The sequence below is a fragment of the Micromonospora sp. NPDC005172 genome (genome assembly GCF_040608555.1).
GTDB lineage: Bacteria > Actinomycetota > Actinomycetes > Mycobacteriales > Micromonosporaceae > Micromonospora.
In genome coordinates this window covers 1-56,308 of the sequence record NZ_JBEXIL010000011.1, presented here as the reverse complement: position 1 = coordinate 56,308, position 56,308 = coordinate 1, and the positions used below count along the sequence as shown (strand labels likewise).

53 protein-coding genes and 1 pseudogene (1 of these 54 cut by a window edge) are annotated in these 56,308 nt (G+C 72.3%); 22 read left to right on the top strand and 32 right to left on the bottom strand.

Annotated elements, in window-relative coordinates; translation table 11 throughout:
• A protein-coding gene (locus ABZV06_RS10095; RefSeq protein ID WP_355620230.1) for a PspC domain-containing protein crosses the window boundary here: on the top strand, nt 1–221 show its 3' portion. 118 nt of this gene lie to the left of the window's left edge; 221 of the gene's 339 nt are visible here — the last part of the coding sequence; its start codon lies beyond the left edge, outside the window; the stop codon is at nt 219–221.
• Nucleotides 222–228: 7 nt separating this feature from the next.
• Here the strand turns inward: ABZV06_RS10095 and guaA are convergent, their stop codons facing one another.
• Nucleotides 229–1,785, bottom strand: a complete 1,557-nt coding sequence (gene guaA / locus ABZV06_RS10090; RefSeq protein ID WP_355246984.1) for a glutamine-hydrolyzing GMP synthase — start codon at nt 1,783–1,785, stop codon at nt 229–231.
• 172 nt (nt 1,786–1,957) lie between these two features.
• Between guaA and ABZV06_RS10085 the strand changes: the two genes are divergently transcribed.
• Nucleotides 1,958–2,419: a GNAT family N-acetyltransferase gene (locus ABZV06_RS10085; RefSeq protein ID WP_355246981.1), complete on the top strand. Its 462-nt coding sequence runs from the start codon at nt 1,958–1,960 to the stop codon at nt 2,417–2,419.
• On the opposite strand, the gene ABZV06_RS10080 is transcribed toward ABZV06_RS10085, so the two are convergent.
• Entirely contained in the window at nt 2,408–4,102 is a 1,695-nt protein-coding gene (locus tag ABZV06_RS10080; protein WP_355246978.1) for a GMC family oxidoreductase, read from the bottom strand. The genes ABZV06_RS10085 and ABZV06_RS10080 overlap by 12 nt on opposite strands.
• A gap of 146 nt (nt 4,103–4,248) precedes the next feature.
• On the opposite strand from ABZV06_RS10080, the gene ABZV06_RS10075 reads away from it, so the two are divergent.
• Nucleotides 4,249–5,367 carry an LCP family protein gene (locus tag ABZV06_RS10075; protein ID WP_355620227.1) on the top strand — a complete coding sequence of 373 codons (1,119 nt, stop codon included), beginning with the start codon at nt 4,249–4,251 and terminating at the stop codon, nt 5,365–5,367.
• Between the two features lie 7 nt (nt 5,368–5,374).
• On the opposite strand, the gene ABZV06_RS10070 is transcribed toward ABZV06_RS10075, so the two are convergent.
• From ABZV06_RS10070 to guaB, 4 genes are all read right to left on the bottom strand, one after another.
• Entirely contained in the window at nt 5,375–6,835 is a 1,461-nt protein-coding gene (locus ABZV06_RS10070) for a M1 family metallopeptidase (protein WP_355246973.1), read from the bottom strand.
• A gap of 107 nt (nt 6,836–6,942) precedes the next feature.
• Nucleotides 6,943–8,367: a M1 family metallopeptidase gene (locus tag ABZV06_RS10065; RefSeq protein ID WP_355246971.1), complete on the bottom strand. Its 1,425-nt coding sequence runs from the start codon at nt 8,365–8,367 to the stop codon at nt 6,943–6,945.
• 149 nt (nt 8,368–8,516) lie between these two features.
• Complete coding sequence (locus tag ABZV06_RS10060) at nt 8,517–9,635, bottom strand: GuaB3 family IMP dehydrogenase-related protein (protein WP_355246968.1); 1,119 nt, start codon at nt 9,633–9,635, stop codon at nt 8,517–8,519.
• 27 nt (nt 9,636–9,662) lie between these two features.
• Nucleotides 9,663–11,225, bottom strand: a complete 1,563-nt coding sequence (gene guaB, locus ABZV06_RS10055; RefSeq protein ID WP_355620224.1) for an IMP dehydrogenase — start codon at nt 11,223–11,225, stop codon at nt 9,663–9,665.
• A gap of 186 nt (nt 11,226–11,411) precedes the next feature.
• Here guaB and ABZV06_RS10050 point away from each other — a divergent pair, with 186 nt between their 5' ends.
• Nucleotides 11,412–11,828: a DUF5319 domain-containing protein gene (locus tag ABZV06_RS10050; RefSeq protein ID WP_355246963.1), complete on the top strand. Its 417-nt coding sequence runs from the start codon at nt 11,412–11,414 to the stop codon at nt 11,826–11,828.
• Nucleotides 11,829–11,966: 138 nt separating this feature from the next.
• On the opposite strand, the gene ABZV06_RS10045 is transcribed toward ABZV06_RS10050, so the two are convergent.
• Nucleotides 11,967–12,785 (bottom strand): response regulator transcription factor, encoded by an 819-nt coding sequence (locus tag ABZV06_RS10045; RefSeq protein ID WP_355620221.1) that lies wholly within the window; start codon nt 12,783–12,785, stop codon nt 11,967–11,969.
• 255 nt (nt 12,786–13,040) lie between these two features.
• On the opposite strand from ABZV06_RS10045, the gene ABZV06_RS10040 reads away from it, so the two are divergent.
• Nucleotides 13,041–13,424 (top strand): WhiB family transcriptional regulator, encoded by a 384-nt coding sequence (locus ABZV06_RS10040; protein ID WP_355246957.1) that lies wholly within the window; start codon nt 13,041–13,043, stop codon nt 13,422–13,424.
• 268 nt (nt 13,425–13,692) lie between these two features.
• On the opposite strand, the gene ABZV06_RS10035 is transcribed toward ABZV06_RS10040, so the two are convergent.
• The 3 genes from ABZV06_RS10035 to groES form a co-directional block, all read right to left on the bottom strand.
• Nucleotides 13,693–15,288 (bottom strand): molybdopterin-dependent oxidoreductase, encoded by a 1,596-nt coding sequence (locus tag ABZV06_RS10035; RefSeq protein ID WP_355246954.1) that lies wholly within the window; start codon nt 15,286–15,288, stop codon nt 13,693–13,695.
• Between the two features lie 124 nt (nt 15,289–15,412).
• Entirely contained in the window at nt 15,413–17,047 is a 1,635-nt protein-coding gene (gene groL / locus ABZV06_RS10030) for a chaperonin GroEL (RefSeq protein WP_355246951.1), read from the bottom strand.
• A 70-nt stretch (nt 17,048–17,117) separates the two neighbouring features.
• A complete protein-coding gene (gene groES / locus ABZV06_RS10025) occupies nt 17,118–17,432 on the bottom strand; it encodes a co-chaperone GroES (RefSeq protein WP_030330046.1) in 315 nt (104 codons plus the stop codon).
• 261 nt (nt 17,433–17,693) lie between these two features.
• Between groES and ABZV06_RS10020 the strand changes: the two genes are divergently transcribed.
• From ABZV06_RS10020 to ABZV06_RS09990, 7 genes are all read left to right on the top strand, one after another.
• A complete protein-coding gene (locus tag ABZV06_RS10020; RefSeq protein ID WP_355246948.1) occupies nt 17,694–18,875 on the top strand; it encodes a methyltransferase domain-containing protein in 1,182 nt (393 codons plus the stop codon).
• A gap of 214 nt (nt 18,876–19,089) precedes the next feature.
• Entirely contained in the window at nt 19,090–20,187 is a 1,098-nt protein-coding gene (locus tag ABZV06_RS10015; RefSeq protein WP_355246946.1) for a substrate-binding domain-containing protein, read from the top strand.
• A 113-nt stretch (nt 20,188–20,300) separates the two neighbouring features.
• A complete protein-coding gene (locus tag ABZV06_RS10010) occupies nt 20,301–21,119 on the top strand; it encodes an ATP-binding cassette domain-containing protein (RefSeq protein WP_355246944.1) in 819 nt (272 codons plus the stop codon).
• Nucleotides 21,116–22,378, top strand: a complete 1,263-nt coding sequence (locus ABZV06_RS10005) for an ABC transporter permease (protein ID WP_355246941.1) — start codon at nt 21,116–21,118, stop codon at nt 22,376–22,378. The genes ABZV06_RS10010 and ABZV06_RS10005 overlap by 4 nt, the downstream gene beginning before the upstream one ends.
• Nucleotides 22,379–22,400: 22 nt before the next feature.
• Complete coding sequence (locus ABZV06_RS10000) at nt 22,401–23,582, top strand: ROK family protein (protein WP_355246938.1); 1,182 nt, start codon at nt 22,401–22,403, stop codon at nt 23,580–23,582.
• Nucleotides 23,583–23,601: 19 nt separating this feature from the next.
• Nucleotides 23,602–23,907, top strand: coding sequence for a DUF1707 domain-containing protein (locus ABZV06_RS09995; RefSeq protein WP_355246935.1), 306 nt, complete (start codon nt 23,602–23,604; stop codon nt 23,905–23,907).
• A 165-nt stretch (nt 23,908–24,072) separates the two neighbouring features.
• Entirely contained in the window at nt 24,073–24,813 is a 741-nt protein-coding gene (locus tag ABZV06_RS09990; protein ID WP_355246932.1) for a DUF4142 domain-containing protein, read from the top strand.
• 22 nt (nt 24,814–24,835) lie between these two features.
• Here the strand turns inward: ABZV06_RS09990 and ABZV06_RS09985 are convergent, their stop codons facing one another.
• From ABZV06_RS09985 to tsaB, 4 genes are read right to left on the bottom strand one after another with little or no spacing between them, the layout of a single operon-like run.
• A complete protein-coding gene (locus tag ABZV06_RS09985) occupies nt 24,836–25,090 on the bottom strand; it encodes a hypothetical protein (RefSeq protein WP_074314499.1) in 255 nt (84 codons plus the stop codon).
• 14 nt (nt 25,091–25,104) lie between these two features.
• Nucleotides 25,105–26,151 carry a tRNA (adenosine(37)-N6)-threonylcarbamoyltransferase complex transferase subunit TsaD gene (gene tsaD, locus ABZV06_RS09980; RefSeq protein WP_355246930.1) on the bottom strand — a complete coding sequence of 349 codons (1,047 nt, stop codon included), beginning with the start codon at nt 26,149–26,151 and terminating at the stop codon, nt 25,105–25,107.
• A complete protein-coding gene (rimI, locus tag ABZV06_RS09975; protein ID WP_355246928.1) occupies nt 26,144–26,626 on the bottom strand; it encodes a ribosomal protein S18-alanine N-acetyltransferase in 483 nt (160 codons plus the stop codon). The genes tsaD and rimI overlap by 8 nt, the downstream gene beginning before the upstream one ends.
• On the bottom strand, nt 26,623–27,300 hold the full coding sequence (tsaB, locus tag ABZV06_RS09970) for a tRNA (adenosine(37)-N6)-threonylcarbamoyltransferase complex dimerization subunit type 1 TsaB (protein WP_355246925.1): 678 nt from the start codon (nt 27,298–27,300) through the stop codon (nt 26,623–26,625). The genes rimI and tsaB overlap by 4 nt, the downstream gene beginning before the upstream one ends.
• Nucleotides 27,301–27,727: 427 nt before the next feature.
• Between tsaB and ABZV06_RS09965 the strand changes: the two genes are divergently transcribed.
• Nucleotides 27,728–28,432, top strand: coding sequence for a helix-turn-helix transcriptional regulator (locus ABZV06_RS09965; protein WP_355241987.1), 705 nt, complete (start codon nt 27,728–27,730; stop codon nt 28,430–28,432).
• Nucleotides 28,433–28,475: 43 nt separating this feature from the next.
• Here the strand turns inward: ABZV06_RS09965 and ung are convergent, their stop codons facing one another.
• The 6 genes from ung to ABZV06_RS09935 form a co-directional block, all read right to left on the bottom strand.
• Complete coding sequence (gene ung / locus ABZV06_RS09960; protein ID WP_355241990.1) at nt 28,476–29,177, bottom strand: uracil-DNA glycosylase; 702 nt, start codon at nt 29,175–29,177, stop codon at nt 28,476–28,478.
• A 69-nt stretch (nt 29,178–29,246) separates the two neighbouring features.
• Nucleotides 29,247–29,729, bottom strand: coding sequence for a tRNA (adenosine(37)-N6)-threonylcarbamoyltransferase complex ATPase subunit type 1 TsaE (tsaE, locus tag ABZV06_RS09955; RefSeq protein ID WP_355241993.1), 483 nt, complete (start codon nt 29,727–29,729; stop codon nt 29,247–29,249).
• Nucleotides 29,726–30,829 (bottom strand): alpha/beta hydrolase, encoded by a 1,104-nt coding sequence (locus ABZV06_RS09950; protein WP_355620218.1) that lies wholly within the window; start codon nt 30,827–30,829, stop codon nt 29,726–29,728. Before ABZV06_RS09950 ends, tsaE begins: the two co-directional genes overlap by 4 nt.
• The gene (gene alr / locus ABZV06_RS09945; protein ID WP_355620215.1) at nt 30,829–31,947 is read right to left on the bottom strand and encodes an alanine racemase; all 1,119 of its coding nucleotides are present in this window, start codon (nt 31,945–31,947) and stop codon (nt 30,829–30,831) included. Before alr ends, ABZV06_RS09950 begins: the two co-directional genes overlap by 1 nt.
• An 80-nt stretch (nt 31,948–32,027) precedes the next feature.
• Nucleotides 32,028–33,497, bottom strand: a complete 1,470-nt coding sequence (locus ABZV06_RS09940; protein WP_355242002.1) for an NAD(P)H-hydrate dehydratase — start codon at nt 33,495–33,497, stop codon at nt 32,028–32,030.
• 55 nt (nt 33,498–33,552) lie between these two features.
• The gene (locus ABZV06_RS09935) at nt 33,553–33,921 is read right to left on the bottom strand and encodes a holo-ACP synthase (RefSeq protein ID WP_355242005.1); all 369 of its coding nucleotides are present in this window, start codon (nt 33,919–33,921) and stop codon (nt 33,553–33,555) included.
• A gap of 175 nt (nt 33,922–34,096) precedes the next feature.
• On the opposite strand from ABZV06_RS09935, the gene ABZV06_RS09930 reads away from it, so the two are divergent.
• Both ABZV06_RS09930 and ABZV06_RS09925 read left to right on the top strand, forming a co-directional pair.
• Complete coding sequence (locus ABZV06_RS09930; protein ID WP_355242007.1) at nt 34,097–34,393, top strand: hypothetical protein; 297 nt, start codon at nt 34,097–34,099, stop codon at nt 34,391–34,393.
• The gene (locus ABZV06_RS09925; RefSeq protein WP_355242010.1) at nt 34,390–36,117 is read left to right on the top strand and encodes an alpha/beta hydrolase; all 1,728 of its coding nucleotides are present in this window, start codon (nt 34,390–34,392) and stop codon (nt 36,115–36,117) included. Before ABZV06_RS09930 ends, ABZV06_RS09925 begins: the two co-directional genes overlap by 4 nt.
• An 85-nt stretch (nt 36,118–36,202) precedes the next feature.
• Here ABZV06_RS09925 and glmS read toward each other — a convergent pair whose 3' ends face one another.
• On the bottom strand, nt 36,203–38,116 hold the full coding sequence (glmS, locus tag ABZV06_RS09920; RefSeq protein WP_355242013.1) for a glutamine--fructose-6-phosphate transaminase (isomerizing): 1,914 nt from the start codon (nt 38,114–38,116) through the stop codon (nt 36,203–36,205).
• A gap of 239 nt (nt 38,117–38,355) precedes the next feature.
• Here glmS and ABZV06_RS09915 point away from each other — a divergent pair, with 239 nt between their 5' ends.
• Together ABZV06_RS09915 and ABZV06_RS09910 are read left to right on the top strand one after the other, a co-directional pair.
• A complete protein-coding gene (locus ABZV06_RS09915) occupies nt 38,356–39,339 on the top strand; it encodes an MmpS family transport accessory protein (protein ID WP_355620212.1) in 984 nt (327 codons plus the stop codon).
• A gap of 46 nt (nt 39,340–39,385) precedes the next feature.
• Nucleotides 39,386–40,570 carry a pyridoxal phosphate-dependent aminotransferase gene (locus ABZV06_RS09910; protein ID WP_355620338.1) on the top strand — a complete coding sequence of 395 codons (1,185 nt, stop codon included), beginning with the start codon at nt 39,386–39,388 and terminating at the stop codon, nt 40,568–40,570.
• Nucleotides 40,571–40,647: 77 nt separating this feature from the next.
• Here the strand turns inward: ABZV06_RS09910 and glmM are convergent, their stop codons facing one another.
• The 7 genes from glmM to ABZV06_RS09875 form a co-directional block, all read right to left on the bottom strand.
• Nucleotides 40,648–42,006: a phosphoglucosamine mutase gene (gene glmM / locus ABZV06_RS09905; protein WP_355242018.1), complete on the bottom strand. Its 1,359-nt coding sequence runs from the start codon at nt 42,004–42,006 to the stop codon at nt 40,648–40,650.
• A 116-nt stretch (nt 42,007–42,122) separates the two neighbouring features.
• The gene (gene rpsI, locus ABZV06_RS09900; RefSeq protein ID WP_355620209.1) at nt 42,123–42,641 is read right to left on the bottom strand and encodes a 30S ribosomal protein S9; all 519 of its coding nucleotides are present in this window, start codon (nt 42,639–42,641) and stop codon (nt 42,123–42,125) included.
• A gap of 20 nt (nt 42,642–42,661) precedes the next feature.
• Complete coding sequence (rplM, locus tag ABZV06_RS09895) at nt 42,662–43,105, bottom strand: 50S ribosomal protein L13 (RefSeq protein ID WP_053653864.1); 444 nt, start codon at nt 43,103–43,105, stop codon at nt 42,662–42,664.
• 209 nt (nt 43,106–43,314) lie between these two features.
• A complete protein-coding gene (locus tag ABZV06_RS09890; protein ID WP_355242024.1) occupies nt 43,315–44,700 on the bottom strand; it encodes a nitrate/nitrite transporter in 1,386 nt (461 codons plus the stop codon).
• A 131-nt stretch (nt 44,701–44,831) separates the two neighbouring features.
• Complete coding sequence (locus tag ABZV06_RS09885) at nt 44,832–45,125, bottom strand: type II toxin-antitoxin system PemK/MazF family toxin (protein ID WP_355242027.1); 294 nt, start codon at nt 45,123–45,125, stop codon at nt 44,832–44,834.
• A complete protein-coding gene (locus tag ABZV06_RS09880) occupies nt 45,109–45,372 on the bottom strand; it encodes a DUF6364 family protein (protein WP_355242029.1) in 264 nt (87 codons plus the stop codon). The genes ABZV06_RS09885 and ABZV06_RS09880 overlap by 17 nt, the downstream gene beginning before the upstream one ends.
• Nucleotides 45,373–45,455: 83 nt before the next feature.
• Complete coding sequence (locus ABZV06_RS09875; protein WP_355620206.1) at nt 45,456–46,151, bottom strand: methyltransferase domain-containing protein; 696 nt, start codon at nt 46,149–46,151, stop codon at nt 45,456–45,458.
• A gap of 268 nt (nt 46,152–46,419) precedes the next feature.
• On the opposite strand from ABZV06_RS09875, the gene ABZV06_RS09870 reads away from it, so the two are divergent.
• The 5 genes from ABZV06_RS09870 to ABZV06_RS09850 are packed head-to-tail and all read left to right on the top strand — an operon-like array spanning nt 46,420 to nt 53,930.
• Nucleotides 46,420–48,540, top strand: a complete 2,121-nt coding sequence (locus ABZV06_RS09870; RefSeq protein WP_355620203.1) for a molybdopterin oxidoreductase family protein — start codon at nt 46,420–46,422, stop codon at nt 48,538–48,540.
• Nucleotides 48,537–49,976, top strand: a complete 1,440-nt coding sequence (locus ABZV06_RS09865) for an FAD-dependent oxidoreductase (RefSeq protein WP_355620201.1) — start codon at nt 48,537–48,539, stop codon at nt 49,974–49,976. Before ABZV06_RS09870 ends, ABZV06_RS09865 begins: the two co-directional genes overlap by 4 nt.
• The gene (nirB, locus tag ABZV06_RS09860) at nt 49,973–52,495 is read left to right on the top strand and encodes a nitrite reductase large subunit NirB (RefSeq protein WP_355620198.1); all 2,523 of its coding nucleotides are present in this window, start codon (nt 49,973–49,975) and stop codon (nt 52,493–52,495) included. Before ABZV06_RS09865 ends, nirB begins: the two co-directional genes overlap by 4 nt.
• The gene (gene nirD, locus ABZV06_RS09855; RefSeq protein ID WP_355242042.1) at nt 52,492–52,842 is read left to right on the top strand and encodes a nitrite reductase small subunit NirD; all 351 of its coding nucleotides are present in this window, start codon (nt 52,492–52,494) and stop codon (nt 52,840–52,842) included. The genes nirB and nirD overlap by 4 nt, the downstream gene beginning before the upstream one ends.
• Entirely contained in the window at nt 52,842–53,930 is a 1,089-nt protein-coding gene (locus ABZV06_RS09850) for a uroporphyrinogen-III synthase (protein ID WP_355242045.1), read from the top strand. Before nirD ends, ABZV06_RS09850 begins: the two co-directional genes overlap by 1 nt.
• Before the next feature lie 68 nt (nt 53,931–53,998).
• Here the strand turns inward: ABZV06_RS09850 and ABZV06_RS09845 are convergent, their stop codons facing one another.
• From ABZV06_RS09845 to ABZV06_RS09830, 4 genes and pseudogenes are all read right to left on the bottom strand, one after another.
• A complete protein-coding gene (locus ABZV06_RS09845) occupies nt 53,999–54,622 on the bottom strand; it encodes an ATP/GTP-binding protein (RefSeq protein WP_355242048.1) in 624 nt (207 codons plus the stop codon).
• On the bottom strand, nt 54,603–54,968 hold the full coding sequence (locus tag ABZV06_RS09840; protein WP_007465174.1) for a DUF742 domain-containing protein: 366 nt from the start codon (nt 54,966–54,968) through the stop codon (nt 54,603–54,605). Before ABZV06_RS09840 ends, ABZV06_RS09845 begins: the two co-directional genes overlap by 20 nt.
• Before the next feature lie 89 nt (nt 54,969–55,057).
• Complete coding sequence (locus ABZV06_RS09835) at nt 55,058–55,465, bottom strand: roadblock/LC7 domain-containing protein (protein WP_007465177.1); 408 nt, start codon at nt 55,463–55,465, stop codon at nt 55,058–55,060.
• Nucleotides 55,462–56,127: pseudogene (locus ABZV06_RS09830) on the bottom strand (ATPase); the annotation flags it as partial. The pseudogene ABZV06_RS09830 and the gene ABZV06_RS09835, both read right to left, overlap by 4 nt.
• Nucleotides 56,128–56,308: the final 181 nt, after the last annotated feature.

The following is a 56,308-nucleotide window of genomic DNA, read 5'->3' as shown; positions in this document are numbered from 1 at the left end:
TGGTCCGCGTGACCTTCGCCGTCACCGGCCTGCTCACCGGCGGACTCGCCCTGCTCGCGTACCCGATCATGTGGTTCCTGATGCCCGAGGAGCCCACCGGCGCGCCCGCCTGGCCGCACCCGGCGGGCGTCGCGCCCACCGCCGGGTCCGCGCCCGGCGGTCCACAGCCGGGGTACGCCCCGACGCCGCCCTACCCGCCGACGACCCCGCCGGCGGCGTGAGGACGGCTCACTCCCACTCGATGGTGCCCGGCGGCTTGCTGGTCACGTCCAGCACCACCCGGTTGACCTCGGCGACCTCGTTGGTGATCCGGGTGGAGATCCGCGCAACCACCTCGTAGGGCAACCGCGACCAGTCGGCGGTCATCGCGTCCTCGCTGGAGACCGGACGCAGCACCACGGGATGCCCGTAGCTGCGCCCGTCACCCTGCACGCCGACGCTGCGCACGTCGGCGAGCAGCACCACGGGGAACTGCCAGACGCCCCGGTCCAGGCCGGCGGCCGTCAGCTCCTCGCGGGCGATCAGGTCGGCCTGACGCAGCAGGTCGAGGCGGTCCCGGTCGACGGCGCCGATGATCCGGATGGCCAGACCGGGACCGGGGAACGGGTGCCGCCAGACCATCGCCTCGGGCAGGCCGAGCTGGAGGCCGAGCGCGCGGACCTCGTCCTTGAAGAGTGTGCGCAGCGGCTCGACGAGCGCGAACTTCAGGTCCTCCGGCAGGCCGCCGACGTTGTGGTGGCTCTTGATGTTGGCGGTGCCGGTGCCGCCGCCGGACTCGACCACGTCCGGGTAGAGGGTGCCCTGGACGAGGAACTCCACGTCACCGTGCGAGGCGATCTCGCGGGCGGCGGCCTCGAAGACCCGGATGAACTCCCGACCGATGATCTTGCGCTTCTGCTCGGGATCGGTCACCCCGGCCAGCGCGCCGAGGAACCGCTCCGCCGCGTCGACCACCTTCAGCTTGATGCCCGTGGCGGCGACGTAGTCCTTCTCGACCTGCTCGGCCTCACCGGCGCGCAGCAGGCCGTGGTCGACGAAGACGCAGGTGAGCTGGTCACCGACCGCCCGGTGCACCAGCGCGGCGGCGACCGCCGAGTCCACCCCGCCGGAGAGGCCGCAGATGACCTCCTTGTCGCCGACCTGCGCCCGGATCAGGGCGACCTGCTCGTCGATGATGTTCTCGGGCGTCCAGGTCGGCTCGATGCCGGCGATGTCGTAGAGGAAGCGGGTCAGCATCTCCTGGCCGTGCGCGGTGTGCCCGACCTCCGGGTGGAACTGGACGCCGGCCCGACGGCCGGCCACGTCCTCGAAGGCCGCGACGGGAGCGCCCGCCGACTCGGCGGTCACCGTGAAGCCCTCGGGCGCCTCGGTGACGCAGTCACCGTGGCTCATCCAGACCGGCAGGTCCGCCGGCAGGTCACGCAGCAGCACGCCCGGCTCGGTGAGGCGGGGACGCAGCGGCGTGCCGCCGTACTCGCGGTTGCCCGTCCGCGCGACGGTGCCACCGAGCGCCTGGGCCATCGCCTGGAAGCCGTAGCAGATGCCGAAGACCGGCACGTCGGACGTGAACAGGCCGGCGTCGATCTGCGGGGCGTCCGGCGCGTACACGCTGGCCGGACCGCCGGAGAGGATGATCGCGGCCGGGTTCTTCGCCAGCATCTCGGCGACCGGCATCGAGTGCGGCACGATCTCGGAGTAGACCTTCGCCTCGCGGACCCGGCGCGCGATGAGCTGGGCGTACTGGGCTCCGAAGTCCACCACGAGGACAGGGCGAGGCAGGCTCATGTGCACAAAGCCTACCGACAGTCACCCCCGACCCGAGCCGCGCCCCACGCACTCGGCGCGGCGGCGGCACCGTTGGTGGTATGCCCTGATATGTCCGGCAGGGCGTCGCCGGCGTTCCGCATCTCGATACGGTGCGCGACGATCCCCAAGCAAATCGGACGGAGGCGTGCCGATGACCGAGGTGACCGTCCGGGACTTCCGCCCCACGGACGGCGAGGCGCTGTCGGCCCTGGTCGTCCGCTGCCTGCGGGAGGTGAACAGCCGCGACTACCCGGCCGAGCTGATCGACCGGATGTGCGACCACTTCACCGCCGACCGGTTCCGCGAACTCAGTGCCGAGCGGCGGATCTACGTCGCCGAACACCACGGACGCCCGGTCGGCACGGTGTCCCGCGACGGCAACAAGGTCTACACCATGTTCGTCGACCCGGACGCGCACGGCCGCGGCATCGGCCGCCGGTTGATGCGGCACGTCGAGGAACTGGCCCGGGCCGAGGGGCACACGTTCATGGAGACGGGCGCCAGCCACACCGGGCACGGGTTCTACCACCGGATCGGTTACACCGACGTGCGGGTCAGCGACACCGTCTTCGGCGTCAACCACATCCTCCGCCGGCCCCTGTCAGGGGCGTAGCGCGGCCGGGGCGTCCGCGGGTACCGCCGGCTTGTCCGGGGGTACGGGGGCTACCCGGCGGTACGGGGTGCCCAGGGATGGGCGGGGGTCCTGGGCACCCTTGTTGGGCCAGAAGGACATCGCCCGTTCGGCCTGTGCGGTGATCGTCAGGGACGGGTTCACGCCCAGGTTCGCCGACACGGCCGCGCCGTCGACCACGTGCAGCCCCGGATGGCCGTACACCCGGTGCCAGGGGTCGACCACGCCGTCGGCCGGAGTGGCGCCGATCACCGCCCCGCCCAGGATGTGCGCGGTGACCGGGATGTCGAACGGCTCGGTGAGCGAGCCGCCGGGCGTACCGCCGATCTCCTCGGCGAGCAGCCGGGTGGCGGTGTTGCCAGCCGGGATCCACGTCGGGCTCGGCATGCCGTGACCCGGCCCGGCGACCAACCGCCGACCCCACAGGCCGCGCCGCCAGCGGGTGGTCAGCGAGTTGTCCACCGACTGCATCACCAGGGCGATCACCGTCCGCTCCGACCAGCCACGCACCGACAGCATCCGGGCGGCCAGCCGCGGCTGCCGGACGATGCTGCCCAGCCACCGCCGGACCCGGTGCGGACCCCCGTCGACAAGCAACGACTGGAGCAGACCCATCGCGTTGGAGCCGCGGCCGTAGCGGACCGGCTCGATGTGGGTCTGCGGGTCGGGGTGGAACGAGCTGGTGATCGCCACGCCCTCGGTGAAGTCGGTCCGCTGCTGCCGGGCCCGCTGCCGGGGCATCGACGCGCCGAGGATCGCCTCCGAGTTGGTCCGGGTCAGCGCGCCCAGCCGATCCGACAGGCGCGGCAGCGCACCGGTGGCCTTCATCTCGTGCAGCAGCCGCTGGGTGCCCAGCGCGCCGGCCGCGAAGACCACCTGGTCGGCGTGGATCACCTGCCGCCGTCGGCGCAACCACGCGCCGGTGCGCTCGGTGTGCACCTCGTATCCACCGCCGGTGGCCGGACGGACGGCCGTCACCGTGGTCAGCGGGTGCACGGTGGCACCCAGCCGCTCGGCGAGCCAGAGGTAGTTCTTGGCCAACGTGTTCTTGGCCCCGTGTCGGCACCCGGTCATGCACGAGCCACAGTGCAGGCAACCGGTGCGCTCCGGGCCGACACCGCCGAAGTAGGGGTCGGCGACGCGCTGGCCCGGACGGCCGATGTGCACACCGACCGGGGTGGCGCGGAAGGTGTGCCCCACCCCCATCCGGTCGGCCACCGCCCGCATGGCGCGGTCCGCGCCCGTCTGGATCGGGTACGTGGTGACGCCGAGCATCCGTTTCGCCTGGTCGTAGTGGCGGGCCAACTCGTCACGCCAGTCGGTGACGTCGCGCCACTGCGGATCGGTGTAGAAGGCGTCCAGCGGCTCGTAGAGGGTGTTCGCGTAGACCAGCGACCCGCCGCCCACTCCGGCCCCGGAGAGCACCAGCACGCCGCCGGACCGGCCGGCGGTCCCGCGGAGCAGGGTGAGCCGCTGGATGCCGTAGCAGCCCAACTTCGGTGCCCAGAGGAACCGGCGCAGGCGCCACGAGGTCTGCGGGAACTCGTCGTCGGCGAAACGGCGGCCGGCCTCGACGACACCGACCGAGTAGCCCTTCTCCGCGAGCCGCAGCGCGGTGACACCACCGCCGAAGCCGGACCCGATGACGACCACGTCGTACCGCATGGACGCATCATTACCCGCCAGTAGCGCTCGCGCCAGCGCCCGTTTTCGCGCGATCATGCACCGGCCGACCGACCCGGCGCCTCCCGGCCGCAACCTGGAGCACCCGTCGGAGCGTTGTTCCGGATACGGGTGGAAGGAAGCACACGATGATTCTGGGGTCGATGGAGCCGCGCCGACGCTGGCTGCTGCTCGGGTTGGCGGCACTCGCCGTCATCGCGTTGATCGTGGGTGGAGCGACGGTGATCACGCGGCTGAGCGGCGACGACAAGCCCGCCGGCACCCCGCTGGCCGGCTCGCCGAGCCCGTCGTCGGCCGCCCCGGCCACCCCCAGCCCGAGCGGCCCGCCCCCGGGCGCGAACATCAAGGGCCCGTTGACACTGCTGCTGGTCGGCGTGGACACCCGGGTCAGCGTGCCGGGCTGGGAGCCGCACTCCGACGCCGTCCTGGTGCTGCACGTGCCGAAGGGGCTGGATCGGGCGTACCTCTTCTCCCTGCCCCGCGACCTGCTGGTGGACATCCCGGCGTTCCCCAAGGCCGGCTACAAGGGCGGCAAGACCAAGCTCACCCACTCGATGAGCTTCGGCAGCCGGGTGCCCGGCAAGCCCAAGCAGCCGAGCACCGCCCAGGGGTACGAGCTGCTGCGCAGCACGGTGAGCGGGTACACCGGGCTGCGGATCGACGCGGGCGCGGTGCTCACCTTCGGCGGGTTCGACAAGCTGGTGAACGCCCTCGGCGGGGTGGACATCTACGTCGACCAGCGGGTGGCGTCCCTGCACCGCAAGCCGGACGGCAAGTACCGGGACAGCGCGCCCGGCGGCTACACCGGGCCGCAGAAGGTCTATGAGAAGGGCGAGCAGCACCTCAACGGGTGGCAGGCGCTGGACTACGCCCGGCAGCGCTACATCACCGGCGGCGACTACGCCCGCCAGCGCCACCAGCAGCAGCTCGTCAAAGCCCTGACCCGCAAGATCCTCGACGAGGGCCTGGCCCGACAGCCCGAGCGCGTCGACCAGGTGGTCGCCGCCCTGGGCGACACCCTGGTGTACGTGGGTGGTGACCGGATCGTCGACCTGGCGTACGCCCTCAGCGGGGTGCCGGAGAACCAGTTCACCCTGGTCGGCCTGCCCGGTTCCGGCGTCGGCAAGGGCAGCGCCTACCGCGGCGAACAGCTCACCGGCGAGGGGCGGGCCTTCATCACCGAACTCCGCGCCGGCCGCGCGGAGGCGTATCTGAAGGCCCACCCCAACCTGGTGGTCAAGAAGTAACCCCGGCTCAGAGCTTCTTGGGTTGGGCGGGCTTCTTGGTGCCGTACAGCCACGCGTCGAAGAGGGCGTCGAGCTGCTTGCCGGAGATGCGCTCGGCGAGGGCCACGAACTCGGCCGTGGTGGCGGTGCCGTTGCGCTTCTCCGCCGCCCAGGTCTTGACGATCTCGAAGAACGCCTTGTCGCCGACGGCCACCCGCAGCGCGTGCAGGGTCATCCCGCCACGCTGGTAGACCGACTCGCTGAACAGGTCCTTCACGCCCGGCTTGCCGGGCGGGGTCTTCCACACCGTGGGGGGCACCTGCTGGTACCGGACGTCGAACGCCTGCTTGGCGGTGTACTCCTTGGTGTGCTCCGCCCAGAGCCACTCCGCGTACGTCGCGAAGCCCTCGTTGAGCCAGATGTCCTCCCACTTGGCCAACGCCACGCTGTCGCCGAACCACTGGTGGGCAAGCTCGTGGGCGACCACCTCGGTGTTCTCGCCCCGCCGGAAGAAGCCGGCCGAGTAGACCGGGCGGCTCTGCGTCTCCAGTGCGTACCCGATCCGGCTGTCCGAGACCACCACGCCGCCGTACGCGTCGAACGGGTACGGCCCGAACACGGTCTCCAGGTAGTCGGCCACCGTGACGGTCTTCGCGATCGACGCGTCGGACGCGCCCTTGGCCACCTTGGTGGTGACCGCGCTGTAGACCGGCTTGCCCTTGTGCTGACCGGTGGTGATCCGGAACTTGCCGATCACCACGTTGCTCAGGTAGCTGGCCATCGGCGACTTCTCCGACCACTTCCAGGTGGTCCAGCCGTCAGTGGTGCTGTTGCCGGCCGGCACGCCGTTGCTGACGGCGGTGACGCCCTGCGGGACGGTGATCTCGAACTCGTACGCGGCCTTGTCCGACGGGTGGTCGTTGACCGGGAACCAGGTGCTCGCCGACTCGGGCTGGCCCAACGCGATCGCGCCGTCGGCGGTGTGCAGGAACCCGCCATCGCCCAGCAGCTCGTTCTTCAGCGGCTTCGGCACCCCCTCGTACGCGATGTCGACCACGAAACCGTTGCCCGTGATGAGCCCGGCCGCCGGCTTGATCACCAGCTCGTTCTTGTCCCGGGTGTAGGTGGCCGGGGTGGCGTCCACGGTGACCGTCTTGACGGTCAGGCCGGCCAGGTCGAGGTTGAACGTCGACAGGTCCGCCGTCGCGGTGGCCTGGACGGTGGTCGTACCCGTCAACCGGTCCTTCGCCGGGTCGTAGCGCACCTTCACGGTGTACTGCCCGACGTCGTACCCGCCGTTGCCGTAGCTCGGGAAGTACGTGTCGCCGACCCCGGCGGCTCCGGCGGTGAAGGCCCGCGACGGCGTCGGGGACGCGCTCGGCGACGGCGCCGCCGCCTCCGGTGTGGACGAGTCGCATCCGGACAGCACGAGCGCCCCGGTCACCAACAGACCGGCGCCCACGCGCAGCCGGTGTCGCCTACCCCGCATCACGAACCTCCCCGTAAGCCCGGCGTGGATGGCCTCGCCACCCCCGCGCGACCGGCGCTCCTGCCCGATCGCAGGCGGCAGCCTATCGATTGATGATCACGGGGTCGTCACGGCAGTGTGGGTGCGGCGCCGCCGACCAGCCACGCGTCGAGCAGAGGTCGGAGCGGCCGGTCGGCCACCCGTTCGGCCAGTGCCACGAAGTCCGAGGTGGTGGCGTTTCCGGCGCTCCGCTCGGACGTCCACGTGCGCAGGATGCGGAAGAAGGTGTCGTCGCCGACGGTCCGGCGCAGCGCGTGCACGGCCAGCGCGCCACGCTTGTAGACGGCGGTGCCGAACATCCGCTCCCGTCCCGGCTCGATCGACGGCTGCGACCAGTCGGTCGACGCGTACTGCGACTCGAAGTTGCGCTGCGCGGTGCGACCGCCGTCGTGCTCCTCCCACAGCCACTCGGCGTAACTGGCGAAGCCCTCGTTGAGCCAGATGTCGCCCCACCGGTACAGGGACACGCTGTCGCCGAACCACTGGTGAGCCAGCTCGTGTGCCACCACGGACGGGTTGGGGTGGTCGCCCGAGAAGAAGGCCGGCCCGTAGACCGGCCGGGACTGCGTCTCCAACGCGTAGCCGATCCGCTCGTCGGCGACGACGATCCCACCGTACGAGTCGAACGGGTACGGGCCGAAGCGGCTGGCCAGGAAGTCGACGATCTCGCCGGTACGGGCCACCGAGCTGGCCGCGCCACCGGTCGCCGGCAGACTCGCCGCGACCGCGGTGACCATCGGACGTCCGCCGTGGACGCCGGTGACCACCCGGTAGTTCCCGATCACGAGGGTGCTCAGGTAGCTGGCCATCGGGGTGCGCTCCGACCAGCGCCAGGTCGTCCACCCGTCGGCGCTGCTCTGCGGACCGGGCACCCCGTTGCTCAACGCGGACACTCCGTCCGGGACGGTCACCGCGATGTCGTAGCTCGCCTTGTCGGACGGGTGGTCGTTGACCGGGAACCAGGTGGCAGCCGAGTCGGGTTGACCGAGAGCGATGGCCCCGTCGGCGGTGTGCAGGAAACCGCCGCTGCCCAACTCGCCGTCGGCGACGGAGGTGGGCACGCCCGCGTAGTCGACCCGCACGGTGAACGACCGTCCCCGTGCAAGCCCGTCGCGCGGGGTCACCACCAACTCGCCGTCCTTGCGGCGGTGCTCGGCGCGCTTGTCGGCGACGGTGACCGCGCCGACGTTCAGGCCGACCAGGTCCAGGTTGAAGCGGGACAGATCCTGGGTGGCCGTCGCCGTGATGGTGGCCCGACCGGTGAGCCGGTCGGTCGTCGGGTCGTAGCGGACGTCCAGCCCGTAGTGCGTGACGTCGTAGCCGCCGTTGCCACGGCCCGGCACGTACGGGTCGCCGGCGTCCGCGGCACCTGGTCGGAAACCGTCGTCGTCGTGGCCCGTGCAGGCGGTCCCGGTCAGCGCGACGGCGCAGCCCAGCGCCGTAAGGGCGGCGGTCAGCCGACGGCGGTGCGGCCTGGGTCCGCTCCGGACCATGCACGACTCCTTCTACGCCATCCCCTGGTCAGGAACGAGCGTAGCCAGCCAGCCGTCGTCCGATGGCCGTATCGGGGCGACCGCCTCGCGGCAGGCGACGAGAGGCCGGCCCCGCAGGATCGCGGGGCCGGCCTTCCAGCGTCACCTCGTCAGCGGTCGAGGACCAGGCCGACCTTCTGGAACTCCTTGAGGTCGCGGTAACCGCACTTGGCCATCGCCCGACGCAACCCACCGAACAGGTTGAGCTGACCGTCGGCCTCGTCCGCCGGGCCGAAGAGCAGCTGCTCCATCGAGCCGAGCGGCTCACCGGACACCTCGAAGGCGCCCCGGGGCAGCGACGGGTGGCTGGCCGCCGAGTGCCACCAGGCGCCACCGGCGGGCGCCTCGTCGCACAGCGACAACGGCTCCCCGAGCATCACCGCGTCCGCGCCGCAGCCGAGGGCCTTGGCGATGTCACCGGAGGTCTGGATGTCGCCGTCGGCGATCAGGTGCACGTACCGGCCACCGGTCTCGTCGAGGTAGTCCCGGCGGGCCGCAGCGGCGTCCGCGATGGCGGTGGCCATCGGCACGCGGATGCCCAGCACCGACTCGGTCGTCGACCAGTCGTCGCCGCCGATGCCCACGATCACGCCGGCCGCGCCGGTACGCATCAGGTGCAGCGCCGTCTTGTAGTCCGTGCAGCCGCCGACGATCACCGGCAGGTCGAGGTCGGCGATGAACTCCTTGAGGTTCAGCGGCTCGTCGGTCGTCGACACGTGCTCGGCCGAGACGATGGTGCCCTGGATGACCAGGATGTCGACCCCGGCGTCCAGGATCACCGGCGCCAGCGCGAGGGTGTGCTGCGGGGAAACCCGCACCGCCACCGTGCCGCCACCGGCGCGCAGCTCGCGGACCCGCTCGGCGATCAGATCGGGGCGGATCGGCTCCGCGTACACCTCCTGGAGCCGCTTGGTGGCGCGGGCTTCCTCGTCGAGGCCGGCCAACTCGTCGAGCACCTTCGTCGGGTTCTCGTAACGGGTCCACAGCCCTTCGACGTTCAGCACCCCGAGACCGCCGAGCTGGCCGAGTCGGACCGCCGAGGACGGGCTCATCGTGGCGTCCGAGGGGTGCCCGACACAGGGGATGCCGAACGGGTACGCGTCGAGCTGCCACGCGGTCGAGACGTCGTCGACGTCCCGGGTCCGGCGGCTCGGCACGATGGCGATGTCGTCCAGGTGGTAGCCGCGCTGCGCGGTCTTGCCCAGCCCGATCTCGACCACGTCACGCATGGGGGACTCCAGATTGTTGGGGGATGGTCAGCGGGAGTGGTAGTTGGGCGCCTCGACGGTCATCTGGATGTCGTGCGGGTGGCTCTCCTTGAGCCCGGCCGCGGTGATCCGGATCAGCTGACCACGCCGGTGCAGCTCGGGGATGCTCTCCGCGCCGACGTACCCCATGGCGGCCCGCAGCCCGCCGATGAGCTGGTGGGCGACCGCGGACAGCGGGCCCCGGTAGGGCACCTGACCCTCGACGCCCTCGGGGACCAGCTTGTCCTCGGCGAGCACGTCCTGCTGGAAGTACCGGTCCTTCGAGTACGACTTGGCCTGCCCCCGCGACTGCATCGCGCCGAGCGAGCCCATCCCGCGGTACGCCTTGTACTGCTTGCCGTTGATGAAGATCAGCTCGCCGGGGCTCTCCTCGCAGCCGGCCAGCAGGCTGCCGAGCATCACGGTGTCCGCGCCGGCGACAAGCGCCTTCGCGATGTCGCCCGAGTACTGGATGCCACCGTCGCCGATCACCGGTACGCCGGCCGGGCCGGCGGCACGGGCCGCCTCCATGATCGCGGTGATCTGCGGGACACCGACGCCGGCGACGATCCGGGTCGTGCAGATCGCGCCCGGGCCCACACCCACCTTGATGCCGTCGGCACCGGCCTCGACCAGCGCGTTCGCGCCGGCGTACGTGGCCACGTTGCCGCCCACGATGTCGATCGTGACGTCCTTCTTGAGCCGGCGGACCATGTCCAGCACGGCCCGCTGGTGCCCGTGCGCCGTGTCCACGATCAGCACGTCGACGCCCGCGTCGACGAGCGTGCGCGCCCGCTTGTACGAGTCCTCGCCGACACCCACGGCGGCGGCCACCCGCAGCCGGCCCGCGTCGTCCTTGGTGGCGTTCGGGTACTGCTCGCTCTTGGTGAAGTCCTTCACGGTGATCAGCCCGCGCAGACGGTTGGCGGCGTCCACGATCGGCAGCTTCTCGACCTTGTGCCGGCGCAGCAGCTCCAGCGCCTCGTCCTTGCTCACCCCGACCTGGGCGGTGACCAGCGGCGTCCGGGTCATGATGTCGCGGACCGGGGTATCCGGCTCGGAGACGAAGCGCATGTCGCGGTTGGTCACGATGCCGACCAACTGGCCGTTGCCGTCCACCACCGGGACGCCCGAGATCCGGTACCGCCCGCACAGCTCGTCGACGTCGCGCAGCGTGTCGTCCGGGCTGGCGGTCACCGGGTTGGTGATCATGCCGGACTCGGAGCGCTTGACCAGGTCGACCTGGAGGGCCTGGTCCTCCACGGAGAGGTTGCGGTGCAGCACGCCGATGCCACCCTGGCGGGCCATGGCGATCGCCATCCGCGCCTCGGTGACCGTGTCCATGGCGCTGGACAGCAGCGGAACGGTCAGCTCGACGTTGCGGGTGAGCTTCGTCCGGGTGTTGACCCGACTGGGCACGACGTCCGACTCGCCCGGCTGGAGCAGCACGTCGTCGAAGGTGAGCCCGAGCGGAACGACCCGGGCCGAGCCGGCGGGCAGCTCGGGCAGGTGGCCGCCCAGGTCGGCGCGCTCGACGCCGGCCGGAAGATCAGTGCTGGGCGAATTTTCCACGATTGCTCCCCTGAGCTGCTCGGATGGGCTTCAGCGAGGTGGCACGGGCGGGCACCGGAACACGCCACGGCGCCGGCACGTCGTCCCATCGTACCCAGTGACCTGCGCGACCTGGATCGGCGGCGGCCGCCTCGGCGCGGTGCCGGGGGGCGGACGTCCGCGCCGCGTTGGGTCTACGGTGAGGGGGTGCACGACGAGCCCATCGACCCGTTCAACGGCGACCCGGCCGACCCGACCGCGGGCCTGGACGATCCGGGTGACGACGCGACGCCGGATCCACTGACCGACGTCGAGCGGCAGGACGTGCTGGAGGACCTCGCCGATCTGGAGATCTACCAGGCCCTGCTGGCGCCCATCGGCGTACGCGGGCTGGTCATCGAATGCGAGGACTGCCGGGAACCGCACTACTTCGACTGGGACCTGCTGCGGGGCAACCTGCGGCACCTGCTCAACTCGGGGCGGCCCCGGGTGCACGAGCCGGCGTACGACCCGGACCCGGACCACTACGTGACCTGGGACTACGCCCGTGGATACGCCGACGGGGTGCACGACACCCTGACCGAGGGCACCGAGGACGAACCGGGCGCCACCACCGCCGAGTGAGGTCCGCCTTCCACCGTCCGGGCGCGTGCGGACCGCTCACGATCGTGCTGAGACAAGGAAGTAGTGGCCTGCCGGTACGGCGAGACCACTACTTCCAGGTTCGAGCACGATCACGTTGTGGCGAATTGCGGTGCGGCGTCAGGAGACCAGGCCAGCTCGGAAACCGGCGGCGACGGCGTGGGCGCGATCCCGGGCCCCGAGCTTGCGGAACAGCCGTCGCGCGTGGGTCTTGACGGTGTCCTCCGACACGAACAGTTCCCGACCGATCTCCGCGTTGCTCTTGCCCTCGGCCATGCCGAGCAGCACCTGGAGTTCCCGTTCGGTGAGCCCGACCGCCGCCCGGTTCGCACGGGCGCCAGGGCCGGGCCGGATCGCGTCGGACTGACCGGTGGCGGACCCGTCGGCCGCCGGCTCGACCTCGTCGTCGCCGCGCTGCACGGGCACCGACGCCACGTTGGGCGGCCCGTCGCCGGTCGCGGCCGTCCAGCCGGGCTCGGCGGAACCGCGTACCGACGGCGCGGAGCGGCCCGAACCACCGACCGCCGCCGCGTCCCGGGCCGGGTCGGTGACCCGCTGCCGGGAGGCCCGGCCGGGCGCGGTCAGCAGGAGCAGGGCCTTGGCCACGGCGCTGGTCAGATCGTGGTCGGCGTTCTGGATCAATCCCCGGGCGCCGGCGCTGATGGTGGCGGCCGCCGCCTCGGACTCCTCGGCGCCGAGCAGCAGGACCGCGGCCTGCGGCGCGCGGGCCAGCACCCGCCGGACGAAGCCCGCGCTGTCCGGCCGGGTGAGGGCCGTGTCAGCGAGGACCACGTCGGCCGGCCGCTCGGCGAGTCGCAACATCACCTCGGGATCGGAGACGGCGGTACGAACGATCGCGGACAAGCCCAGCCGTGCGGCAGCAGAAGTGAGGTGCTGGGCCGCAAGCGGTGTCCGAACGCACACAAGAACGGTACGCACTGTGGTGGTCTCCTCTCCGCACACGAGCAGACCATGACGGGGTCGGCTGGGGAGGAGGTTCCGGGCAATCATCTGAACTTTTCCGACAGATGGGGCAAAAGCCGCAAGTTGCCACGCGTTTTCGATCACAGATGTGTGAGCCGGCAACGACCCGGGTACCGGGGGGCCAGGCCGGGAACGGTGCGCCTGCGCGGCCCGCCGCCCGGAAGCCGGCCACAAGCATTCTCGCGGTGCCGCGCGGGAGGAGGGGTGCTGATGTCGAACGTACGTAGACTGCCCGGACCCATCGTCGACCTCTGGGACTGGCAGCGGCTCGGCGCCTGCCGAGGCCGGGACAGCGCTCAGTTCTTTCACCCGGACGGAGAGCGTGGGTCCTCACGGCTGCGGCGGGAGTCCTCCGCCAAGGCGGTCTGCCGCGCCTGCCCGGTCCGCGCCGAGTGCGCGGCCCACGCCCTGGCCGTCCGCGAGCCGTACGGCGTGTGGGGCGGCTTCAGCGAGTCGGAGCGGCTGCGGCTGCTCGCCGTCGGCTGGGAGGACCTGGCGGACCGCCGGCAGATCCGCGTCGACGTGGCACGCCTGGAGGCCCGCCTGGGCCGCCCGCACAAGTCGACGGTCCCGGCCCAGCGCAACGTGGCCTGACCCGACACACCCGACTCGGCCGTCTCTTCTCGCCCCACGCCCCCTTTTTCCCACGCCCGTTTCGCCCCATGCCCGTTTCGCCCCATGCCCTCCGTCGATGTCGACGGAGGGCATGGATGTTCCGGTGGTCCTTTGCTCTGCTTCAGCGGAGGCAACACGGAGGCAGCACCCGGTGTTCGCAATCCGGACGCGTGTGTTCGGACGCCGGGTGTTGCCTGGATTGAAGCAGAGCAAAGGGCGATGAAACCCTCCCCTGGCCGCCGCAGGATCAGCGGACGTTCACCGGGACCGTGTGCCAGCCTGTTGCGCCGTCGGGGGCGACGCTCTGGGTGCGCTCGGTCTGGGTTTCGCCTGTCGCGTCCGTTGCCCGGACCTGGAGCCGGTGCTCGCCCGGGGTGGCATCCCAGCGCCAGGACCACTGGACCCAGGTGTCCACGGACACCGTCGGGGCCAGCGCCGCCTCCTGCCAGGGGCCGTCGTCGACGCGTACCTCGACCCGGCTGATCCCCCGGTGTTGCGCCCAGGCCACGCCGGCCACCGTCACCGGACCGGCGGTCAGCCGGTTGCGCCGCCGTGGCGCGTCGATCCTCGACTGGGTCTTGATCGGCCCCTGGGCGGACCATCCGCGCGGCACCCAGTACGCGTCGAAGTCCGCGAAGCGTGTCAGCTCCAACTCGGTCACCCACTTGCAGGCCGACACGTAGCCGTAGAGACCGGGCACCACCATCCGCACCGGGAAGCCGTGCTCGACCGGCAGCGGCTCGCCGTTCATGCCGATCGCCAGCAGCGCGTCCCGGCCGTCGCGGAGTGCGGCGGTGGGTGTGCCACAGGTCCAACCGTCGACCGACCGGCCGACGACCTGGTCGGCGTCCTCGTCCGGCTGGGCCTCGTCCAGCAGCTCCCGCAGTGGTACGCCGAGCCAGCGCGCATTGCCGATGAGGTCCCCACCGACCTCGTTGGAGACGCAGGCCAGCGTGACGTACCTCTCGACCAATGGCCGGGCCAGCAGGTCCGCGTAGCTGTAGGTGCGCTCGGTGCCCACCCGGCCGTGGATGCGCAGCCGCCAGGTGTCCGGGTTCACCTGCGGCACCACCAGTGCGGTGTCGATCCGGTAGAACCCGGAGTTCGGGCTGACGTACGGCGCGAGTTGGGCCAGGGACAGGTCCGCGCCCGCTGGTACGGCCGGCGCGGGGACGGCCGGGGCGGGCAGCCGGATCGCGTCCCGGGCAGCCGAGACGCCCCGCCGCCCGGCCAACCAGCGCCCGCCGAAACCAGCCACGGCTGCCGTCCCCAGCAGCACTCCCGTGCCGGTCAGGAACCGTCGACGCGACTCCGGATCGACACCCTCGACCGGCGCGGCCGGCGACACCGGGGACTCGTCGGGCCTGGCCGGCGACAACGGCGCAGGTGAGGTCCAGGGCCACGGTTCCAGCTCGAAGGGGCCGGCGATGAACAGCCAGAGCACCAGGGCGCCGAGGCCGCCGCCGACAAGTGACGGCAGCGCGTCGAAGACGTCCGCGCCGGAACGGGACAGCGCGGCGGCCACACCGACGACGCCGAACGCCGCGATACCGGCGAGGCCCAGGGCGAGCCGGCGGACCGCCAGCATCCCGAGCAGCGCGGCGAACGCGCCCAGCAGCAGGGCCGTTCCGGTCAGCAGGGCAATTTTGTCGGCGGTGCCGAAGACGTCGATGGCGAACTGCTTGAGCGGTTCGGGAACGGCGTCGACGACCACCCCGCCGACCGCGACCAGTGGGGCCGACCGAGGACCGGTCAGCACCGCCACCGGTTCCGCGACCCCGATCGCGACGGCGGCGGCGGTGACTCCGGCCAGCGCGGCGTACCGCCGCGACGTGGTGCTCATCGGCCCAGTGTGCGCGATCATTCCGGCGGGCCGCCAACGACGTCAGCGGTTGGTAATGATCGCGCAGACGAACCGGGGCACACCGCCGTACGGCGGTGTGCCCCGGAACAGGTGTCGCTACGGGTCAGAAGCCCGGGCCGTGCTGGTGGCCGTGGCCGTGCCCGCCGGCGGCGGCCGGCTCGGCCTGCTCCGGCTTCTCCACCACGAGGCTCTCCGTGGTGAGCAGCAGACCGGCGATCGAGGCGGCGTTGGTGACCGCGTTGCGGGTCACCTTCACCGGGTCGATGATGCCGGCCTTGACCAGGTCGACGTACTCGCCCTTGGCGGCGTCGAGGCCGTTGCCCCACTTGAGGTCGGCGACCTTCTGGGTCACGACGTAGCCGTCGTGACCGGCGTTCTGGGCGATCCAGCGCAGTGGCTCGACGAGCGCCTTGCGCACTACCGAGACGCCGATCTTCTCGTCACCGGTGAAGCCCAGGTCGTCGTCGAGGACCGAGAGGATCTGCACCAGGGCGGCGCCGCCGCCGGGCACAGTGCCCTCCTCGACCGCTGCCTTGGTCGCCGCGATGGCGTCCTCGATGCGGTGCTTGCGCTCCTTCATCTCGACCTCGGTGGCCGCGCCGGCCTTGATGACGGCGATGCCACCGGAGAGCTTCGCCAGCCGCTCGGCCAGCTTCTCCCGGTCCCAGTCGGAGTCGGAGGCCTCGATCTCCTTGCGGATCTGGGAGACCCGGTCGGCGACGTCGGCCTTCTGGCCACCGCCGTCGACGATCGTGGTGTTCTCCTTGTCGACCACGACGCGCCGGGCGGTGCCGAGCACCTCCAGGCCGACCTGGTCGAGCTTGTAGCCCAGCTCCGGGGCGACCAGCTCGGCGCCCGTGGAGATCGCGATGTCCTGGAGCATCGCCTTGCGCCGGTCACCGAAGCCCGGGGCCTTGACCGCGCAGACCTTGAGGGTCTTGCGCAGCGAGTTGACCACCAGGGTGGAGAGCGCCTGGCCGTCCACGTCCTCGGCGATGATCAGCAGGGGCTTGCTGTTCTGCAGGATCTTCTCCAGCAGCGGCAGCAGCTCTTCGATCGCCGAGATCTTCTGGGTGGTGACCAGGATGTACGCGTCCTCAAGGACGGACTCCTGACCCTCCAGGTCGGTGACGAAGTTCGGCGAGATGAAGCCCTTGTCGAACTGGAGACCCTCGGTCACGTCCAGTTCGGTGGTGAGCATCGAGCCCTCCTCGACGGTGATGACACCGTCGCGGCCGACCCGCTCCATCGCCTCGGCGATCAGATCGCCGATCGTGGCGTCCTGCGCGGAGATCGTCGCCACGTTCGCGATCGACTCCTTGCTGGTGACCTCGGCGGCACGGCCGAGCAGCGCCTCGGAGACCTTGGCGGCCGCCGCGTCGATGCCCCGCTTGAGGCCGGCCGGGTTGGTCCCGGCGGTCACGTTGCGCAGACCCTCGCGAACCATCGCCTGGGCCAGCACGGTCGCGGTGGTGGTCCCGTCGCCGGCGACGTCGTTGGTCTTGGTCGCCACCTCCTTGACCAGCTGCGCGCCGAGGTTCTCGTACGGGTTGGTGAGCTCGATCTCCTTGGCGATGGTCACACCATCGTTGGTGATCGTCGGCGCACCGAATTTCTTGTCCAGGACGACGTTGCGCCCGCGCGGGCCGAGGGTGACCTTGACCACATCCGCGAGGGCGTTGACACCGTGCTCCAGCAGGTGCCGGGCGTCGTCCGAGAAGCTGAGGATCTTCGCCATGTATGTCCCTTCGAAGTGCCACTGCCCCGGCCCGGCGAGCCGGACCGGGGCAGTGGCACTGATCGGTTGCTTACTTCTCGATGACCGCGAGGACGTCGCGGGCGGAGAGCACCAGGTACTCCTCGCCGGCGTACTTGACCTCGGTGCCGCCGTACTTCGAGTAAAGGACGGTGTCGCCGACCTGCACGTCAACCGGAACCCGGTTGCCGTTGTCGTCGACGCGCCCCGGGCCCACAGCGAGGACAGTGCCCTCCTGCGGCTTCTCCTTGGCGGTGTCGGGGATCACGATGCCCGACGCCGTGGTGGTCTCAGCCTCGTTCGCCTGGACCACAATGCGGTCCTCGAGCGGCTTGATAGCAACCTTGGTCGCGGTAGTCACGGGCATACCCTCCTGGGGTACTACTGGTTCCGTTGCTGGTCGGCGGGGCCGACCAGCGTCAATCTGCCTCATGCCACCGGGCGGGACCGTCGTCGCGGGTGCCGGTCCGCCTGGCGTGCGCGCCCGGGTCGCGAGACCCGGAAGCTGGCACCCTCAGGGTGAGAGTGCTAATCGCAGGTTATTCCGTGGCTAGCACTCCGTCAAGGAGAGTGCCAGCGCGTCGCGCCCCGCCAGCGGTATTTTTACCCCGGCCGGGAGAATGGGTAGGTGGATCTCGATCAGCTGGCGGCACTACGTACCCCCGAGGGGTCGGCCGCCCTCGCGGCGGCGGCCGAACTGGCCGGCGGCGATCCACTGACCGCGGCGTCGGCGCTGCGCGCGACCGGGGTGCCGCCCACGCTGGCGGCGGCTGCACTCACCCAGGCCGAGCTTCGGCACCGTGCGGTGGGCAAGTTCGGCCCGGCCGCCGCCGGGATGTTCCTCACCCGCCCCGGCCTGGAACAGGCCACCCGCCGGGTGGTCGCCGACCGCCGCGCCGCCCGGCTGCGCGCGGCCGGCGTGCGGACCCTGGCCGATCTCGGGTGCGGCCTCGGCGCCGACGCCCTGGCCGCCGCCCGCGCCGGCATCCGGGTGTACGGGGTGGAGGCCGACCCGGTGACCGCCGAAATGGCCGCCGCCAACGCCGCAGCCGCGGGGGTGGCCGACCTGTTCACGGTCGAGTGCGGCGACGCGACCGCGTTCGACGTGTCGCGGGTGGATGGCGTCTTCTGCGACCCGGCCCGACGCGCCACCGGCACCGGCCGACGGATCTTCGATCCGCGCGCCTACTCGCCGCCGTGGGACTTCGTGACGGGGCTGGCCGAGCGGGTGCCGCGCACTGTGGTGAAGGTCGCGCCGGGCCTGGACCACGCGCTCATCCCGGCCGGCGCGGAGGCGGAGTGGGTCGGCGTCGACGGCGACCTGGTCGAGGCCGCCCTCTGGTGCGGCGAACTGGCCGAGGTGCCCCGCCGCGCCAGCGTGTACCGGCAGGAGATCCACCAGCTCACCGGCTCGGGCGACACGGAGGCCCCGGTCGGGCCGCCGCGCCGCTACCTGTACGACCCGGACCCGGCGGTGGTCCGTGCGCACCTCGTCGCCGAACTGGCCGACGAACTGGACGCCACCCTGGCCGACCCGAGCATCGCCTACCTGTACGCCGACCACCCCACCCGCACCCCGTACGCGCGCTGCCTGGAGATCACCGACGTGCTGCCCTTCTCGCTCAAGCGACTGCGGGCGTTGCTGCGGGAGCGCCGGGTGGGCCGGGTGGAGATCCTCAAACGAGGCTCGGCACTCACCCCGGAGCAACTGCGGCGGGATCTGCGGCTGGCCGGCGACCAGGCGGCGAGCCTGGTGCTCACCCGCATCGCCGGAGCGCCGACAGTGCTGATCGGCCGCCCTGTCGTCTAGGTTCGCCGCGCTCGCGGCACCGTTGCAGGCCCGCTGACCTGTCGTTACATCGCTCTTTTCGTGGGATGTTCGGCGAGTAACAGTCGCGTTGCTGAATTGTTATCGCTTCCAACCAACTTGGGACCTGCGCGGTCTTGTGGTGCCAGTGTGACGCGGAATACGTTGCCGGACACAACAAAACAACACCTCCCCCACCTCCGAAAGGACCCTGCACATGCGTAAGGGGATCCTCACCATCGCCGCCGTGGGCCTGCTCGCGACCGGCGGTTTGACCGCGTGCGGCGACGACGACTCCGGCTCCGACGCCGGCGGCTCCGCCAAGACCCCGAAGATCGGCGTGATCCTCCCGGACAGCAAGTCCTCGGCCCGCTGGGAGACCGCGGACCGTCGGTTCCTGGAGGAGGCGTTCAAGGCCGCTGGTGTCAAGTACGACATCCAGAACGCCCAGAACGACAAGACCGCCTTCCAGACCATTGCCGACCAGATGATCACCAGCGGCGTCACCGCTCTGATGATCGTCAACCTGGACTCCGGCACCGGCAAGGCCGTCCTCGACAAGGCCAAGTCGCAGGGCGTCGCCACCATCGACTACGACCGGCTCACCCTGGGCGGCTCGGCCCAGTACTACGTCAGCTTCGACAACGAGGTCGTCGGCAAGCTCCAGGGCGAGGGCCTGTCGAAGTGCCTGACTGAGAAGAACGCCAAGAACCCCGTCGTGGCGTACCTGAACGGCTCCCCCACCGACAACAACGCCACCCTGTTCAAGAACGGGTACGACTCGGTGCTCAAGCCGAAGTTCGATTCCAAGGAATACGTCAAGGGCCCCGAGGACGCCGTGCCGGCGTGGGACAACGCCCAGGCCGCGACGATCTTCGAGCAGCAGCTCACCAAGGCCAACGGCAAGATCGACGGTGTGCTGGCCGCCAACGATGGCCTCGGCAACGCCGCCATCTCGATCCTGAAGAAGAACAAGCTCAACGGCAAGGTGCCGGTGACCGGTCAGGACGCCAGCACCGAGGGCCTGCAGAACATCCTCGCCGGTGACCAGTGCATGACCGTCTACAAGGCCGTCCGCGAAGAGGCGAAGGCCGCGTCCGACCTGGCCATCGCGCTCGCCAAGGGCGAGAAGAAGGACACCGGCCAGACGGTGAAGGACCCGGAGGGCAACCGCGACGTCCCATCGGTGCTGCTCACCCCGAAGGCCATCTACAAGGACACCATCAAGGACGTCATCGCCGACGGCTACGTGACCAAGGAAGAGGTCTGCACCGCGGCGTACGCCAAGGCCTGCGCCGGCGCCGGCATCAGCTGACCGACGCCGCAGTACCCGCCGGGACGACCATCGCCGCCCGGCACGGGAGCACCCTCCCGTGCCGGGCGGCGCCCGCCGGACGGGCCCCGCCCCTCCCTTAAGAAGGAGACCCCGTGTCCGCGACTCCCCTGCTGGAACTCCGCGGGATCGACAAGAGCTTCGGTCCCGTCCAGGTGCTCCGCGACGTCGCCCTGAGCGTCCACCCGGGCGAAGTGACCGCACTTGTCGGCGACAACGGCGCCGGCAAGTCGACCCTGGTGAAGTGCATCAGCGGCATCTATTCCACCGACGCCGGTGAGGTCCTGTTCAACGGCGAACAGGTGCACATCGGCAGTCCCCGCGACGCCGCCACGCTCGGCATCGAGGTCGTCTACCAGGACCTCGCGCTCTGCGACAACCTGGACATCGTGCAGAACATGTTCCTCGGCCGGGAGAAGCACAGCGGCATCGTCCTGGACGAGCCGACAATGGAACAGCTCGCCGCCGAGACCCTGGCGGGGCTCTCCATCCGCACCGTCACCTCGCTTCGCCAGCACGTCGCCAGCCTCTCCGGCGGTCAGCGCCAGACCGTGGCCATCGCCAAGGCGGTGCTCTGGAACAGCAAGCTCGTCATCCTGGACGAGCCGACCGCCGCCCTGGGCGTGGCACAGACCGCCCAGGTCCTCGAACTCGTCCGCCGCCTCGCCGACAACGGCCTGGCAGTGGTGCTCATCTCGCACAACATGAACGACGTCTTCGCCGTCTCCGACCGGATCGCCGCGCTGTACCTCGGCCAGATGGTCGCCCAGGTGAAGACCACCGACATCACCCACGCCCAGGTGGTCGAGCTGATCACCGCAGGGCGCTCGGGCGGGCTCGGTCTCGCCACCGACCCGGGCAGCAACGGCGACGGCCCGCAGCCGGCCGACTCGATTTCAGGAGGCGTCCGATGACCACCACCGCCGTGCGGAAGGACGGCCCCGCGGCCGTCACACCGCCGCCGACCGTCGGGAGCCACGTCCGCAACTACGTGAGCCGGGTACGCGGTGGCGACGTCGGCGCGCTACCGGCCGTGCTCGGCCTGATCGTGCTCTGCACCGTCTTCGCCATCATGCGGCCGACGTCGTTCCTGTCGGCGGGCAACTTCGCGAACCTCTTCACCCAGGGCGCGGCGGTCACGCTGATCGCGATGGGCCTGGTCTTCGTGCTGCTGCTCGGCGAGATCGACCTCTCCGCCGGCTTCGCCAGCGGTGTCTGCGCGGCGGTACTGGCCAACGTGGTCACCGTGCTCGGCTACCCCTGGTGGGTCGCCGTCCTCGCCGCGATCGCCACCGGTCTGGTCATCGGCACCACCATCGGCCTGCTCGTCGCGAAGATCGGCATTCCGTCCTTCGTGGTCACCCTCGCCGGATTCCTGGCCTTCCAAGGCATCGTGCTGATGCTGGTCAAGGATGGCACCAACGTCTCCGTCCGCGACGAGGTGCTCATCGCCATCGCCAACCGCAACCTCACCCCCGCGCTGGGCTGGGCGCTGACCGCCCTCGCGGTCGTCGGCTACGCGGCGGTGCAACTGCTCCGACACCGCAACCGGGTGGCCCGCGGCCTCATCACCGACCCGCTCGCGGTGGTGGCGCTGCGGATCGTCGGACTCGCCATCATCCTCGGAGCAGCGGTGTACGTGCTCAACCTGGAGCGCAGCCGCAACGTCCTGATCAGCTCGCTCAAAGGTGTGCCGATCGTGGTGCCTATCATCGCGGTGCTGCTTGTCGTCTGGACCTTCGTACTACAGCGCACCAGTTACGGCCGGCACATCTACGCCGTGGGCGGCAACCGGGAAGCGGCCCGCCGCGCCGGCATCGGCGTCGACCGGATCCGGATCTCGGTCTTCATGATCTGCTCGTCGATGGCAGCCGTCGGAGGCATCGTGGCGGCCAGCCGGGCCAACTCGGTCGACCCGAACACCGGGGGCAGTAACGTACTGCTCTACGCGGTCGGCGCGGCAGTCATCGGCGGCACGAGCCTCTTCGGCGGCAAGGGCCGTGTCCTCGACGCCATCCTCGGCGGCGCGGTGGTCGCGGTCATCGAGAATGGAATGGGCCTGATGGAGTACAGCGCGGGCGTCAAGTACGCGGTTACCGGCGTCGTGCTGCTGCTCGCCGCCAGCGTCGACGCGCTCTCCCGTCGTCGCGCGGCAGCAACCGGCACCCGCTGACCGCGCGGGAGGTAGCACCAGTATGCGCCCGGCACCGAGCCAGGAGGAGGTCCGGAGGCAAAACCTCGGGGCCCTGCTGCGGTACGTGCACGTCCACGGCCCGACCACCCGGGCTGAGCTCACCACCGCGCTGGGGTTGAACCGGAGCACCATCGGCGCGCTCACCGCCGACCTGGCCGGCGTCGGGCTGGTCAGCGAGGGAACGCCGAAGGAGACCGGCCGGGCCGGACGACCGTCCATTGTCGTCCGGCCCGAGTCGGCCCGGGTGTACGTGTACGCGTACTCCGTCGAGGTGGACCGGCTCCGCGCCGTCCGGGTCGGCCTGGGCGGCGCGGTGCTCGACCGCCGCGAGCTGGACCGCCCTCGCGGTCTGCTCGCCGCGGAGGCCGCGCCGCTGCTGGCCGGCGCGGTCAAGGAGATGCAGCAGACGGTGCCCGGCGACGCGATCTGCGTCGGCACCGGCGTCGCCGTCTGCGGCATGGTCCGTCGGGAGGACGGCCTGGTCCGGCTCGGCCCCACCACCGGCTGGGTGGACGAGCCGATCGGCGCGGCGCTCGTCGCCGAGATGGGCCTCGACGTACCGGTCACGGTCGGCAACGTGGCGGACGTGGCGGCGTTCGCCGAGCACATCAGGGGCGTCGCGGCGGACTGTGACAACGTCATCTATCTGTACGGCGACGTCGGTGTCGGCGCGGGGATCATCGCCGGAGGGCGCCGGCTCACCGGACACGGCGGGTACGGCGGCGAGGTCGGCCACATGAAGGTGGTCCGCGACGGCAGGCCCTGCGAATGTGGCGCCCGCGGCTGCTGGGAGACCGAGATCGGCGAGCACGGTCTGCTGCGCGCGGCCGGACGGTCCGACGCACGGGGACGCGACGCCCTGCTCGCGGTCTTCGACGCCGCCGACCGAGGGGACGCCCGCGCTCAGACCGCGGTACGCCAGGCCGGCGACTGGCTCGGCTTCGGGGTGGCCAACCTGGTCAACGTCTTCAATCCCGAGATGGTCATCTTCGGTGGCACCATGCGCGACCTCTACCTCGCGGCGGCGGCCCAGATCCGCAGCCGGCTCAACTCCAACGCCCTCGGCGCCTGCCTGGAACACGTCCGGCTGCGTACCCCGCAACTCGGTGCCGACGCGCCACTGATCGGTGCCGCCGAACTAGCCTTCGAACGGCTCCTCGCCGACCCCCTCGACGTGGGTTGAGCCGCGTACCCTGTCCGGCGTGGACGTCGAGCTACGCGCCTCCGACGACGACCGCCACCGTGTGGTCGCCGATCTGCACCGGCACACGACGGCGGGCCGCCTCACCCTGGACGAGTTCTCCGAGCGGGTCGGCGCGGTGTGGACCTCCCGCACTCTCGGCGACCTCGCCGTCCTGACGCGGGACCTGCCGGCACTGCCCGACCCCGCGGCCGCGGCGACGGACGACGGTGGGCTCGGGCACGGACGCCGGGAGCTGCTGGTCCTCTTCGCCGTCGCCGCGCTCACCCTGCTGCTGCTCGGCGGCTTCCTCGCTGTCACCCGCTGATCCGCGTCGCCGCTGCCCCCGCGCGCCGTGAGGTCCGCAGATCGCGGCCCGCGCCGATGAACTGATCGGACGATCAGTCCGTACCAGTGGGCGGACGGGCAGCCGGCAGGATGCGGCTGCCCGGTCCAGACGCGTTTCGGTCCGGACCGAGGAGGCACCGCAGACATGGCACCGCTCAGATTGGCCCGCCGCCGGCCGGGCAACCGGACGCACCGAGCGGCGATGTTGCTCATCGCGATCGTCGCGGGGATCGGTGTCCTGCCCGGCGTGGCCATCGCCGCCCCCGCCGGGGGGCAACAGCTCAACGCCGCCGACATGACGCTGCTCAACGGTGTGCGGTTGGCCGGGCTGTGGGAGATGCCGGCCGGCCAGATGGCCGCCGAAAAGGGACAGTCGGCGAAGGTACGGGAGATCGGGGCCGGCATCGCCGGCGAGCACCAGAAGCTCGACCAGCTCGTCGTGGACGCCGCCAACAAGCTCGGCGCGTCCATTCCCACCGAGCCGACCGCCGAGCAGAAGGGCTGGCTGGCCGAGATGCAGAAGGCCTCCGGCGCCCGGTTCGACCAGATCTTCGTCACCCGACTCCGGGTGGCCCACGGCAAGATCTTCCCGGTGATCGGCGCGGTGCGGGCCAGCACCCGCGACGCGACAGTCCGCAAGCTCTGCGAGGAGGCCAACGCCTTCGTGCAGCACCACATGCAGATGCTGGAGTCCACCGGACTGGTCCGCTGGCCCGAACTGCCGCCGGCCGCGCTGCCCGCCCCCGGCAAGGACGGTCTGCTGGCCGCTGCCTCGGCGAACACCGGCCCGCAGGTCGGGGTCAGCAGCACCGTCGTCTGGCTGGTCTTCCTCGCCGCGCTCGGCACCGGCGGGATCGCCACCTATCGGATGCTGCGCCGCAGCTGACCAACGGTCGAGGTGGCCCCCGTCAGCGGTCGACCTGGGTGAAGTCCCAGGAGTGCGGGGCGCGGGCCACCAGCAGGGCGGGCGGTTCCGGCAGCGGACGCGGGTTGCTGCGCCACTTGGAGATGACCACCACCCGGTGGTCGGTGGACGAGAAGACCTCGCTGGACACGTGTAGCGGGTCGTGCTCCAGCTCGGGCAGGGCTGTGTCGCACACCCAGGTGATCAGGTCGGCGACGCCGTACGCCTCGGCGCGCGCCTCCCACATCCGCACGATCATCTTCGGTGTCCCCGTCACACGCTGACCGTGGTCAACGGCAGCGCCGAGTCGGCCGGCAGGTCCAGCCGGCTCGGCGCGACACCGGCGGCGACCAGGTGCGATCCGAGCGCGGCCACCATCGCCCCGTTGTCGGTGCAGAGCTTAGGCCGCGGCACCCGTACCCGGATGCCGTACTTCTCGGCCCGTTCCTCGGCCAGCGCCCGCAGCCGGGAGTTCGCCGCCACTCCCCCGCCGATCACCAACGTGTCGATGCCCTGCGCCCGGCAGGCGGCGATCGCCTTGTTGGTCAGCACGTCGCAGACCGCCTCCTGGAAGGACGCGGCCACGTCGGCCACCGGCACCGGCTCACCGTCGCGCTGCCGCGCCTCCACCCAACGGGCCACCGCCGTCTTCAACCCGGAGAACGAGAAGTCGTACCGGTGGGCGGCCAGGTCCTTCGCGGCGGTCAGGCCCCGCGGGAAGGCGATCGAGGCAGCGTCACCGGCCCGGGCCTCCCGGTCGATCGGCGGGCCGCCGGGGAACGGCAACCCGAGCAGGCGGGCGACCTTGTCGAACGCCTCGCCGGCCGCGTCGTCGATGGTGGCGCCGAGCGGGGTGACGCCCCGGGCCAGGTCGTCGACCAGCAGCAGGGACGAGTGCCCGCCGGACACCAGCAGCGCGATGGCGGGCTCCGGGAGCGGACCGTGTTCCAGGGTGTCCACCGCCACGTGCGCGGCGAGGTGGTTGACGCCGTACACCGGCTTCTCGGCGGCGAGCGCGTACCCCTTGGCGGCGGCGACTCCGACGAGCAGCGCGCCGGCCAGACCGGGCCCGGAGGTGACCGCGATGGCGTCGATGTCGGCCAGCGTGACGCCGGCGTCGGTCAGCGCCCGCTGCATGGTCGGCACGATGGCCTCGAGGTGGGCCCGGCTGGCCACCTCGGGCACCACGCCCCCGAATCGGGCGTGCTCCTCGACGCTTGACGCGAGCGCGTCGGCCAGCAGGGTGTGTCCGCGTACGATGCCGACGCCGGTCTCGTCGCACGAGGTCTCGATGCCCAGAATCAGCGGTTCGTCAGCCATGGTCGTGTGGTCCGTCCCCGGTCGGCTCGGCGTCGCGCCGCATGACCAGCGCGTCGGTGTTGCTCGGTTGGTAGTAGCCGCGACGCACCCCGATCGGCTCGAACCCGTACGTCGCGTAGAGCCGCTGGGCGGCGGCGTTGTCCACGGCCACCTCCAGCAGGGTGCTGCGGGCGCCCCGACGGTCCGCCTCGGCGAGCAGCTCCTCCAACAACACGCGGCCGATGCCACGCCGCTGGACGTCCCGCCGGACGGCGATGACCTGCACCCACACCTCGTCCGGAGGGGCGCCGGCCAGCCCTGCGTACCCGAGCACCGTCCCGTCGGTGTCGACCGCGATCCGGTAGTGGTGCCTGTTGGCCAGTTCGTTCCAGAACATGGCGGGCGACCACTGCCCGGCGCCGAACAGGTCCGCCTCGATCGGCATCGCCTGCTCGACGTGCCACCAGCGGAACCGTTCCAGCCGTACCGGCGTCACGGCAGGACCGGTTTGCGGGCGGTGGCCGCCACGGCGTCGGGACGGCGCAGGTAAAGCGGGGTGAGTCCTTCACCGGGCGCGCCGGCACGGATTCGTTCGGCGGCGAGCAGCGCCAGCACGGTGGCATCCGGGTAACGCGGCTCGACCCGCACCGGCAGGTCCAGAGCTTCGGCGTACCGGTGTGCTCCGTCGCCGACCGCGACCGTCGCTCCCAGCTCCCGGGCCCGCGCGGCGGCCACCGCAGGCGCGGACACCTCGGGTCCGACGATCCGCTGACCGGCGCCGTCGTAGACAGCCCAGTACAACTCCTTGCGGCGGGCGTCGCTGGCGGCCAGCACCGGCTCGCCGGCGGCCGCCGGGTACCCGATCGCATCGAGCGAACAGACGCCGTACGTCGGCACGCCGAGCACCTGCCCCATCGCGGCGGCGGTGACCAGGCCGACCCGCAGCCCGGTGAACGGTCCTGGGCCGAGCCCGGCGACGATCGCGCCCAGGTCACGCGGGCGCGCGCCGGCGTCGGCGAGGACCGCGTCGATCTGAGGCGCGAGCAGTTCACCGTGCGCGCGGGCATCGACCGTGCACCGGTGGGCCCGGGACGTCACGCCGTCCGCCGAGATCTCCACCAGCGCTGCGGTCACCGCGGGGGTCGAGCTGTCCACCACGAGTACGAGCACGGTTAGCCAGCCTAGCGGCCCCGCCACCGCCCAGGTTCACGCCCCGCCCCCGTGACCGCGGGGTCGGCCGCGGACCGCCGCCGCGGACCCTCGACCATTGGCTGCACCCATACTCGCGGTCGGTGGGCGCGTACCCCGCCGGAGCCGGCACCGCCAGCGGGGCCCAGCGGGTGACCGCCGCTGCGGATCCTCGTGCCGCACCGTCCCCGACGCGCCCGGGCCACCAGCGGCGGGGCGGGGCCGACAACTGCGATGAGCGTGATGCCTCTCAGTCATCTAGATGACTGAGAGGCATCACGCTCACCGCAGCGACCGCCGCCGACCAGCCGGAGGCACGAACCCACGCTGATCTCGGCGCGGATCGCGGCGAGTCGCCAATCCGCCGCAGGGCTGTCGGAAACGCCGTGATCTGAGCCAGCATGCCGGGATGCCATCGACTCACCTCGGCAATCTGCTCGGCGCCGCGCTACGGCACCAACGTCAACGACGCGAGCTGAGCCAGCGTCAGCTCGCCGGGCTCGCCGAGGTCAGCCAGACGGCGGTGGCCCGGATCGAACGCGGCGAGCGCTCGCCGAGCATCCCGGTGCTGGAGCGGTTGTTCGCCGCGATGGACGTGCAGTTGGTGGTCGGGGTCGAGCCGCTGGACGCGCACCTCGACGCCCGCATCGACGAACTGGCGGCCCGGCCGATCGCCGAGCGCATCGACGATCTGGGACTGGATCGGATGATGGACGCGCTCAAGGACTTCCCCCAGGCACTGACCGGCGGCACGGCGGCCGTGTTGCAGGGCGCGCCCGTGCCGGTCGACGCCGTGGAGATCGCCCTGCGCTGGGAGGACTCGAAGCGGTTCACCGCGTGGCTGGCGGCGCACTACGGTCAGCGCTGGAACGCCCGCTGGGAAGAGTTCGGTGGCGTGTGGTTGGAGCCGGAGGAGCCGGGCGAGCACCGCTGGTCGACCCTGTACGGCGAGATCAGGGCGACCATGTGCGACGAGTTGCCCGAGACGGTCGAGGTGCGCCACGGCGGGCGGGACTACCGGGTGGTGCCGCTGGTCGAACTGGAGCTGACCGAGCCGCGGGCCGCCGACCTGCTGCGCCGCTACCGGGACCGGCGCCGCGCCACCGGGGACTGACCCGGCGATGCGGGCCGGGGCCAAGCGGCGGTGCGGGCCAGAGTCAGCCGGCGGTGCGCTCCCAGTCGACGGTGGGTCGGCCGGCGTCGGCGAGGGCCTTGTTGGCCGCGCTGAACGGGCGACTGCCGAGGAAGCCGCGCGGGTTCATCGGGCTCGGGTGGCCGGCCTCCAGGACGACATGCCGTGGGTTGGTGACCAGGCCCGCCTTCTTGCGGGCGTAACTGCCCCAGAGGAGGAAGACCACCCGGTCCGGCAGAGCGTCCAGCGCCCGGATGGTGGCGTCGGTGAACTCCTCCCAGCCCGAGTTGGCATGCGATCCGGGGGTGGCCTGACGCACGGTCAGCACCGCGTTGAGCAGCAGCACACCCTGCGCTGCCCAGCCGTCGAGGTTGCCGCTGCGCGGCTTGGGCACGCCCACGTCCTCGCCCAACTCCTTGAAGACGTTGCGCAGCGACGGAGGCACCGACACACCCTCGCGGACGCTGAAGCTCAACCCGTGCGCCTGCCCGGCCCGGTGGTAGGGGTCCTGACCGAGGATGAGCACCCGCGTGGCCTCCGGCGGGCAGAGCCGGTACGCCGAGAAGAGATCCTCCACCGGCGGGAAGACGGTCTGCGTCGCGTACTCCCGGGCGACGAACTCGGCCAGCGCGGCAGTACGGGCCGGATCGAGGTGCGGGGTGAGCACGGCACGCCACTGCTCCGGCAGCAGCGCCAGCAGATCCAGGGCGGGGGCATCGTCGGACATCAGGAACCTCTTCCAGCGCGGGTCGGTCCCCCGCACTCTAGGCACCAGGTCCGACAGCGCCGCGCCGACCTAACCCAGATCGGCCAGCCGCCGTGCCCAGTCGCCACCGACCGGATCCAGCTCGACGACCCGGGTGTCGTCGTCGCGGCGGTCGATGCGGACCCGCAGGTGCGCGTCGACCAACTGCTCGACCAGGCCCTCGCCCCACTCGACCACGGTCACCGACTCGTCCACCGAGGCGTCCAGGTCCAGGTCGTCGATCTCGGCGCGCGGGTCGCTGGCGGCGCCCAGCCGGTACGCGTCGGCGTGCACGAGTGCCACCCGGCCGCCTCGGGCCGGGTCGGGCCGGTGCACGCGGGCGATCACGAACGTCGGCGAGGTCACGTCACCGAGGACGTTGAGCCCGGTGCCGATGCCCTGGGTGAGCGCGGTCTTGCCGGCGCCCAGCGGGCCCGTCAACAGCACCAGGTCACCGGCCCGCAGCAGCCCGGCCAGCCGGCGGCCGAACTCCCGAGTGTCCTCGACGGTCGACAGTTTGACGACGAAACTCACCGGTCCTCCATGCTCTGCAGTGACTCGAGGAACCGCTCCAGCGCGGCGTTGACCTCGTCGGCGTGCTCCAGCATCACCACGTGACCACTGTCTTTGATCTTGATGAACTCGGCGTGCGGCAGCCGCCGGACGATCTCCTCGGAGTGGGTCACCGGCGTGATCATGTCCTTGTCGCCGACGACCACCAGCACCGGCGCGTTCGCCAACGCCGCCAGCGCCGGGAAGCGCGAGTGCGTGGCGAGCGTCCGCAGGTAGCGGGTCACCGTGTCGGCCGAGGTCCGGGAATTCATGGTCTCCACGTAGGACACCAGCCGAGAGCTGGGCTTGCGGGTGCCGAAGCCGTACTTGCGGGTCAGCAGCCAGGCCACGTTCGACGTCGACTTGCGGGCCTTGTCGATCACCGGGCCGCCGTACCGGGTGGCGTTGCTGACCATGTACAGCACCGGGCCACCGACCCGGCCCAGCAGCGCCGGAGCCACGAGCTTGGTCTCCGCGACGAGCCCGCCCGACGTGGCCATGAGCACGGTGCCCACCACCCGGTCACCGAACAGCTCCGGGAACAGCTCGGCGAACGCCATGATGGTCATGCCGCCCATCGAGTGACCGACCAGCACCAGTGGCCCCTCCGGGGCGACCCGATCGATCACCTGGCGCAGGGTCCGGCCGAGCACGGCCAGATCGTACTCACCGGTCTCCAAGCGGCCGGACTGGCCGTGACCGGGCTGGTCGTACGCCACGATCCGGTAGTCACCGCGCGCGGCGAGCATCTTGCGCTGGAAGTGGAAGGTGCCCATGTCCAGGCAGAAGCCGTGCACCAGCACCACCGTCGGGTGTCCCCGCACCGGGCGGGTCGGCTCGACCACCTCGACGTGGATGTCGGTGCCGTCCGGCAGCTCCAGTCGGAACGCCTCGTCGTACCGCTCCTCGCCGAACGTCTCCTGCGCGTACCGATCGGTCGGGTCGGTCTTCAGCCGGCGGACCAGGGTGCGTTCGGTCGCGACGCCGGCGGCCAGACCGGCCGCCGCCACCCCGACCGCAGCACCGACCAGGCCGGCGACGCGGCCGGCCGCGGTCCGCGGGCGCGGGATGCGGTACGCCATCAGGGGTGCTCACCGTCGTAGACGCGCGGCACCCGCGTGCCACCGAACCGGGTGACGATCTCGTAGTTGATCGTGCCGACCGCCTCGGCCCAGTCGTCGGCCGTCGGCTCGCCGTCGGCGCCACTGCCGAACAGGGTCGCCACGTCGCCGTCGGCCACCGGGTCGTCGCCGCAGTCGAGCACGAACTGGTCCATGCAGACACGTCCGGCGATCGTGCGCCGTGCGCCGGCGAGCTGCACCGGGCCGCTGTTGGACGCGTGTCGGGGCACACCGTCGGCGTACCCGAGCGGCACCACGGCGAGATTGGCGTCGGACTGTGTGGTGTAGGTGTGGCCGTAGGAGACGCCGGTGCCGGCGGGTACCCGTTTGGTGAGCATCACCCGGGCGCGGGCGGTCATCGCCGGTCGCAGCCCGTACGTCTCGCCGGCCACCGGCGACAGGCCGTAGATGGCCAGCCCGGGACGGACCAGGTCGAAGTGCGTGTCGGGGCGGGTCAGGGTGGCCGCCGAGTTGGCCAGGTGTCGCCAGCGGGGGCGCAGCCCGGCCCGCTCGACCATGGCCAGTCCCTCGTGGAAGACAGCGAGCTGCCGGTCGGTGGTCGGGTGACCGGGCATGTCGGCGTACACGAAGTGGCTCCAGACGCCGACCACCTCGATCAGGCCGTCCGCCTGGGCCTTGGCGGCGGCGTCGAGCAGGGCCGGCCAGTCGGCGACGGTGGCGCCGCCCCGGGACAGCCCGGTGTCGATCTTCAGGTGCAGCCGGGCGGGGCGGCCGGCACGTTGACTCGCCGCGACCATCTCGTCGAGCTGCGAGAGGCTGGCGGCGGCGAGATCCACTCCCGCGCCGACCCCCTCGTGCAGCGGCAGGCCGGGCGCGAGCAGCCACGCCAGCACCGGCGCGGTGATCCCGGCCCGACGCAGCGTGAGCGCCTCGTCGAGGGTGCAGACGCCGAGCCAGTCGGCCCCCGCGTCCAGCGCGGCCCGGGCGGCCGGGAGCATGCCGTGGCCGTACCCGTCGGCCTTCACCACCGCCATCAGCTCGGCGGTCGTGCCGGCGCGCAGTCGGCTCACGTTCTCGCGGATGGCGTCTAGATCGACGCGTACCTCGGCCTGCCACATGCGCCCAGCCTACTTTCCAGCCTGATCACCATGGGCGGCGACGCACGGCCCGGCACACCGACCGGATGGGGACGGGACGATCAGCCCACCCTGGCGATGACCGGGCGCAGCGCGGTCACCACGTCGGGCGCGGTCACCGGGCCGCCGCGGGCCGCCTCCCGACCGGCCAGCCCGTGCAGGTACGCGGCCCCGGCGGCCGCCCGGTCCGCCGGCACCCCGGCCGCCAGCAGCGAGCCGAGCAGCCCGGCCAGCACGTCGCCGGTGCCGCCGGTGGCCAGCGCCGGGGTGCCGGTCGGGTTGACGTACGCCCGGCCGTCCGGCGTGCCGATCACCGTGCGGTCCCCCTTGAGCAGCACGACCGCGTTCATCCAGGCGGCCAGTCGCAGCGCCGACCCGACCCGGTCGGCGCCGGGCTCCTCCCCGCACAGCCGGGTGAACTCCCGGTCGTGGGGCGTGACGACGATCGGGGCGTCCCGGCCGCGCAGCCGGTCGGCGAGTGAGCCGTCCACCAGCAGGGTCAGCGCGTCCGCGTCGAGGACCACCGGCACCGAGGTCGCCAGGACGGCCCGCAACTCGGCCGCCGCGTCGTCGCCGGTGCCCAACCCCGAGCCGCACACCCACGCCTGCACACGGCCGGCGTCGGCCACCCGCGGCGTGGCGATCACCGAGGGGTGCTGGTGCAGCACCTCGGCACGAGCCCCACCGGCGTACCGGACCAGGCCGGTCGGCCCGGCCAGCGCCCCGCCGACGGAGAGCACCGCCGCGCCCGGGTACGTCGCCGAGCCGGTCGCCACCCCCACCACACCCCGGGTGTACTTCTCCGACGCGGCACCCAGCTCGGGCCACCACCGCTGAAGGTCGGACCACTCGGTGACGTTCAGCGCGGGGGTGCCCCGCAGCCAGGGCCGCAGCCCGATGTCGACCAGCTCCACCTGCCCGGCCAGCGCGGTGGCCGGGCCGACCACGAGGGCGGGCTTGAGCGCACCGAAGGCGACGGTCACGTCGGCGCGGACGGCGACAGGTCGGCCGGACGCGCCCAGTGGCACGTGCCCGGTGTCCACCGCCACTCCGCTCGGCACGTCCACGGCCAGGACGGTGGCCCGCTGGCCGTCGCGCCCGCGCAGGTCGCTCAGCCGCTGGGCGATCTCGTCCGCGTTCGCGCGCAACCCACCTGCGCCGCCGATACCGACGATGCCGTCGAGGACCAGGTCGACGGGACCGGCGGGGCGGTCGACCAACCGGCCGCCAGCGGCCCGCAACGCGGCCAGTCCCGCGACGTGCGCCCGTCCCGGAGTGAGCAGCAGGGCGGACACCTCGACTCCCCGGCGGGCCAGCCGCTCGCCGGCGTAGAGCGCGTCGCCGCCGTTGTCGCCGGAGCCGACGAGCAGCAGCACCCGGCCGCCGTACACGCCGCCGCGCTCGGCCAGCAGCAGCGCGGCCCGTCGGGCCAGCCCGGCCGCGGCCCGCTGCATCAGCGTGCCCTCCGGCAGCGTGCCCATCAGTCCCGCCTCGGCCGCCCGTACGTCGGCCACCCGCCACACCGGTCTCATGTCACCGTGTCCCATCCGTTCCGCGGGTCGGCCGACGCGGCCCACCCGGCCGAGGTCACCGTTCCGCGACCACCATCGCCGACGCGATCCCGCCGTCGTGTGACAGCGAGAGGTGCCAGTGGTTGATCCCACGCTCGGCGGCCACCGCCGCGACGGTCCCCGAGACGCTCAGCCAGGGCCGCCCGTCCTCGTCGGGCACGATCTCGCAGTCGTGCCACCGCAGGCCGGCCGGAGCGCCGAGCGCCTTGGCGACAGCCTCCTTCGCCGCGAAGCGGGCGGCGAGCGACTCCGGCGAGCGCGGACCGCCGGAGCGGGTGATCCGCTCCGGCGCGGTGAAGAGCCGGTCGGCGAGCAGCGGCGTCCGCCCCAGTGACCGGGTGAACCGGTCCACCAGGACGACGTCGAGGCCGACAGCGACGATCACCTGATCACCCTACCGGCGGTCGGGGCGGCAGATTAGCCGTCGGGCCCGCCGTGGGCAACGCCTGTGGACACACCGGGGTACGGCCGCGGCCGGTGCGTCCACAGGGCATTCCGGGACGGTTCGGAGCCCCCTAGCGTTCAGCGCGTCGGTTGCCGATCGAGCACGGGGGTGGGTCATGGCCGAGGAGCCGTTCGACGTCCGGCCGCAGGAGCTGCGCGCTGTGGCCCGCGCGCTCGACGACGAGGCGTACCGGTTGGCGGCGGGTCTGGCGCGGGTCCCGGGGCTGCTGGTGCCGGCACCGGGCTGGCGGTCGGCCGTGGCGCTGGCCGGGCTGGAGGCGGCCGGGCACGCCTGGTTCTGCCGACTGGGCGCGGACGTGGCGGCGACCGCCGGTGGGGTCCGTGCGGCGGCCGAGGCGTACGAGACGGTGGACGACCGGGCGGCGGGCCGCTTCGCCGCCGTGCCCCGGTGAGCGGGGTCGGCTATCGGCAGCTCTGGGCCGCCGATCCGGCAGGTTGGCGGGCGGCCGGCACCGCCTGGGCCGGGTTGACCGGGCCGGTCGACCGGTACGCCGGTGAGCTGGCCGGGGCCGCCGGGCGGCTGCGGGGTGGCTGGTCCGGGGTGGCCGCCACGGCGGCCGACGGCCGGCTCGGCGGTCTCCGCGACGAGCTGACCTCGGTGGCACCGGCGCTGATCGAGGCGGACCAGGCGCTGGCCGAGCTGGCCCGGCAGCTCACCGTGGCGAAGGCCCAGCTGGCGGAGGCGGTCACCCGGGCCGAGGCGGCCGGCTTGGCGGTGGACCGCAACGGCGATGTGCGGATGGATTCGGCGCAACCCGCGTCCGCCGGCGTGCCGGCACCCGGCTCGTCAGCGCCGGGATCGGGGGCGGGCGTCGGGGCACCGGCCGGGGCGGGAAACGGCGGGGCGGCCGGAGGCGCGCTGGCCGGCGCGGCGACGGCGTCGGCGGCCGGCGTGGGTGCGGGCGCGGCGGCCGGTATCGCGGCGGCGGGAGTGGCGGCGGCTCTGCGCACGGCGATCGGGCGGGCGGACGCGGCGGACCGGGCCGCCGCCGACCGGCTGGCCGAGCTGACCCGTTCCGCCGGCACCGGGTGGGCGTCCCCGCCACCGCCCGGCCGACCAGCCGCCGGTGCGTCGCCACCGGTGGTGCGCGCCTGGTGGTCCGGGCTGACTCCGGCCCAGCGGCGGTGGCTGGTCGGCCACGAGCCGGCGCTGGTCGGTGGTCTGGACGGGGTACCGGTGGCAGCCCGCGACCAGGCCAACCGCCTGCTGCTCGGCGCGCGGCGCGAGGAGTTGCTCATCGAGCGGCGGCGGTTGCTGGCCCGCGTGCCGCCGGGGCCGCTCGAATCGGTACGACTGCGCGCGGTCGCGGGTCGGCTGGCCGGCCTGGACGCGCTCACCGAGCGACTGGCCGGCGGGGCGCCGCGGGCGTACCTGCTGGGGTTGGACCCGACCGGTGAGGGGCGGGTGGTGGTGGCGCTCGACGACCCCGACCACGCCGATCAGGTGCTGACGTATGTGCCGGGGATGACCGCTGGGCTGGACGACGCCCCTGGCGAGCTGGGTCGGGCCGCCCGGGTGCTGGAGCGCTGCGCGGCGCTCGTGCCGGGTGAGCGCAGCGCGGCCGTGCTGTGGCTGGACTACGACGCACCGGACTTCCTGACCGAGGCGGCGTCGGCCAGCCAGGCCCGGGACGCCGGCCCGGCGCTGCACCGTTTCCAGGAGGGGCTGCGCGCCACCCACGAGGGGCCGCCGGCCCGGCAGACGGTGCTCGGGCACAGCTACGGGTCGCTGGTGGTGGGCATGGCCGCCCGCGAGCACGGGTTGGCGGCCGACGCGCTGATGTTCGTCGGCTCCCCCGGGGTGGGCGTGGCGCACGCCGACGAGCTGGGCATTCCGGCCGGACAGGTGTGGGCCAGCAGTGCCCCCGACGACGTGATCCGCCTGGCCCGGCCGGTGGACGAGCTGGTCCGCCCGGCCGTGCTCGGCGCCGCTCCGCTCGCCGCGGTACTGGGCTGGCCGGATCGGACCGGCCACGAGCTGTGGTTCGGCCACGATCCGGCGGATGCCGGGTTCGGCGGCCGGGTGTTCTCCAGCGGGCGGGGCGGGCATGCCGGCTACTGGGAGCCGGACAATCCGGCGCTGGACGGGATGGCCCGCGTCGTGCTGGGCCGGTGACGGCTCCGGTCCCGGGACGGGTACGGACGACGGAGCCCCGGCCACCGCGGGTGCGGCGCGCCGGGGCTCCGGACGTGGGAGGCGGCTACTCGACGGTGACCGACTTGGCCAGGTTGCGGGGCTGGTCCACGTCGTGCCCCCGGGCGGCGGCGATCTCGGCGGCGAAGACCTGGAGCGGCACCGTGGTGACGAGCGGGGCCAGCAGGGTGGGCGTACGCGGCACGTAGATCAGGTGGTCGGCGTACCGGACGACGGCCTCGTCGCCCTCCTCGGCGATCACGATGGTCCGCGCGCCGCGCGCCCGGACCTCCTGGATGTTGGAGACGACCTTGTCGTGCAGCATGCCCCGGCCCACCGGGGAGGGCACCACGCAGATCACCGGGGTGCCCTTGTCGATCAGGGCGATCGGGCCGTGCTTCAGCTCACCGGCGGCGAAGCCCTCGGCGTGCATGTACGCCAGCTCCTTGAGCTTGAGCGCGCCCTCCAGGGCCACCGGGTAGCCGACGTGCCGGCCGATGAACAGCACCGTCGGCTCGGACTTCAGCTCCCGGGCCAGCTCACGGACGGGATCGATCCGGTCGAGCAGCTCGCGCAGCTTGCCGGGGATCTCCTGCAACTGCGCGACCACCGCGCCCACCTCGTCGGCGAACTTGATGCCGCGTACCTGGGCCAGGTGCAGGCCGATCAGGTAGCAGGCGACGACCTGGGTGAGGAACGCCTTGGTGGAGGCGACGGCGATCTCCGGCCCGCCGTGGGTGTAGAGCACGGCGTCCGACTCACGGGGGATGGTCGAGCCGTTGGTGTTGCAGATCGCCAGCACCCGGGCCTTCTGCTCCTTGGCGTGGCGCAGTGCCATCAGGGTGTCCATCGTCTCGCCGGACTGCGAGATCACCACGATCAACGTGGACCGGTCGAGGACCGGGTCGCGGTAGCGGAACTCGCTGGCCAGCTCCACCTCGCAGGGGATCCGGGTCCAGTGCTCGATGGCGTACTTGGCGACCATGCCGGCGTGGTACGCCGTGCCGCAGGCCACGATGAAGATCTTGTCGACGTCGCGCAGATCCTGGTCGCTGAGGCGGACCTCGTCCAGGGCGATCTCGCCGCTCTCGGTGAGCCGGCCGAGCAGGGTGTCGGCGATGGCCTGGGGCTGCTCCTCGATCTCCTTGAGCATGAACCAGTCGTAACCGCCCTTCTCGGCGGCCGACGAGTCCCAGTCGATGTGGAAGTCCTTGCCGCTGGCGGGCTGACCGTCGAAGTCGGTGATCTCGATGCTGTCGCCGGTGATCAGGACGATCTGGTCCTGACCCAGCTCCACCGCCTCGCGGGTGTGCTCGATGAACGCGGCCACGTCGCTGGCCAGGTAGTTCTCGCCGTCACCCCGGCCGACGACCAGCGGCGAGTTGCGCCGGGCGCCGACGACCGCACCGGGCACGCTGGCGTCGACCGCGAGCAGGGTGAACGCGCCCTCCAGCCGCTGGCACACGACGCGCATGCCGGCGGCGAGCAGCTGCGGGCTGTCCGGTTGGCCGGCGGCGCGCAGGTCGGCCAGCGCGGCGGAGAGCAGGTGCGCGGCGCACTCGGTGTCGGTGTCGCTGGTGAACTGGACGCCGTCGGCCTCCAGCTCGGCACGGAGCCTGGCGAAGTTCTCGATGATGCCGTTGTGGATCACCGCGACGCGGCCGTCGGGGGCGAGGTGCGGGTGGGCGTTGCGGTCGGTCGGTCCACCGTGGGTGGCCCACCGGGTGTGGCCGATGCCGGTGGTGCCGTCACCGATGCCGATCGGACTGGCCGCGCAGGAGGTCGGGTCGTCGGCGGCACGCTCGGAGAGCACCTTCTCCAGGTTGGCGAGCTTGCCGGCCTTCTTCTCGGTCAACAGCTGGCCGTCACAGACGATGGCGACGCCCGCCGAGTCGTAACCCCGGTATTCCAGCCGACGCAGCCCGTCGAGCACGATGCTCAGTGCCGGGCGCGCACCGGCGTATCCCACGATTCCACACATGGCCCGCAGCCTAACCCAGTTTCGCTCATCATGGGTGCTCGAAAGACGGCTAAACAAGCACCGGATTTGAGCGATCGGTGGTTGTCGGGCCGCAATGGGACGAGTGTCACGAGCCTGCTCACCGCGCCACCGACCGGACGGGGTTGCGGGACCGCCGGCGCGTACGACAGTCTGCCGGCGGGCTCGGCGCGCGCTGCCCTGGCTCGTTGACCCCTTACCCACTCCCGCCCGGAGCAGCCATGTCCGACGCGCCGCCGCCCGATCCGTCTTCGACGCCATCACCCGACCCCACCCCGACGCCGTCGGATCCGACGGCCGGGCAAGCGCCGTCGGATCCGACGCGCGGGCAGACGCCGCCGGAGCCGACGCCCGGCTGGGCCGCGCCGGACGCCTTCCCAACGCCGGGTCCGCTGGCGCCGGGCCAGCCCTGGGCACCCCCGGCGCCCTGGGCGTCCCCGCCCTCGTCCGCGTGGACACCCGACGCCACCGGCACCCAGTGGACGCCCGATCCCGCCGCAGCCGGCCCCTGGCCACCACCCCCGCCGCCGGAGCACCCTGCGGCCGGCTATCCGCCGTCGGGCTACCCGGCACCGGGCTACCCACCGCCGGGCTACCCGCCGCCCGGCTACCCGCCCCCCTATCTCTATCCCGGCTATCCGCCGGCCAAGAGTCCCGGTGGCGGAAGCGGTCGGGTGGTCGGGATCGTCGTCGCGGTCGTCGCGGCTCTCGCCCTCCTCGGCTGCGGCTGCGTGTGTGTGGCCGGACCCCTGCTCGGCCAACTGGTCCCGGATTCGGTCGCCGAGGACCCGTACGACAACGACCCGTTCGGCGACGACACCTGGGCGCCGAGCATGGCGCCGGAACCCAGCCCACCCAGCTCTCCCGTTCCGGACACCACCACCGCGGGGCCCACCAAGAAGCCGATCACCCGCCCGACCTCGGGGCCCGCGCCGGTGACGGTGGTCTACGAGGTCACCGGAGTCGGCAGAGCCGACATCGCGTACTTCGACGCCGAGAGCGATCTCATCCACGTCGACGGCGCGAAACTGCCCTGGCGCATGACCATCCGCACCAACGGCAAGAGCAGGGTCATGGTCGAGGCCGACTGGCCCGGCATCGACGATCCCGGGCCTCTCGGTTGCACCGTCACGATCACCGGCGCCGGCCAACCAGTGGCCTACGAGAGCGAGAGCTGGTACGGGGCCAGATGCGAGCCCGAGTGAGACTGGAGTCGGACCAGCGGGTGACCGTAGGCTGGCGCAGGTGACGATGAGCACCGATGTCGACCCACTGGTGGCCCGGATGCGGCCGTTCGGCACGACGATCTTCGCCGAGATGTCCGCGCTCGCCGTGCGGACCGGCGCGGTCAACCTCGGCCAGGGCTTCCCGGACACCGATGGCCCGCCGGAGATGCTGGCCGCCGCCGCCGAGGCGCTGCGCGGCGGGCAGAACCAGTACCCGCCCGGTCCGGGCATTCCCGCTCTGCGCGCGGCCGTCGCGGCGCACCAGCGCCGGTTCTACGACCTGGCGTACGACCCGGACGGCGAGATCGTGATCACGGCGGGTGCGACCGAGGCGGTGGCGGCCAGCATCCTCGCGCTGTGCGAAGCGGGCGACGAGGTGGTGTGCTTCGAGCCGTACTACGACTCGTACGCCGCCTCGATCGCGCTGGCCGGCGCGGTCCGGCGGCCGGTCACGTTGCGTCCCGGCGCGGACGGCCGGTACGCCTTCGATCCGGCGGCGCTGCGGGCGGCGTTCGGGCCGCGTACGCGACTGGTGCTGCTCAACTCGCCGCACAACCCGACCGGCAAGGTGTTCACGCCGGCCGAGCTGGCGTTGGTGGCCGAGCTGTGCCAGGAGTACGACGCGTACGCGGTCACCGACGAGGTGTACGAGCACCTGGTGTTCACCGACGCGTCCAGCCCTCACGTGCCGCTGGCGACGCTGCCCGGAATGCGGGAGCGGACGCTGCGCATCTCGTCGGCCGGCAAGACGTTCTCCTGCACCGGCTGGAAGATCGGCTGGGTGAGCGGCCCGGCGGCGTTGGTCTCGGCGGTGCTGAGCGTGAAGCAGTTCCTCACCTATGTCAACGCCGCGCCGCTGCAACCGGCGGTCGCCGTGGCGCTGGCCCTGCCCGACGAGTACTACACGGGTTTCCGCGACGGACTCCAGCAGCGCCGCGACCAGCTCATGGGTGGCCTCGTCGACGCGGGATTCGATGTGCTGACACCGGAGGGCACGTACTTCGTCACCGCCGACGTCACCGCCCTCGGCGGCACCGACGGGATGGAGTTCTGCCGGTCGCTGCCGGAGCGCTGCGGCGTCGTGGCGGTGCCCACCCAGGTGTTCTACGACGACGTCGAGGCTGGCCGGCGACTGGTCCGGTTCGCGTTCTGCAAGCGTCCTGAGGTGCTGGCCGAGGCGGTCACCCGGCTGCGCGCCCTGACCCGCTGACGCGCCGTGCCGGCCGGAAACCCGGCCAGCACGGCGTGCAGACGGTCAACGACCCGGCGGGTCTGCTGAGCGGTCGACTACGACGTGGCGGGGCTGGCCGTACGCACCAGGGCGGCGATCCGCTCGGCGACCTCGCGGGCGGTCGCCTCGGTGGCGGCCTCGACCATCACCCGGACCAGGAGCTCGGTGCCCGACGGGCGCAGCAGCACCCGCCCGGTCTCTCCCAGCTCCGCCTCGGCACGCTCGACCTCGGCGCGGACGGCCGGCGCGTTGGCCCCGACGGTCCGGTCGCCGACCGGAACGTTGATCAACACCTGCGGCAGCTTGGTGACCACCGAGGCCAACTCGGCGAGCGACTGGCCGGTGGCGGCCATCCGGGCCATCAGGTGCAGACCGGTGAGCACCCCGTCGCCGGTGGTGGCGTGGGCGGGCATGACGATGTGGCCGCTCTGCTCGCCGCCGAGCGCCAGACCGGAGGCGCGCAGCTCCTCCAGCACGTACCGGTCACCAACCTTGGTCTCGACCAGCCGGATGCCCTGCGCGGACATCGCCAGGCGCAGACCGAGGTTGCTCATCACGGTCGCCACCAGGGTGTCCTGGGTGAGGGTGCCGGCCTCCCGCATGGCCAGCGCGAGGATCGCCATGACCTGGTCGCCGTCGACCTCGCCGCCGTCGGCGCTGACCGCCACGATCCGGTCGGCGTCGCCGTCGTGGGCGATGCCCAGGTGGGCGCCGTGCTGCACCACGGCCTCACGCAGGGCCTCGATGTGGTTGGAGCCGCAGTCGTCGTTGATGTTCAGGCCATCGGGCTCGGCGTGGATCGCGACGACCTCGGCGCCAGCCTCCCGGTAGGCGACCGGGGCCACCTCACTCGCCGCGCCGTTGGCGCAGTCGACGACGACCTTGATCCCTTCCAGCCGGTGCGGCAGTGCGCCGACCAGGTGCTGCACGTAGTGGTCAGCGCCGTCGAGCAGGTCGTGCACCCGGCCGACGCCGGCACCGATCGGGCGGTCCCAGGCGGTGATGGCGTTCGCCTCCACCGCGGCCTCGATCTTCATCTCGATCTCGTCGGGGAGCTTGTGACCACCGGCGGCGAAGAGCTTGATGCCGTTGTCCGGCATCGGGTTGTGCGACGCGGAGAGCACGACGCCCAGATCGGCCTTCGCCTCCGCGGTGAGGAACGCCACCGCCGGGGTGGGCAGAACCCCGACGCGCACCACGTTCGCGCCGGCGCTGGTCAGCCCGGCCACGACGGCGGCTTCCAGCATCTCGCCGCTGGCCCGGGTGTCCCGGCCGACGACGGCGAGTGGCGGGTGACTGCGGTCCGTCTCGGCGAGCGTGTGCGCGGCGGCCACGGCGAGCGCGAGCGCCAACTCAGGGGTGAGATCCGCGTTCGCCCGCCCGCGTACGCCGTCCGTGCCGAACAACCGACCCATACCCGCCAACCTCCGATGAGCAACTGCGATGAGGAGAAAGCGGAACGGCCGGCCCACCTCCCCGGTCGGGGGAGGCGGACCGGCCGTCCGTCAGAAGTACAACGCGCTGGGAAAGATCAGCGCTTCGAGTACTGGGGAGCCTTGCGGGCCTTCTTGAGGCCGTACTTCTTGCTCTCCTTGACCCGGGCGTCACGGGTGAGGAAGCCGGCCTTCTTGAGGGCCGGGCGGTCGTCCGGCTCGTTGATGATCAGCGCGCGGGCGATGCCCAGCCGCAGCGCACCGGCCTGGCCGGTGGTGCCGCCGCCACGCAGGTTGGCGATGACGTCGAACTGCTCGAGCTTCTCGGCGGTGACCAGCGGTTCCTTGATGAGCTGCTGGTGCACCTTGCTCGGGAAGTAGGCCTCGAGGTCCTGGCCGTTGCAGGTGATCTTGCCGGTGCCGGGGACGATGCGGACCCGGACGATGGCCTCCTTGCGGCGGCCCACGGTCTGGATCGGCCGGTCACCACGAGGCGCGCGGGCAACGGGCGCCGGTGCCTCGGTGGCCTCAGGGGCCTCGGTGGCCTCAGGGGCCTCGGGGGCCTCAGGGGCCTCAGGCGCTTCCGGGGCGACCTCGGTCTCGATGATGTCGGTCATGCTGCTTCCTTCGCCCGCGCTCACTGCGCGATCTGCTTGATCTCGAACGGCACCGGCTGCTGCGCGAGGTGCGGGTGCTCGGCACCGGCGTAGACCTTCAGCTTCTTGATCAGCTGACGGCCGAGCTTGTTGTGCGGGAGCATCCCCTTCACAGCCAGCTCGATGGCCCGCTCGGGACGCTTGGTCAGCAGCTCGTCGTAGCCGATCTGCTTGAGACCACCCGGGTAACCCGAGTGGCGGTAAGCGACCTTGGTCTGGCGCTTGTTGCCGGTCAGCGCGACCTTGCCCGCGTTCACGATGACGACGAAGTCGCCCGTGTCGACGTGCGGCGCGAAAGTCGGCTTGTGCTTACCACGCAGCAACGTGGCGGCGTGGGTGGCCAGGCGGCCCAGCACGACATCAGAGGCGTCGATGACGTGCCACTGACGCTCGATCTCACCCGGCTTCGGGCTGTACGTACGCACAGGTCTACCTTGTCTCGTCGTCGGTCTGGGGTCGCGCGCCGAGGTGACCAGATCTAGCAGGCCGGACCAGCGCGCACGAACGACCAAGCGTACCTGATAGGGCACGCCTCTGGATGTCGTACAACAGCAGGCAACGATACCCGGCGCCCCATCGGCAGGTCAAAACGGGGGTCTGCCGCCGCACTCCGGCGCGCCGGGCATGACCCAGCTCACACGCCGGCAAGCCGGTTGAACGACCCCGGGCGACGGTAGGCGACCCAGGTCACCGCGAAGCACATCGCGTACCAGCCGATGAACGCCAGGTAGGCGGCGTCCGCGTTGCCGGAGCTGAGGAACGACTGGCGGAAGGCGATGTTGACCAGTACCCCACCGGAGGCGCCGATCGCGCCGGCGATCCCGATCAACGCGCCGGTCATCCGTCGCGCCCACCGCGCGGCGTCCTCCGGGTCGCGCGTGCCGTTGGCCACCGCGTCCGCCGCCCGGGCCCGGAAGATCGCCGGGATCATCTTGTACGTGGAGCCGTTGCCGACCCCGGAGAAGACGAAGAGGGCCAGGAACCCGGCCAGGTAGAGCCCGAACGAGCGCTCGCGGGCCGCGTACAGCACCGCGCCCGCGCCGAGGGCCATCGCGACGAAGTTCCAGAAGGTCACCCGGGCTCCGCCGAGCCGGTCGGCGAAGTGCCCGCCCAGCGGCCGGATCAGCGAACCGATCAGCGGCCCGAGGAAGGTCAGCCAGGCGGCGTCGACGGGGGTGGGGAACCGGTCGGCGAACTGGAGCTGGAGGACCTGACCGAAGGCGAACCCGAACCCGATGAACGACCCGAAGGTGCCGATGTAGAGCAGCGACATGATCCACGTGTGCGGGTCCCGGGCGGCCTCGCGCAGCGCTCCCGGCTCGTTGCGGGCCCCGGGCACGGTGTCCAACCAGCGGGCCGCCGCCAGCGCGGCCAGCACGATCAGCGGCAGGTAGACCGCGGGCACCAGTCGGGGGTACGCGGCGCCGGCGGTGGCCAGCACCGCCAGGCCGACGAGCTGCACCGCCGGTACGCCCAGGTTGCCGCCCCCGGCGTTGAGCCCGAGGGCGCGGCCCTTGAGGTGCTGGGGGTAGAAGAGGTTGATGTTCGCCATCGAGGAGGCGAAGTTGCCGCCACCGACGCCGGTGAGGCAGGCCAGCACCATGAGGGTGGAGTAGGACACCCCGGGTTCCAGCAGCACCGTCATCGGCACCGTCGGGATCAGCAGCAGGAGAGCGCTGATGGTCGTCCAGCGTCGCCCGCCGAAGCGGGCCACCGCCAGCGTGTACGGCAGCCGCAGCACCGCGCCCAGCGCGGCCGGCACGGCGGTGAGCAGGAACTTCCCGGCCGGGTCGATGCCGTACGCGGGGCCGAGGAAGAGCACGGTGACCGACCAGAGGCTCCACACGGAGAAGCCGACGTGTTCGGCGAAGATCGACACCCAGAGGTTGCGGCGGGCGATCGGCGCGCCCGTCGTACGCCAGAAGTCGGGGTCCTCGGGCCGCCAGTCGGAAAGCGGCTGCCGGCGGCCGGTGACGGCAGGTGGCTCGGCGGTGACTGCGGTGCTGGTGAGCGTGCTCACGGCGGCTCCTCCTCGTCGGTGTGACGATCGGAGACGCTAGGGAGACGGAGTTACCTGGCAGTGCCCGTCCCGGGTCGGCCCGGAAACGGCTACCGCACCACGGCCGGACGGCGATGGTGAGGTGCCCGCAGTCAGAGCTGCTGGAGGATGCGCAGCGCGCGGCCGACCCGGAGCATGGTCTCGGTGTCGGCGACGTCCACGCACTCGGTGAACCACTTCTTCATCGGCGAGGAGATCCGGTCGGGCATCACCACGTACGGGCCCATCGGCACGGCCAGGGGCGAGTCGCGCAGCAGCGACTCCTCGACCACCTCGACGACGATCACGATAGGAACGTCGGTGGAGTTGTAGACGTCCGAGCTGACCACCAGGCCGAGGCGTTCACGGGCACCCTCGATGCGCCAGACCTCACCCCTGCGCAGCACGCGGCGGTCCGCCGAGGAAGAGGTCGTTGACCATGCCCACCTCGCGGGCGTCGGCGAGGGCGGCGGACTCCAGGTCGAGGCCGGCGCGGCCCACGGCGGCGGCGTGCGCGGTGAAGACCTCGCGCAGCGCCTTCTCCCGGGCCGCCTGGTCCATCCACGCCGAAAGGGACAGCCCTTCGCGCTTGGCGAAGCGCCGGGCCTCCTCGATCGTCTCGTCCGTGAACGAGAGCGTCACCTTGGCAGTCATGCCGCTGAGACTACCCACCGGTATGACCGTCAGTCATCCACGCGCCGACCGGCTCGCCCCCCGGCGTCGAAACGTCCATATCGTCAGCGGGCCCGACCACCGAACACCGCGAAGCGCCACTCCTTGAAGTAGCAGTCGACGTCGTCCAGGCCGGCCTCGGCGAGCCACCGGCACTGGTCGCCGACGGTCGCCGGGAGGTCGTAGCGCATCCGCTCCCGGGACCCGGCGATCTCCTGCGGCGACGCCCCCAGCTCGGCGATCCGCGCCATCCACACCTCGTCGTAGCGCTGGTCGAGGGCCGGGGTCGGCCCCGCGACCTGCTCGGCGTTGACGAACACCCCACCGGGCGTCAGGGCGGCGGCGGCCCGCCGGTAGAGCGCCCGCTTGCCGGAGTCGTCCAGGTGGTGGATCGCCAGCGCGCTGACCACGGCGTCGTACCGGCCGGGGGGCAGCTCGTCGGACAGGTCGGCCTGGACCGTCCGGTGCGGCACCGAGCGCGCCGACAGCTCGGCGGTGGCGCGGGCCAGCATCGCCGGCGCGGCGTCCACGAGGGTCAGCCGGACCCCGGGCACCGCCGCGGCGAGCAGCAGCGAGAGCAGCCCGGTACCCGCGCCCAGGTCCAAAACCTCGGGGGTACGACCAGCCGCCAGCGCGGCGCGCAGCGGTGGCGTGGCCACCTCGACGGCCGCGCCGTAGAAGGCGTCGAAGCACGGCACCAGCCGCCGTCGCGCCTCGTCGTAGGTGCCGGCCACGGCGTCGAAAACGTCCACCACGCCCATGACGCCCTCCCATCATCCGAGACAACTTTCCCACATTATAAGCGCCACACGGGCTCGGGTGAGCACGCGAAACCGACCATCCCGTCGATCTTGCAGTTTCGGTTGTCGAGATGAGCGGGATGCCCCTTAAGTCGCCACCGAAAGTGCAAGATCGCGGGGGTGGGGCTGCGGTCCGCTGCCTCGCTTCTGTGCGGTGTGAGGCCCACTTGACAGGACCGAAACAGAAGGGACCCGGACTGGAAACTGCCCAGCGGCACGCTTTGCCGACATGACAGACGGTGCATGGCCGGCAACTGGATCGGGGCGCACGCCCCGCGAGGTGGCGACGCACTGCCCGTACTGCGCCCTCCAGTGCGGCATGACACTGCGCGAGGACGACACCGGGGTGACCGTGCTCCCCCGCCAGTTCCCCACCAACCGGGGCGGGCTGTGCCAGAAGGGCTGGACCGCCGCCGAACTGCTCGACCACCCGGAACGACTGACCACTCCGCTGGTACGCGACCCGGCCAGCGGCGAGCTGCGTCCGGCGACCTGGGACACCGCGCTGGACCGGGTCGCCGCCGGCGTACGCGCGATCCAGGACAGCTCCGGCCGGGATGCGGTCGCGGTCTTCGGCGGCGGCGGGCTGACCAACGAGAAGGCGTACGCGCTGGGGAAGTTCGCCCGGATCGCGCTGCGTACCCGCAACATCGACTACAACGGACGGTTCTGCATGTCCTCGGCGGCGGCCGCCGGGATGCGCGCCTTCGGCGTCGACCGAGGGCTGCCGTTCCCCCTGGCCGACCTGGGCCGGGCCGACACGCTGCTGCTGGTCGGCGCCAATCCGGCGGAGACCATGCCACCGCTGGTCCGCTGGCTCACCGAGCAGCGCCGGGGCGGCGGAAAGCTCATCGTCGTCGACCCCCGCGTCACCGCCACCGCCCGCCAGGCCGACCTGCACCTGCAACCGCTGCCCGGCACCGACCTCGCGGTGGCCAACGCGCTGCTGCACATCGCGCTCACCGAGGGTTGGGTCGACCAGGCGTACGTGGCCGAGCGCACCACCGGCTTCGACGCGGTCCGCCGCAGCGTCGCCGCCTGGTGGCCGGCCCGCGCGGAACAGCTCTCCGGCGTGCCGGTGGCCGATCTCGAGGCGACCGCCCGCGCCCTGGGCACCGGCGGTCGGGTGATCATCCTGACCGCGCGCGGGGCGGAGCAGCACGCCAAGGGTGTCGACACCGTCAGCGCGTACGTCAACCTCGCCCTCGCCCTGGGTTTGCCCGGCCGCCCCGGCTCGGGGTACGGCTGCCTCACCGGCCAGGGCAACGGTCAGGGTGGGCGGGAGCACGGGCAGAAGGCCGACCAGCTCCCCGGCTACCGCAAGATCGACGATCCGGTGGCCCGGGAGCACGTCGCCGGCGTCTGGGGCGTACCGGCCGACGAGCTACCCGGTCCCGGTGTGCCGGCGTACCAGCTCCTCGACTCGCTCGGCACCGCCGACGGTCCCCGGGCGCTGCTGGTGTTCGGCTCGAACCCGGTGGTCTCCGCTCCCCGGGCCGCCCGGATCGAGGGTCGACTGCGCGACCTCGACCTGCTGGTCGTGGCCGACCTTCTGCTCTCCGAGACGGCGGCGCTGGCCGACGTGGTGCTGCCCACAGCGCAGTGGGCCGAGGAGGACGGCACGATGACCAATCTGGAGGGCCGGGTGTTGCGTCGACGCGCGCTGCGTCCACCGCCACCGGGCGTCCGCACCGACCTGTCCATCCTCGCCGACCTCGCGGCCAGGTTGGGCGACGCCGAGACCGCTGCCGCGCGCTTCCCTACCGACCCGGCCACCGTCTTCGCCGAACTGCGCCGCGCCTCCGCCGGTGGCGCCGCCGACTACGCCGGCATCACCTGGGACCGCATCGACGCCGCCGACGGCGTCCACTGGCCCTGCCCGAGCGAGGACGGTCCGGACACGCCACGGCTCTTCGCCGACCGGTTCGCCACCCCGGACGGCCGGGCCCGGTTCCACCCCGTCGACCACCGGCCGGCCGCCGAGGAGGTGTGCGCCACGTACCCGCTGCACTTCACCACCGGCAGGGTGCTGGCCCAGTACCAGTCCGGCACGCAGACCCGGCGCGTGCCGGCGCTGCGTCGGGCCGCGGCCGAGGCGTTCGTCGAGCTGCACCCCGACCTGGCCGCCCGGTTGGGCATCGACGACGGCGACCCGGTGCGGGTCACGTCCCGACGGGGCGAGCTGCGTGCCCCGGCCCGACTCAGCACGGGTATCCGCCCGGACACGGTCTTCGCGCCGTTCCACTGGCCCGGCGTCGGGCGGGCCAACTCGGTGACCAACGACGCGGTGGACCCGATCTCCGGGATGCCCGAGTTCAAGATCTGCGCGGTCCGGGTGGAGAAGGCATGACCGCCCGGGTGGTGATCGTCGGCAACGGGATGGCCGGTGCCCGGCTCGCGGCCGAGCTGCACGCCCGCGAGGGCGACCGCAAGGTCACCGTCCTCGGGGCGGAACCGCACCGCGCGTACAACCGGATCATGCTGTCGACGCTGCTGGCGGGCCGCATCGACGAACCGGACGTGGAGTTGACCGAGGCCGCGGGGCACGGCATCGATCTGCGGTCCGGCGTCGCGGTGACCGCGGTGGACCGGGCGGCCCGCGAGGTCCGCACGGCCGACGGCGAACGCATCGCCTACGACCACCTGGTGCTGGCGACCGGCGCGCGGGCGGTGGTGCCGCCCCTGCCCGGCCTCGACCCGGCCGACCTGCCGGGGCGGGTCGTGCCCTTCCGGACCCTGGACGACTGCCGCCGCATCCTGACCGTGGCCCGGGGCGCACGCGCCGCGATCGTGCTCGGTGGCGGGCTGCTCGGGCTGGAGGCCGCCCGGGGCCTGGCCACGCGCGGTCTGGCCACCACCGTGGTGCACCCGACCAACCACCTGATGGAGCGGCAGCTCGATCCCGCGGCCGGCGCGGTGCTGGCCGGCACGCTCGCGGGGCTCGGCGTCACCATCCAGCTCGGGGTACCGGCGACCGGGGTGGTGGCGGACGACACCGGCGTCCGTCTCGACCTGGCCGACGGCCGGTCGCTGCGCGCCGACCTGCTGGTGCTGTCCTGCGGCGTACGCCCCGACACCGCCCTCGCGCAGGCCGCCGGGCTCACCGTGCGACGCGGCGTGGTGGTGGACGACCGACTGCGTACCAGCGACCGGTCCGTCTCGGCGCTCGGCGACTGCGCCGAGCACGACGGGACGATCACCGGGCTGGTCGCGCCCGCCTGGGCCCAGGCCCGGGTGCTCGCCGACGTGCTGACCGGCACGGACCCGCTCGCCCGGTACCGGCCCCGTCCGGTGGTGACCCGACTCAAGGCGGCCGGGATCGACCTGGCGGCGATGGGCGACGCGGCGAACGGCGGCCCGGGCGAGGAGTTGACGTTCACCGACCCGGCCCGGGGCACGTACGCCCGGCTGCGCATCCGTGACGAGCGGTTGACCGGCGCGATCCTGCTCGGCGACAACCCGGCGATCGGCACGGTGATCCAACTCTTCGACCGGGGTCACCCGGTCCCGGCCGACCGGCGGGCCCTGCTGCTGGGTCGGACGCTCGGCGGGGCCGTCGCGGCGCCGAGCGCGTCACCGGCGCTGATGCCGGACGCGGCCGTCGTCTGCCAGTGCAACACCGTGACCAAGGGCGCCCTGGTGCGCTGCTGGCGCTCGGGCGCGCGGACGGTCGACGCGGTGGTGGCGGGCACCCGGGCCGGCACCGGATGCGGCGGATGCCGGGACGCGGTCGGCGGCATCGTCGACTGGCTGTCCGAAGCGGAATCGGTGGAGGTGACGCGATGAGCGGCGCAGACCTGGTCGTCGTCGGCAACGGGATGGTGGGACAGCGCTTCGTCGACGCGCTGCGCGCCCGTGACCCGCAGGGCCACTGGCGGGTGACGGTGCTTGCCGAGGAGGGGCGTCCGGCATACGACCGGGTACGACTCTCGGCGTACTTCGACGGGGTCGGCGAGGACGAGCTGAACGTGCACACCCCGCACGACGGGGTGCTGCTGCGCCTCGGTGAGCCGGTCACCGCCATCGACCGCGCCCGGCGGGTGGTGACCACCGCCGAGGGCGAGTACGGCTACGACGCGCTGGTGCTGGCCACCGGGTCGTACCCGTTCGTCCCGCCGGTCCCCGGGGCCGACCTGCCCGGGGTCTTCGTCTACCGGACGTTGGACGACCTGGCGGCGATCCGGGAGTACGCCCAGGGTCGGCGGGTCGGCGCGGTGATCGGCGGCGGGCTGCTCGGGTTGGAGGCGGCGAACGCCCTGCGTCTGCTCGGCCTGAGCACCGACGTGGTCGAGTTCGCGCCCCGGCTGATGCCGGTGCAGGTGGACCAGGCCGGCGGCGCGATGCTGCGCCGCTACGTCGAGGAGCTGGGTGTGCGTACCCACCTCGGGGTCGCCACCACGGCGATCCGCGCCGGGGCCGACGGCGCGGTCGCCGCCCTGGAGCTGTCCGACGGCCGGGTCGTCGACGCCGAGCTGGTCGTGGTGGCCGCCGGCATCCGGCCCCGCGACGAGCTGGCACGCGCCGCCGGCCTGCCGTTGGGTCCGCGCGGTGGGGTGCTGGTCGACGAGACCTGCCGCACCGCCGACGAGCACGTCTGGGCCGTCGGCGAGTGCGCGGCGGTCGACGGCACCTGTCACGGCCTGGTGGCCCCGGGGTACGCGACGGCCGAGGTGGTGGCCGACCGGCTGGTCGGCGGCGCGGCGACCTTCCCGGGCGCGGACACCGCCACCAAGCTCAAGCTGCTCGGGGTGGACGTGGCGTCGTTCGGCGACGCGCACGGCACCACCGAGGGCTGCCTGGACGTCACGTTCACCGACCCGGCAACCCGGGTGTACGCGAAGCTGGTCCTCTCCGACGACGCGCACACCCTGCTCGGTGGGGTGCTGGTGGGTGACGCCAGCGCGTACCCGACGTTGCGGGCCAGCGTGGGTGGCCCGCTGCCGGCCCCGCCGCTGGCCCTGCTCGCCCCCGACGGCGGCGGCGCGGACGCCGGCACGCTGCCCGCCACCGCGCAGGTCTGTTCCTGCAACGCGGTGACCCGGGGCGACGTGGACGCCGCCATCGCGGGTGGCTGTGCGGACGTGCCGTCGTTGAAGACGTGCACCAGGGCGGGCACGAGCTGCGGGTCCTGCGTGCCGATGCTCAAGCAGCTCCTGGACGCGGCCGGCGTGGCACAGTCCGCCGCGCTCTGCGAGCACTTCGACGTGAGCCGCCGGGAGCTGTTCGAGATCGTGCGCGTCCGCGGCATCCGCACGTTCTCCCGGCTCGTCGCCGAGCATGGTCGGGGACGCGGCTGCGACATCTGCAAGCCCGTGGTGGCCTCGATCCTGGCCTCGCTGGGCAGCGGGCACGTGCTCGACGGAGAGCAGGCGTCCCTGCAGGACACCAACGACCACTTCCTGGCCAACCTGCAACGCGACGGCAGCTACTCGGTGGTGCCCCGCATCCCGGGCGGCGAGATCACCCCGGAGAAGCTGATCGTGATCGGCGAGGTCGCCCGGGACTTCCAGCTCTACACGAAGATCACCGGTGGCCAGCGGATCGACCTGTTCGGTGCCCGGGTGGAGCAGCTACCGCAGATCTGGCGGCGGCTGGTGGACGCCGGTTTCGAGTCCGGCCACGCGTACGGCAAGGCGTTGCGCACGGTGAAGTCCTGCGTCGGCGAGACCTGGTGCCGATATGGCGTACAGGATTCGGTGGGTCTCGCCGTGTCGCTGGAACTGCGCTATCGCGGGCTGCGCGCGCCGCACAAGCTCAAGTCGGCGGTCTCCGGCTGCGCCCGGGAGTGCGCCGAGGCGCGCAGCAAGGACTTCGGCATCATCGCCACCGAGACGGGCTGGAACCTCTACGTCGGCGGCAACGGCGGTTTCCGGCCCCGGCACGCCAACCTGTTCGCCACTGATCTGTCGACAGAAGCACTGATTCGATTGATCGATAGATTTTTGATGTATTACATCCGCACCGCCGACCGGCTGCAACGCACGGCCGGCTGGATCGAGGCCATGGACGGCGGCCTGGACCACCTGCGCGCCGTGATCGTGGACGACTCGCTGGGCATCTGCGCCGACCTGGACGAGGCCATGGCCCGACACGTGTCGTCGTACTCCGACGAGTGGCGCGACGTGCTGGACGACCCCGAGCGGTTGCGCCGCTACACCTCCTTCGTCAACGCCCCCGACGTGCCCGACCCGTCGATCACCTTCGCGGTGGAGCGCGGCCAGCCGGTACCGGCACGCGGCGGCACCCCACCCGACGGTTCCGGCCGTCGTCCCGTCACGCTCGGCCTTCCGGAGGTACGGCGATGAGCCCCACGATGACCACACTCGGCTGGACCGCGGTCTGCCCCCTCGGCCGGCTGGAACCGGAGCGGGGTGTCGCCGCCCTGGTCGACGGCGTGCAGGTCGCCCTCTTCCACACCGTGGACGGGCTGTTCGCGATCGACAACCGCGACCCGGTCTCCGGTGCGTACGTGCTGTCCCGGGGCATCGTGGGCAGCCGTGGCGGCGTACCGACGGTCGCCTCGCCGCTGCACAAGCAGGTGTACGACCTGCGCACCGGCGAGTGCCTCGACCTGCCCGGGGTGGCCGTGGCCCGGCACGACACGCGCTGCCACGACGGGATCGTCGAGGTGCGGTTGCGACGGGAGGACTGATGCGGGAAGAACTGGCCGGCTTCACCATCGGGGTGACCGCCGACCGGCGGCGCGACGAGTTGGCCGCGCTGCTCGAACGCCGGGGCGCACGCGTGGTGCTCGCCCCGGCGCTGCGGATCGTGCCGCTGTCCGACGACACCGAACTGCGCGAGGCGACCCGCGCCTGCCTCGACCAGCCACCCGACATCCTGATGGCCAACACCGGCATCGGGATGCGCGGGTGGCTGGAAGCTGCCGAGGGTTGGGGTCTGGCCGAGCCGCTGCGGTCGGTCCTCGCCAGCTCGTACGTCGTCGCCCGCGGTCCCAAGGCACGTGGCGCGATCCGTGCGGCCGGACTGCACGACCAGTGGTCACCGGCGTCGGAGAGCTGCGACGAGGTGGTCGAGCACCTGCGCCGGCGCGGCGTTGCCGGGCAGGTGATCGCCATGCAGCTGCACGGTGAGCGCCAGCCCGAGTGCACCCTCGCCCTGGAGGCGGCCGGCGCCACGGTGATCGAGGTGCCGGTCTACCGCTGGGCGCCCCCGACGGACCCGGCGCCGCTGCACCGGCTGATCGACCTGATCGCCGGCCGGCTGGTGGACGCGGTGACGTTCACCTCCGCGCCGGCGGTCGAGGCGCTGCTGCGGGCCGCCGGCGACCGTACCGACGCGGTGGTGGCCGCGTTCCGCAACGACGTGCTGGCGAGCTGCGTCGGCGCGGTGACCGCCGAGCCGTTGCTACGGCACGGGGTGCCGGTCAGCGCGCCCGGCCGGGCGCGGCTGGGTGCCCTGGTACGCACCATCGTCGATGAGTTGCCCCGGCGGACCATCACGTTCAAGGCCGGCGGCCATCTGCTCACGTTGCGCGGGCACGCAGCGGTCATCGACGGAGAGCTGCGGCCCCTGGCGCCCGCCCCGATGGCGGTGCTGCGGGCGCTGGCCCAGTCCCCGGGCCGGGTGCTGTCCCGTACGGCGCTGCTCCGGACGCTGCCTCGGGGCGCGGACGAGCACGCCGTGGAGATGGCCGTCGCCCGGTTACGGGCCGGCCTGCGCGCGCCCCGGGTGGTGCAGACCGTGGTGAAGCGCGGCTACCGGCTCCGCGTCGACTGAACCGCGCCACGGCCGGCGGTGACCCACCGGCCGTGGCCCTGCGACTGAGTCGACCGTGACCCGACGGTTCAGCCGACCGGCGTGGGGAAGCCCCGACCCTGCTCGGCCTGGAGCCGGAGCATGGCGTGCTCGACCACCGTCACCAGCACCTGCTTGACCGAATCCCGATGCCGGGCGTCGGTCATCACCAGCGGCACCTGCGGCGAGATGGCCAGCGCCTCGCGGACCTCCTCCAGCTCGTACTGGGGAGCGCCGTCGAACCGGTTCAGCGCCACCACGTACGGCAGGTTGCGGTTCTCGAAGTAGTCCAGCGGGGCGAACGCGTCGGTGATCCGGCGCGTGTCCACCAGGACGGCGGCACCCACCGCGCCCCGGATGATCTCGTCCCACATGAACCAGAAGCGGGTCTGACCCGGTGTACCGAACAGGTACAGGATCAGGTCCTGGGCCATGGTGATACGGCCGAAGTCCATGGCGACCGTGGTGGTCTCCTTGCCGGGCACCTTTGACGGATCGTCGATGCCGACGCCGGCCGCGGTCATCACCGCCTCGGTCCTCAGCGGCGTGATCTCGGAGATCGCGCCGACCAGGGTCGTCTTGCCGACGCCGAAACCGCCCGCGACGACGATCTTCGCGGAGACGATTCCCCGGCCCGGCCGCCCCCCAGCGGGGTCATAGCCTGCGAAGTCCACTTAGCACCCTTCCAAGCAGTTCCATCCGCTCCTCGAACCCCTCGGCGGGAGCAGCAGTGTGTAACGTCAGCAGGCTCTCGGCCACCATGTCGGCGACCAGTACCCGGGCGACGCCCAGCGGCATCCGGGTGTACGCGGCGATCTCCGCCAGCGACTGTGCACGGCCCTCGCAGACCGTGGCGATGCGGTGCTTGTCGTGCCCCGCGAAGCGGGACTCGGCAACCTGGGTGGGAGAGGCCGTGAGGACCGCCTCGAGAGCGATGTCCTGCCGGGGTTCGGTACGACCACGGGTGACCGCGTACGGGCGTACCAGAGCGCCGCGCGGGTCAGCGCGTCGTTGGTCCATCCCCGATCACCTCCTCGTCCCCCGCGGAGCCGGCACACACCGCCTCCCCTCCCTGTTCCGGCGCGCGGGCCGCACGCCGGTTCGCGGCACTACGAACGCACCGCGTCCCGTGGCAGCGGCACCAGCGCGGCACCCACCCGCTCCACCAGCAGGGCCATCTCGTAACCCACCTGACCCACGTCGCAGCTCCGCGCGGCCAGCACGGCCATCGACGAGCCGTCGCTGATCGACATGAGGAAGAGGTAACCGCTGTCCATCTCGATGACGGTCTGCAACACCCCGCCCGCGCTGAACATCCGTGCCGCGCCCTCGGTCAGGCTCACCACGCCGGAGGTGATCGCGGCGAGCTGGTCCGCCCGGTCACCCGGCAGGTCCCGGGAGGACGCGAGCAGCAGCCCGTCGGCGGACACCGCCACCACGTGGGCGATGCCCGCCACGCTGTCGGCGAAGTTGGTGAGCAGCCAACCCATGTCCTGCATGGCAGCTGGCCTGTTCATCGGCTCTCCTTGGTCGAGGTGCTGTTCAGGTCCGTACCGGCCGTTCGACCGCGCTGCACGCCACGGTGGTAGGCCGACAACAGGCCGCGTACTTCGTCGGGGGTCCGCCGGCTGCGGTCCCGACCGCTCTTGGGCTCGATGCCGCCCGGCACGAGCTGCGCCTGCGGCACCCGCTTGGGCAGACCCGAACGGGTGGTGCCGGCGGCGGCCGGCTCGGCGGCCCGGCTGGCCAGCGTCCACCCCTCGTCGGCGGCCGTCCGCCAGGCGTCCGGGTCCGGGCCCGGCGGGGCCGCGGCCGGCGCGGGGGCGGCGACCGGTGCCGTCGGTGCGGCCGGCGGCGCGCTGTACGACGGTGGCGGTGTCGGTGTCGAGGCGCCCCGACCAGCGGTCTTCGCGGTCCCGAATCCGTCCATGCTCCCCACGCTCTGTGCTCCGGTGCCCTCGGAACTGCCCGGGGTCCGGGTGGGCAGCGGCGGTCGGGCCGGCGTGGTGGCCGGCGCGGACGCGGTGGTCGACGGAACACCGTTTGTCGCACGCGAGCCGCCGTCGACGGGTGCGGGCGGGGTGTCGAACTGTGGCCGGGTGAAGATCGCGGTGGCGTCGTCGCCGTGCGACCGGAACCAGACCGCCTCCATCTCCCGGAAGATCGGCGCCTCGGCGGGGAACTCCGGCCGGGTGCTGACCGGCGCGGGAGGCGTCGGCGGCACCGCGGGCGGCATGGACGGGGCCGGCACGACGGGTCACCCTGCCGCTGCCGTTCTACACCCACGTGTGGTTCCCGCACTGGTGGGTGCGGCAGATGCTGCGGTCTGGCCGTGCACCAACCGCAGGCCGATCCGCAGC

Excerpts from the sequence above, each read along its gene's own strand:
- guaA (WP_355246984.1), bottom strand. The coding sequence starts at position 1,785 with ATGAGCCTGCCTCGCCCTGTCCTCGTGGTGGACTTCGGAGCCCAGTAC.
- ABZV06_RS10085 (WP_355246981.1), top strand. The coding sequence starts at position 1,958 with ATGACCGAGGTGACCGTCCGGGACTTCCGCCCCACGGACGGCGAGGCG.
- ABZV06_RS10080 (WP_355246978.1), bottom strand. The coding sequence starts at position 4,102 with ATGCGGTACGACGTGGTCGTCATCGGGTCCGGCTTCGGCGGTGGTGTC.
- ABZV06_RS10075 (WP_355620227.1), top strand. The coding sequence starts at position 4,249 with ATGATTCTGGGGTCGATGGAGCCGCGCCGACGCTGGCTGCTGCTCGGG.
- ABZV06_RS10070 (WP_355246973.1), bottom strand. The coding sequence starts at position 6,835 with ATGCGGGGTAGGCGACACCGGCTGCGCGTGGGCGCCGGTCTGTTGGTG.
- ABZV06_RS10065 (WP_355246971.1), bottom strand. The coding sequence starts at position 8,367 with ATGGTCCGGAGCGGACCCAGGCCGCACCGCCGTCGGCTGACCGCCGCC.
- ABZV06_RS10060 (WP_355246968.1), bottom strand. The coding sequence starts at position 9,635 with ATGCGTGACGTGGTCGAGATCGGGCTGGGCAAGACCGCGCAGCGCGGC.
- ABZV06_RS10040 (WP_355246957.1), top strand. The coding sequence starts at position 13,041 with ATGTCGAACGTACGTAGACTGCCCGGACCCATCGTCGACCTCTGGGAC.
- ABZV06_RS10035 (WP_355246954.1), bottom strand. The coding sequence starts at position 15,288 with ATGAGCACCACGTCGCGGCGGTACGCCGCGCTGGCCGGAGTCACCGCC.
- groL (WP_355246951.1), bottom strand. The coding sequence starts at position 17,047 with ATGGCGAAGATCCTCAGCTTCTCGGACGACGCCCGGCACCTGCTGGAG.
- groES (WP_030330046.1), bottom strand. The coding sequence starts at position 17,432 with ATGCCCGTGACTACCGCGACCAAGGTTGCTATCAAGCCGCTCGAGGAC.
- ABZV06_RS10015 (WP_355246946.1), top strand. The coding sequence starts at position 19,090 with ATGCGTAAGGGGATCCTCACCATCGCCGCCGTGGGCCTGCTCGCGACC.
- ABZV06_RS10005 (WP_355246941.1), top strand. The coding sequence starts at position 21,116 with ATGACCACCACCGCCGTGCGGAAGGACGGCCCCGCGGCCGTCACACCG.
- ABZV06_RS10000 (WP_355246938.1), top strand. The coding sequence starts at position 22,401 with ATGCGCCCGGCACCGAGCCAGGAGGAGGTCCGGAGGCAAAACCTCGGG.
- ABZV06_RS09990 (WP_355246932.1), top strand. The coding sequence starts at position 24,073 with ATGGCACCGCTCAGATTGGCCCGCCGCCGGCCGGGCAACCGGACGCAC.
- ABZV06_RS09985 (WP_074314499.1), bottom strand. The coding sequence starts at position 25,090 with ATGATCGTGCGGATGTGGGAGGCGCGCGCCGAGGCGTACGGCGTCGCC.
- tsaD (WP_355246930.1), bottom strand. The coding sequence starts at position 26,151 with ATGGCTGACGAACCGCTGATTCTGGGCATCGAGACCTCGTGCGACGAG.
- ABZV06_RS09965 (WP_355241987.1), top strand. The coding sequence starts at position 27,728 with ATGCCATCGACTCACCTCGGCAATCTGCTCGGCGCCGCGCTACGGCAC.
- ung (WP_355241990.1), bottom strand. The coding sequence starts at position 29,177 with ATGTCCGACGATGCCCCCGCCCTGGATCTGCTGGCGCTGCTGCCGGAG.
- ABZV06_RS09950 (WP_355620218.1), bottom strand. The coding sequence starts at position 30,829 with ATGGCGTACCGCATCCCGCGCCCGCGGACCGCGGCCGGCCGCGTCGCC.
- alr (WP_355620215.1), bottom strand. The coding sequence starts at position 31,947 with ATGTGGCAGGCCGAGGTACGCGTCGATCTAGACGCCATCCGCGAGAAC.
- ABZV06_RS09940 (WP_355242002.1), bottom strand. The coding sequence starts at position 33,497 with ATGAGACCGGTGTGGCGGGTGGCCGACGTACGGGCGGCCGAGGCGGGA.
- ABZV06_RS09930 (WP_355242007.1), top strand. The coding sequence starts at position 34,097 with ATGGCCGAGGAGCCGTTCGACGTCCGGCCGCAGGAGCTGCGCGCTGTG.
- glmS (WP_355242013.1), bottom strand. The coding sequence starts at position 38,116 with ATGTGTGGAATCGTGGGATACGCCGGTGCGCGCCCGGCACTGAGCATC.
- ABZV06_RS09915 (WP_355620212.1), top strand. The coding sequence starts at position 38,356 with ATGTCCGACGCGCCGCCGCCCGATCCGTCTTCGACGCCATCACCCGAC.
- ABZV06_RS09910 (WP_355620338.1), top strand. The coding sequence starts at position 39,386 with ATGAGCACCGATGTCGACCCACTGGTGGCCCGGATGCGGCCGTTCGGC.
- glmM (WP_355242018.1), bottom strand. The coding sequence starts at position 42,006 with ATGGGTCGGTTGTTCGGCACGGACGGCGTACGCGGGCGGGCGAACGCG.
- rpsI (WP_355620209.1), bottom strand. The coding sequence starts at position 42,641 with ATGACCGACATCATCGAGACCGAGGTCGCCCCGGAAGCGCCTGAGGCC.
- ABZV06_RS09880 (WP_355242029.1), bottom strand. The coding sequence starts at position 45,372 with ATGACTGCCAAGGTGACGCTCTCGTTCACGGACGAGACGATCGAGGAG.
- ABZV06_RS09875 (WP_355620206.1), bottom strand. The coding sequence starts at position 46,151 with ATGGGCGTGGTGGACGTTTTCGACGCCGTGGCCGGCACCTACGACGAG.
- ABZV06_RS09870 (WP_355620203.1), top strand. The coding sequence starts at position 46,420 with ATGACAGACGGTGCATGGCCGGCAACTGGATCGGGGCGCACGCCCCGC.
- ABZV06_RS09865 (WP_355620201.1), top strand. The coding sequence starts at position 48,537 with ATGACCGCCCGGGTGGTGATCGTCGGCAACGGGATGGCCGGTGCCCGG.
- nirB (WP_355620198.1), top strand. The coding sequence starts at position 49,973 with ATGAGCGGCGCAGACCTGGTCGTCGTCGGCAACGGGATGGTGGGACAG.
- nirD (WP_355242042.1), top strand. The coding sequence starts at position 52,492 with ATGAGCCCCACGATGACCACACTCGGCTGGACCGCGGTCTGCCCCCTC.
- ABZV06_RS09850 (WP_355242045.1), top strand. The coding sequence starts at position 52,842 with ATGCGGGAAGAACTGGCCGGCTTCACCATCGGGGTGACCGCCGACCGG.
- ABZV06_RS09840 (WP_007465174.1), bottom strand. The coding sequence starts at position 54,968 with ATGGACCAACGACGCGCTGACCCGCGCGGCGCTCTGGTACGCCCGTAC.
- ABZV06_RS09835 (WP_007465177.1), bottom strand. The coding sequence starts at position 55,465 with ATGAACAGGCCAGCTGCCATGCAGGACATGGGTTGGCTGCTCACCAAC.